At 35.4% G+C, this 57,671-nt stretch carries 48 protein-coding genes, 7 tRNA genes and 1 other RNA gene (2 of these 56 cut by a window edge); 18 read left to right on the top strand and 38 right to left on the bottom strand.

What is annotated here, in order from left to right; all coding sequences use genetic code 11:
- The 15 genes from OK18_RS04970 to rpsU all read right to left on the bottom strand — a co-directional run.
- On the bottom strand, positions 1-1,862 hold the 5' portion of the coding sequence (locus OK18_RS04970) for an efflux RND transporter permease subunit (protein ID WP_053327297.1). Its footprint begins 1,237 nt before the window's first position; only the first 1,862 of its 3,099 coding nucleotides appear in the window; its start codon is at positions 1,860-1,862; its stop codon lies beyond the left edge, outside the window.
- A 62-nt stretch (positions 1,863-1,924) separates the two neighbouring features.
- Entirely contained in the window at positions 1,925-3,010 is a 1,086-nt protein-coding gene (locus tag OK18_RS04975) for an efflux RND transporter periplasmic adaptor subunit (RefSeq protein ID WP_053327298.1), read from the bottom strand.
- A gap of 2 nt (positions 3,011-3,012) precedes the next feature.
- On the bottom strand, positions 3,013-4,254 hold the full coding sequence (locus OK18_RS04980; protein ID WP_082129140.1) for a TolC family protein: 1,242 nt from the start codon (positions 4,252-4,254) through the stop codon (positions 3,013-3,015).
- A 203-nt stretch (positions 4,255-4,457) separates the two neighbouring features.
- On the bottom strand, positions 4,458-5,822 hold the full coding sequence (locus OK18_RS04985) for an ATP-binding protein (RefSeq protein WP_053327299.1): 1,365 nt from the start codon (positions 5,820-5,822) through the stop codon (positions 4,458-4,460).
- The gene (locus OK18_RS04990; protein WP_050022261.1) at positions 5,823-6,503 is read right to left on the bottom strand and encodes a response regulator transcription factor; all 681 of its coding nucleotides are present in this window, start codon (positions 6,501-6,503) and stop codon (positions 5,823-5,825) included.
- Between the two features lie 319 nt (positions 6,504-6,822).
- A tRNA-Thr gene (locus tag OK18_RS04995) sits at positions 6,823-6,894 on the bottom strand.
- 40 nt (positions 6,895-6,934) lie between these two features.
- Positions 6,935-7,007: transfer RNA gene (locus OK18_RS05000), tRNA-Gly, on the bottom strand.
- Positions 7,008-7,095: 88 nt separating this feature from the next.
- A tRNA-Tyr gene (locus tag OK18_RS05005) sits at positions 7,096-7,176 on the bottom strand.
- Positions 7,177-7,194: 18 nt separating this feature from the next.
- Positions 7,195-7,268 (bottom strand) — tRNA-Thr (locus tag OK18_RS05010).
- Between the two features lie 89 nt (positions 7,269-7,357).
- Positions 7,358-7,430, bottom strand: a tRNA-Gly gene (locus OK18_RS05015).
- Between the two features lie 86 nt (positions 7,431-7,516).
- Positions 7,517-7,597 (bottom strand) — tRNA-Tyr (locus OK18_RS05020).
- Positions 7,598-7,615: 18 nt separating this feature from the next.
- A tRNA-Thr gene (locus OK18_RS05025) sits at positions 7,616-7,689 on the bottom strand.
- A gap of 108 nt (positions 7,690-7,797) precedes the next feature.
- Complete coding sequence (locus OK18_RS05030) at positions 7,798-8,088, bottom strand: HPF/RaiA family ribosome-associated protein (RefSeq protein ID WP_002976393.1); 291 nt, start codon at positions 8,086-8,088, stop codon at positions 7,798-7,800.
- A complete protein-coding gene (locus tag OK18_RS05035; RefSeq protein ID WP_053327300.1) occupies positions 8,085-8,972 on the bottom strand; it encodes a tyrosine-type recombinase/integrase in 888 nt (295 codons plus the stop codon). Before OK18_RS05035 ends, OK18_RS05030 begins: the two co-directional genes overlap by 4 nt.
- 82 nt (positions 8,973-9,054) lie before the next feature.
- A complete protein-coding gene (rpsU, locus tag OK18_RS05040; RefSeq protein WP_034687383.1) occupies positions 9,055-9,252 on the bottom strand; it encodes a 30S ribosomal protein S21 in 198 nt (65 codons plus the stop codon).
- 257 nt (positions 9,253-9,509) lie between these two features.
- On the opposite strand from rpsU, the gene ssrA reads away from it, so the two are divergent.
- Positions 9,510-9,912, top strand: a transfer-messenger RNA (tmRNA) gene (gene ssrA / locus OK18_RS20840).
- A 178-nt stretch (positions 9,913-10,090) separates the two neighbouring features.
- Here ssrA and OK18_RS05045 read toward each other — a convergent pair.
- The 6 genes from OK18_RS05045 to OK18_RS05070 form a co-directional block, all read right to left on the bottom strand.
- On the bottom strand, positions 10,091-10,615 hold the full coding sequence (locus OK18_RS05045) for an antirestriction protein ArdA (protein WP_053327301.1): 525 nt from the start codon (positions 10,613-10,615) through the stop codon (positions 10,091-10,093).
- An 899-nt stretch (positions 10,616-11,514) separates the two neighbouring features.
- Positions 11,515-12,546, bottom strand: coding sequence for an ACR3 family arsenite efflux transporter (gene arsB / locus OK18_RS05050; RefSeq protein WP_053327302.1), 1,032 nt, complete (start codon positions 12,544-12,546; stop codon positions 11,515-11,517).
- 8 nt (positions 12,547-12,554) lie between these two features.
- A complete protein-coding gene (locus OK18_RS05055) occupies positions 12,555-13,046 on the bottom strand; it encodes a GNAT family N-acetyltransferase (RefSeq protein WP_053327303.1) in 492 nt (163 codons plus the stop codon).
- Between the two features lies 1 nt (position 13,047).
- Entirely contained in the window at positions 13,048-13,659 is a 612-nt protein-coding gene (locus OK18_RS05060) for an arsenate-mycothiol transferase ArsC (protein WP_053329295.1), read from the bottom strand.
- 14 nt (positions 13,660-13,673) lie between these two features.
- A complete protein-coding gene (locus OK18_RS05065; RefSeq protein WP_053327304.1) occupies positions 13,674-14,147 on the bottom strand; it encodes a DUF6428 family protein in 474 nt (157 codons plus the stop codon).
- A gap of 57 nt (positions 14,148-14,204) precedes the next feature.
- On the bottom strand, positions 14,205-14,531 hold the full coding sequence (locus OK18_RS05070; protein ID WP_053327305.1) for an ArsR/SmtB family transcription factor: 327 nt from the start codon (positions 14,529-14,531) through the stop codon (positions 14,205-14,207).
- A 326-nt stretch (positions 14,532-14,857) separates the two neighbouring features.
- Between OK18_RS05070 and OK18_RS05075 the strand changes: the two genes are divergently transcribed.
- The 7 genes from OK18_RS05075 to OK18_RS05100 all read left to right on the top strand — a co-directional run bounded on the left by OK18_RS05075 (position 14,858) and on the right by OK18_RS05100 (position 20,161).
- Positions 14,858-15,232: a hypothetical protein gene (locus OK18_RS05075; protein WP_053327306.1), complete on the top strand. Its 375-nt coding sequence runs from the start codon at positions 14,858-14,860 to the stop codon at positions 15,230-15,232.
- A 4-nt stretch (positions 15,233-15,236) separates the two neighbouring features.
- Positions 15,237-16,289: a hypothetical protein gene (locus OK18_RS21655; protein WP_228377697.1), complete on the top strand. Its 1,053-nt coding sequence runs from the start codon at positions 15,237-15,239 to the stop codon at positions 16,287-16,289.
- Between the two features lie 11 nt (positions 16,290-16,300).
- Positions 16,301-16,744, top strand: coding sequence for a hypothetical protein (locus OK18_RS05085; protein ID WP_053327307.1), 444 nt, complete (start codon positions 16,301-16,303; stop codon positions 16,742-16,744).
- A 294-nt stretch (positions 16,745-17,038) separates the two neighbouring features.
- Positions 17,039-17,206: a hypothetical protein gene (locus OK18_RS21085; protein WP_156173226.1), complete on the top strand. Its 168-nt coding sequence runs from the start codon at positions 17,039-17,041 to the stop codon at positions 17,204-17,206.
- Positions 17,207-17,328: 122 nt separating this feature from the next.
- A complete protein-coding gene (locus tag OK18_RS05090) occupies positions 17,329-18,177 on the top strand; it encodes a sce7726 family protein (RefSeq protein WP_053327308.1) in 849 nt (282 codons plus the stop codon).
- A 2-nt stretch (positions 18,178-18,179) separates the two neighbouring features.
- Positions 18,180-19,142, top strand: a complete 963-nt coding sequence (locus OK18_RS05095) for a sce7725 family protein (RefSeq protein ID WP_053327309.1) — start codon at positions 18,180-18,182, stop codon at positions 19,140-19,142.
- Positions 19,142-20,161, top strand: a complete 1,020-nt coding sequence (locus OK18_RS05100; protein WP_053327310.1) for an RES family NAD+ phosphorylase — start codon at positions 19,142-19,144, stop codon at positions 20,159-20,161. The genes OK18_RS05095 and OK18_RS05100 overlap by 1 nt, the downstream gene beginning before the upstream one ends.
- A gap of 125 nt (positions 20,162-20,286) precedes the next feature.
- Here the strand turns inward: OK18_RS05100 and OK18_RS05105 are convergent, their stop codons facing one another.
- From OK18_RS05105 to OK18_RS05140, 9 genes are all read right to left on the bottom strand, one after another.
- A complete protein-coding gene (locus OK18_RS05105; protein ID WP_053327311.1) occupies positions 20,287-20,616 on the bottom strand; it encodes a hypothetical protein in 330 nt (109 codons plus the stop codon).
- A gap of 251 nt (positions 20,617-20,867) precedes the next feature.
- The gene (locus OK18_RS21090; RefSeq protein ID WP_156173227.1) at positions 20,868-21,005 is read right to left on the bottom strand and encodes a hypothetical protein; all 138 of its coding nucleotides are present in this window, start codon (positions 21,003-21,005) and stop codon (positions 20,868-20,870) included.
- Positions 21,006-21,009: 4 nt separating this feature from the next.
- Positions 21,010-21,561, bottom strand: a complete 552-nt coding sequence (locus tag OK18_RS05110; RefSeq protein WP_053327312.1) for a hypothetical protein — start codon at positions 21,559-21,561, stop codon at positions 21,010-21,012.
- Positions 21,562-21,679: 118 nt separating this feature from the next.
- Positions 21,680-23,017 (bottom strand): BT4734/BF3469 family protein, encoded by a 1,338-nt coding sequence (locus OK18_RS05115; RefSeq protein WP_053327313.1) that lies wholly within the window; start codon positions 23,015-23,017, stop codon positions 21,680-21,682.
- A gap of 197 nt (positions 23,018-23,214) precedes the next feature.
- Positions 23,215-24,072 carry a ParB/RepB/Spo0J family partition protein gene (locus OK18_RS05120; protein WP_053327314.1) on the bottom strand — a complete coding sequence of 286 codons (858 nt, stop codon included), beginning with the start codon at positions 24,070-24,072 and terminating at the stop codon, positions 23,215-23,217.
- Between the two features lie 128 nt (positions 24,073-24,200).
- Complete coding sequence (locus OK18_RS05125; RefSeq protein WP_053327315.1) at positions 24,201-24,476, bottom strand: helix-turn-helix domain-containing protein; 276 nt, start codon at positions 24,474-24,476, stop codon at positions 24,201-24,203.
- Between the two features lie 130 nt (positions 24,477-24,606).
- Positions 24,607-26,097 (bottom strand): hypothetical protein, encoded by a 1,491-nt coding sequence (locus OK18_RS05130; RefSeq protein WP_053327316.1) that lies wholly within the window; start codon positions 26,095-26,097, stop codon positions 24,607-24,609.
- Between the two features lie 8 nt (positions 26,098-26,105).
- Positions 26,106-27,398, bottom strand: coding sequence for a phage integrase SAM-like domain-containing protein (locus OK18_RS05135; protein WP_053327317.1), 1,293 nt, complete (start codon positions 27,396-27,398; stop codon positions 26,106-26,108).
- A gap of 214 nt (positions 27,399-27,612) precedes the next feature.
- A complete protein-coding gene (locus OK18_RS05140; protein WP_053327318.1) occupies positions 27,613-28,170 on the bottom strand; it encodes an NADPH-dependent FMN reductase in 558 nt (185 codons plus the stop codon).
- Positions 28,171-28,670: 500 nt separating this feature from the next.
- Between OK18_RS05140 and OK18_RS05145 the strand changes: the two genes are divergently transcribed.
- From OK18_RS05145 to pyk, 5 genes are read left to right on the top strand one after another with little or no spacing between them, the layout of a single operon-like run.
- Complete coding sequence (locus OK18_RS05145; RefSeq protein ID WP_002976354.1) at positions 28,671-28,910, top strand: acyl carrier protein; 240 nt, start codon at positions 28,671-28,673, stop codon at positions 28,908-28,910.
- Positions 28,911-28,944: 34 nt separating this feature from the next.
- Positions 28,945-30,189, top strand: a complete 1,245-nt coding sequence (fabF, locus tag OK18_RS05150; RefSeq protein ID WP_053327319.1) for a beta-ketoacyl-ACP synthase II — start codon at positions 28,945-28,947, stop codon at positions 30,187-30,189.
- A gap of 9 nt (positions 30,190-30,198) precedes the next feature.
- Positions 30,199-30,963 (top strand): ribonuclease III, encoded by a 765-nt coding sequence (rnc, locus tag OK18_RS05155; protein ID WP_053327320.1) that lies wholly within the window; start codon positions 30,199-30,201, stop codon positions 30,961-30,963.
- Complete coding sequence (locus tag OK18_RS05160; protein ID WP_053327321.1) at positions 30,941-31,414, top strand: IPExxxVDY family protein; 474 nt, start codon at positions 30,941-30,943, stop codon at positions 31,412-31,414. Before rnc ends, OK18_RS05160 begins: the two co-directional genes overlap by 23 nt.
- A complete protein-coding gene (pyk, locus tag OK18_RS05165; protein ID WP_050019718.1) occupies positions 31,407-32,852 on the top strand; it encodes a pyruvate kinase in 1,446 nt (481 codons plus the stop codon). The genes OK18_RS05160 and pyk overlap by 8 nt, the downstream gene beginning before the upstream one ends.
- A gap of 117 nt (positions 32,853-32,969) precedes the next feature.
- Here pyk and OK18_RS05170 read toward each other — a convergent pair whose 3' ends face one another.
- The 4 genes from OK18_RS05170 to hutI all read right to left on the bottom strand — a co-directional run bounded on the left by OK18_RS05170 (position 32,970) and on the right by hutI (position 38,910).
- Positions 32,970-34,262 (bottom strand): aldehyde dehydrogenase family protein, encoded by a 1,293-nt coding sequence (locus OK18_RS05170; RefSeq protein ID WP_053327322.1) that lies wholly within the window; start codon positions 34,260-34,262, stop codon positions 32,970-32,972.
- A gap of 135 nt (positions 34,263-34,397) precedes the next feature.
- Positions 34,398-35,321 carry a formimidoylglutamase gene (gene hutG, locus OK18_RS05175; RefSeq protein ID WP_053327323.1) on the bottom strand — a complete coding sequence of 308 codons (924 nt, stop codon included), beginning with the start codon at positions 35,319-35,321 and terminating at the stop codon, positions 34,398-34,400.
- 126 nt (positions 35,322-35,447) lie between these two features.
- Positions 35,448-37,460 (bottom strand): BCCT family transporter, encoded by a 2,013-nt coding sequence (locus OK18_RS05180; protein WP_053327324.1) that lies wholly within the window; start codon positions 37,458-37,460, stop codon positions 35,448-35,450.
- A gap of 223 nt (positions 37,461-37,683) precedes the next feature.
- Complete coding sequence (gene hutI / locus OK18_RS05185) at positions 37,684-38,910, bottom strand: imidazolonepropionase (RefSeq protein ID WP_053327325.1); 1,227 nt, start codon at positions 38,908-38,910, stop codon at positions 37,684-37,686.
- 210 nt (positions 38,911-39,120) lie between these two features.
- On the opposite strand from hutI, the gene ruvB reads away from it, so the two are divergent.
- The 4 genes from ruvB to coaE are packed head-to-tail and all read left to right on the top strand — an operon-like array spanning position 39,121 to position 42,309.
- Complete coding sequence (gene ruvB / locus OK18_RS05190; RefSeq protein WP_053327326.1) at positions 39,121-40,143, top strand: Holliday junction branch migration DNA helicase RuvB; 1,023 nt, start codon at positions 39,121-39,123, stop codon at positions 40,141-40,143.
- 35 nt (positions 40,144-40,178) lie between these two features.
- Positions 40,179-40,790, top strand: coding sequence for an FMN-binding negative transcriptional regulator (locus OK18_RS05195; protein ID WP_053327327.1), 612 nt, complete (start codon positions 40,179-40,181; stop codon positions 40,788-40,790).
- 13 nt (positions 40,791-40,803) lie between these two features.
- A complete protein-coding gene (locus OK18_RS05200) occupies positions 40,804-41,670 on the top strand; it encodes an MBL fold metallo-hydrolase (protein ID WP_053327328.1) in 867 nt (288 codons plus the stop codon).
- Between the two features lie 9 nt (positions 41,671-41,679).
- On the top strand, positions 41,680-42,309 hold the full coding sequence (coaE, locus tag OK18_RS05205) for a dephospho-CoA kinase (RefSeq protein WP_053327329.1): 630 nt from the start codon (positions 41,680-41,682) through the stop codon (positions 42,307-42,309).
- An 86-nt stretch (positions 42,310-42,395) separates the two neighbouring features.
- On the opposite strand, the gene OK18_RS05210 is transcribed toward coaE, so the two are convergent.
- From OK18_RS05210 to OK18_RS21575, 4 genes are all read right to left on the bottom strand, one after another.
- Entirely contained in the window at positions 42,396-47,375 is a 4,980-nt protein-coding gene (locus OK18_RS05210; protein ID WP_053327330.1) for a GEVED domain-containing protein, read from the bottom strand.
- 233 nt (positions 47,376-47,608) lie between these two features.
- On the bottom strand, positions 47,609-52,045 hold the full coding sequence (locus tag OK18_RS05215) for a GEVED domain-containing protein (protein WP_053327331.1): 4,437 nt from the start codon (positions 52,043-52,045) through the stop codon (positions 47,609-47,611).
- 173 nt (positions 52,046-52,218) lie between these two features.
- Positions 52,219-55,179, bottom strand: a complete 2,961-nt coding sequence (locus OK18_RS05220) for a reprolysin-like metallopeptidase (protein WP_053327332.1) — start codon at positions 55,177-55,179, stop codon at positions 52,219-52,221.
- Between the two features lie 359 nt (positions 55,180-55,538).
- Positions 55,539-57,566: a M43 family zinc metalloprotease gene (locus OK18_RS21575; RefSeq protein WP_053327333.1), complete on the bottom strand. Its 2,028-nt coding sequence runs from the start codon at positions 57,564-57,566 to the stop codon at positions 55,539-55,541.
- A 71-nt stretch (positions 57,567-57,637) separates the two neighbouring features.
- Here OK18_RS21575 and OK18_RS05230 point away from each other — a divergent pair, with 71 nt between their 5' ends.
- Positions 57,638-57,671, top strand: the start of a protein-coding gene (locus OK18_RS05230) for a hypothetical protein (protein ID WP_050019589.1). Its footprint extends 449 nt past the window's final position; the window shows 34 of its 483 coding nt (coding positions 1-34); its start codon is at positions 57,638-57,640; the stop codon falls past the right edge of the window.

Genomic DNA, 57,671 nt, shown 5'->3' on the forward strand with positions numbered 1-57,671 from the left:
TGTACGAACCCGAACCCGTTGGGATCTGTTCCATCATTACTTCTCCCCGTTTGTGCCAAAACATCTGTAACTTCAGAGAAACTCATGATATCTTTCTTTAGTAAGTTTGCTGTTTTCAGAGATTCTTTTAATGAAGAACTCATCGGCATTTCTGCAGTTATCCAAAGGGAACCTTCATTCAGCTGTGGCAAGAATTCCGTCCCTAAGAATTTACCCGAAAATAAAGTCACTGCCAGAAATGAAACTGCAACAATCATACTCATTTTCTTGTGTTTGAATGTGAGGTTGAATCCTTTTAAAACGATCCTGTCCCAAAAATTCACAAAAGGATTGTTTTTCTCTTTTACATTTTTATTTAAAAGAATATGGGAAAGAACGGGAACAAGTGTTAATGTAAAGATCAGCGCTCCCATTAAAGCAAATCCTAGTGTAAAAGCTAAAGGAGAAAACATTTTTCCCTCTACTTTCTGGAATGAGAAAATCGGAATTAAGGAAGTGATAATGATTAATTTTGAAAAGAAGATAGCCTTTCCCAATCCTGTACCGGTTTGTTTGATCCATCCTCCTTTTGCCAGCTTATTAAACTTTTCCATTCCATATTTATGAGCTTTATGGTCAAGCATTACAAAGAGTCCTTCCACCATGACGACGGCTCCGTCAATGATAATTCCGAAGTCTACGGCTCCTAATGAAAGCAGATTGGCACTCATTCCTGCCAGTTTTAAACATAAAAAAGCAAATAATAAGGATAAGGGAATGATAATGGAAACGATCAAAGTAGTCCTCCAATCTGCCATAAAGATCAGAACGATCACGGTTACCAGTACAATTCCTTCAATTAAATTGTGCATTACGGTGCGCGTGGTGAAATCCATCAGGTTATCACGATCGTAAAAAGTCACCATTTTTACATCTTTCGGAAGGATTTTTTCATTAAGCTCTTTAATTTTAGCTTTTACTCCTACCAGAACTTCTCTCGGATTTTCGCCTTTTCTCATCACCACAATCCCTTCGACCGTATCATCGTGATTGTTCAGGGCTGCCTGTCCTACCCTAGGCATAGAGCTTTCGTGTACTTCCGCTACATTTTTTACCAAAACAGGGTTTCCGCTATCATTCTGGATAGTAATATTTCCAATATCCGCCACCGATTTTACCAAACCGATCCCTCTTACCACATAAGCCTGCCCATTCTTCTCAATAACATCTCCCCCTACATTCAGGTTACTTTTGGTAACGGCATCATATACCTGAAGCGGAGTCAGGTTATATTTATCCAATGCTCTAGGGTCAATACTAAGCTCAAATACTTTATCCTGTCCTCCGAAAACGTTTATATCAGCTACTCCCGGCACGCCTCTCAATGCCCGGTCAATGACCCAATTCTGTAATGTAAGCAGCTTACGTGAATCTTTTGTTTTACTTTCAAGCGTATATCTGAAAATTTCCCCGGTTGGCCCGTAGGGTGGCTGTACTTCCGGATCTACCTCATCAGGAAGGCTTATGGTTCTTAACTGGTTATTGACCTGATTTCTGGCAAAAGTATCATCCACCCCATCATCAAACAGAATTTTAACAATGGAAAGCCCAAACATTGTAGTGCTTCTCACACTGGTTTTCTTCTGAACCGGGCTCATAGCCAGCTCTATGGGGGTGGTAACAAAGCGTTCCACTTCTTCTGCACTACGTCCATTCCATTGGGTAATAATAACAATCTGGGTATTGGTAACATCCGGAAAAGCTTCAATAGGCATGTTTTTGAAACTTATAAATCCGGAAATCGCCAGAATAGCAACCCAGATAAAGGTAAATGCTTTATTTTTCAGTGAAAAAGCGATTATATTTTTTATGAATTTGTTCATGATGAATACATTGATGACCTAAAAAAGCCGTTGAAAGAATTGATTGGATATCATTACAAGTGTTAGCTATTCAAAGAGCGGTATATCAGCAGTTGGTTATTTGTAATAATTTCCTCTCCTTCTTTTAAACCATCCGAAATATAGGTAACATCACCTACCTGTTTCAGAACTTTCACTTCTCTGACTTTTACATCCGTTCTGGATTTAAAAACAACAACAAAACTTTTGTTATCATCAAAAATCACAGCCTTAGAAGGTACAGTCAGCATCGTCTTACTTTCCAGACTGGACACCTTTATCGTAGCCTTACTGTCCGGAATCAACAGTCCGTTTGCATTATCAAGCACTACTCTTGCCTGCATGGCATTCGTTTGGGGATCAATAATTTTAAATATCTTGTCGATTTTACCGTCAAATACTTTATCCGGATAAGAAAGTGTAGAAACCTGAGCTTTCATTCCAAGACTGATTTTATCAATATCGGATTCATTAACGTTCATAATCGCCCATACATTCGTTGTATTGGCTACGTCAAAAATATTTTCACTCCTGTCACTTCTCAGCTGCATATCCTTATTGATATTTTTCTGAACAATATATCCGCTGATTGGTGCTACAACACTATAAATATTTCCTGTTTTTACATTGTAAACGGTACTTACCGCAGTAGCTCTCTGCAGCTGATCCTGTGCTTTCTGCAACTGACTTTTAGCTTCCAGTACATCTCTTTCCGTATTCAGTTTTCCTTCATATAATTCTTTTGCTACACGCAGGTTGTTTTTGGCAACTACCAAATCGGTTTTGGCATCGCTTACATCTTTCTGGATCTCGGCGAGTTCCGTACTCCTGATGGTAGCCAGTACCTGCCCCTTTTTCACGTAATCTCCAAGTTCCACATTTACACTCATCACGTTTCCTCCTACCAGAGGATATACATCTATATAGCTGTTTTTATCGGCAGAGATTTTTCCGTAAAAACTATATTCATCTTCTATATTCTTTCTTTCAACTTTTGCCAAAGAAATAGAATTCAGCATCGTATTGCTGAGTTCAAAGCCTTTTTGGGCCCTATCTGTTTTTTCTTCCTCTTTTTTTGAACAAGCCAATAATGATAAGGCTATTAATCCGTGGATTATATATTTTTTCATTGTTAATAGAAGATTTTGGTTTGTACTAATTGATTAAGCTGCTCTGAAGCCTGCATAATTTCATTTTTCATATCGTAAATCTGAAGTGCAGTTTCTCTGTAACTATCCATAAAGTCTGTAAATTCAATAAGATTCACATTGCCTTTTCTAAAGTTGGTTAACATTCCGTTATACACCAGGTCCATGTTCTGGAGATCGGCAGTTTTAATTTCCAATAGCTGATCATACTGTGCTTTCCAGGCCTTGTAAGCAGACTGAACTTTTGTTTCAAGGGTTAGTTTCTGAAAGTCTGCATTTTTTTGGTTTTGTTGAATGGCATAATTGGCTTTTTCTACATTCCCCTGATTTACTTTCCAAAGAGGTAAAGGAATCCCCAACGTCAGATTAATTTCATTATTGAAGGTTCCTCCCGCCTGATCCCAGCCGGCTCCTACATTCAGATCAGGAACATTCAGTGATTTCTGCCATTGAGCATACAGCTTACTATTATCAATCAGTTTTAAATTGTACCGGTAATCCGCATTATTTTCCAGCGCCTTTTTTTTCAGCTCTTCTTCATCCCCAAAAGGCTGAGCCGCCAATGCTTCTTTAGCTTCTGACTCGGACATCTGTGGTTCTATATCTTCAGAAATTCCCGTTAACACTTTCAGGTTTTGCTCAAACTCAAGAATATTCTTATTGATGGCGAGTTTATCATGATTCAGCTGAATCACAATACTCTGAAGTCTTACGGCATCTTTCAGCGATACGTTTCCTTTGGCTGATTGTATCCGATAGGCATTTAAAAGGTCATTCATATACCCTAACTGCTTATTTGTATTTTCAAGCTTTAATTTCTCATAGTAAAGATTAAAGTAAGCAGAACGAAGCTGGGTCCTCAGATCTACTAAAAGCTGGGTAAACTGAAGCTGGGCCAGTTCTTTATTGGATTTTGCGAAAGCAATTTCATTTTTCTTTTTGCCTCCCATATAAATCAGCTGGGTGATACCCGCTCCTTTTGAATGGCCTATATCGAATATTTTCTTCCCTTGGGGATTATATGCATTAACCTGCCCGCTCAACTGTGGAAGTTCCCAGATCCTGGCCTGTAAAATATCCGCCTCAGCCATACTGATATTGTACTGTTCGGCAAGCAGCTGAAGATTGTTCTTCTGAAAAGCTTCTTCACAGTCCAAAAGAGACATTTGTTGTTGTGCTGCCATGAATGAGGAAATAGCCAAAAACAGCACGGCAATTTTGTTCATTATTTTTCTTTTACTTACAAAATTGCCTTGATGTGATTAAAAGAAACTTAAAGGATCCTTAAAAAAAAATTAAAATCGTTTAAATAAAGGGATTCAAAAAAGAAGGCTTTAACATTTTTTTCTCACTCTTTGAATTTTACCTAAAATAATTTCAGGATTTCAAAGAATATATTTTAATTTATGAGCTGAATATATAAAGAGAATTATTTTTTAAAAGTTACACTGAATTTGTTCAGGTATTTTTCAGGAGAAGAATAAGAAATTCCCGCATCATGATATTCCAGTATCCGTTTCACAATCCGGAGCCCTAAACCGGATCCTGCTATATTTTGAGCATTGTTCCCCCTCATAAAAGCTTCAAATAATTTGGCACGCTCTCCTTCCGGAATTGTATCTCCACGAGAGATTACATCCACCATAAGATAATCGTTATTTTCTGTGATTAAAACCTTTACTTCAACGTTGTCAGAATATACAGCTGCATTCTTAAACAGGTTGATAAAAACAATAACTAATAACGATGATATTCCATTGATAGTAAGAAGTGCATTTTCAGAGGTTTCTTCAGTAATCAAAAAATCAAGTTTAAGATCCGGATAACTTTTTTCTACGGCTTCAAAAGCTTCAAAAATTACCTCATCAATCCTTACCTCTTCATAAATACTCTGAATATTTTCTTTATCAAATTTTGTAAGCAACAGTAACGAATTAGTCAGGTCAGACAACTGATAAACGTCCCGCTGTATCTGCTGTAATGCGGAAAGTGTTTCAGGGGAATGCTCTTCAAACTTAATTAAGTTTTCCAGTTGAAAAGCCATCCTTGTAATAGGAGTGCGGATCTCATGGGAAGCACTGGCGGTAAAATCTTTCTGAGATTGGAAAACGTCATTTAACCGGGCTATCATTGTATTAAAAGATTGTGCGAGAACCCCTACTTCATCATTGGAACTCTGTACCGGAATCTGTGTGGTTAATTTATGAGCAGTCACCTCAGAGATTTCCTGATTAAGATCTTCCAAAGGACGGAGGAATTTTTCTACAAAATAATAACTGAAAAATCCAATGAGAAGTGTACTCATTACATAGGACAGAATCAGAAGGTATTTAAGGTAAACCAATTTAGATTTTCCGTTGGTATCAAACGCACTCGTAAGAATATAGTAGTTCTCCCCATTGATATTTTTTAATGCCGCATAAATTTCAGGAACTGTTTTTTCAGTATAAATAATCTTTTTTTTATCCAGTTCATTAAGCATGGTGTTATCCCAGGTTACATTGCGGTCCTTGATTGTGCTATAGATCAGTTCTTTTTCTGCATTAAAAATCAAAATTTTCTCATTCAGCAGGATATTGTCCGAGTTTTCATTAAAAAAAATAGGTGCTTCTTCTTCAAAATCTTTAGATCTTGAAATGAAATGAGTGGTAAATTCAAGCCTTTGTCTGAATCTTTCTTTAAACTCTTCTCTTCTGAAATCATTAAAAGATAAATAAATAACGGCCATTACCATTCCAAAAAGCAATGAAAAGGCGATACTGATCGTTAAAGCAATCTTTCTTTTTAATGACATTTATAGCGGGCTTAAGTAATATCCGAATCCAGAACGGGTATGAATCAATTTAATTTTAAAATCTTTGTCGATCTTTTTTCTTAAAAAATTGATATAAACCTCTACAGTATTAGTATTGGTATTAAAATTATGTTCCCATACATGTTCTGTAATCTGCTGTTTGGAAACTGTCCTTCCCTGGGCTTCCGCAAGATATACCAATAATTGAAATTCTTTTAGAGTAAGGGTAATTTCATTTCCACCACGGTATACTTTCTGTTCTGTTTTATTGATAATCAGGTCATCAATTCTGATGATATCCTGGTCAGAAGTATCAGAAGGAGCCTTTCTTCTTAACAAAGAATTTACTCTTAAAAGCAACTCTTCAAACTGGAAAGGTTTTACCAGGTAATCATCTGCAAGTCTTGTAAACGCATCCTTTTTATCCGAAATATCTCCATAAGCGGAAATAATGATAATGGGTGTATGTTTATCAAAAGACCGGATTGTTTGGCAAACGTCCAGGCCATTTATTTTAGGTACATTGATATCCAGTAAGTAAAGATCATAGCTATTGCTTTTAATCTGGCGAAGAAAGGTCTCTCCGTCATAGATTTTATCACAGGTAAAATTATTAGATTCTAAAAATCGGCAAAGCTCAGCAGATAGAATGAGATCATCTTCTAATAAAAGAATATTCATCAACAATTATTTTACACGAATTTAAAGAAAATTTTTAGGATTGTGATTCTAAAGATGAAGTAAATAGAATATGAAAAAAACGGATTATATTCTCACTCTTCTAAATTATTTTATCTTATGGATAATATAGGTTTTGGCTAAAGCCAATGGAAAAGAGTCTATTTTTTTTTAAACGGACTAAAGTCCATTTCTATTTAGTATCTATTGAGATCAAGTTGTGAGGAACAAACTTTTATGTTTAGTTTCCAACTTTTACAATTCTACACTTACCTGAAGTTTAGAGCAAAAAAAATCCCGGAATCAATCCGGGAAAATCGAGAGCCAACTACGGGACTTGAACCCGTGACCTCTTCCTTACCAAGGAAGCACTCTACCGCTGAGCTAAGTCGGCATCAACTAAAAAAATCACACTAATGAGCGTGATTTTTTTGAGCGGAAGACGGGGGTCGAACCCGCGACATTCAGCTTGGAAGGCTGACGCTCTACCAACTGAGCTACTTCCGCAATTTTGTTTCCAAAATTATTGGTAAACGCTGTGCAAAACTAAGAAAACTAATTTAATTCTGCAAGTTTTTTTTTCTAATATAAAATGTGGGGAGAGCAGGATTCGAACCTACGAAGCCGAAGCAACTGAGTTACAGTCAGTCCCATTTAGCCACTCTGGAATCTCCCCAGATATTTTATATTAATGAGCCTCCAGAGGGATTCGAACCCACGACCCCGAGATTACAAATCACGTGCTCTGGCCAACTGAGCTATGGAGGCATTTAATAGTAGGACTGAAAGTGGTTGAGAAATTCTACTCTTTACATTTCAGTGTTAAAAAAAATCACCCCTAACGTGTGATTTTTCTGAGCGGAAGACGGGGGTCGAACCCGCGACATTCAGCTTGGAAGGCTGACGCTCTACCAACTGAGCTACTTCCGCAATTTTGTTTCCAAAATTATTGGTAAACGCTGTGCAAAACTAAGAAAACTAATTTAATTCTGCAAGTTTTTCTCTAATATAAAATGTGGGGAGAGCAGGATTCGAACCTACGAAGCCGAAGCAACTGAGTTACAGTCAGTCCCATTTAGCCACTCTGGAATCTCCCCAGATATTTTATATTAATGAGCCTCCAGAGGGATTCGAACCCACGACCCCGAGATTACAAATCACGTGCTCTGGCCAACTGAGCTATGGAGGCAAATTAAAAAAGAATTCAAAAGATCACTGCTCCTTTTTTGCGAGTGCAAATATAGAACGGATTTTTTGAATTCTCAAATTTTTTATGAACTTTTTTTAAACTTTTTTCCTAAGCCATTTCTTTTTTCTTGATTAGTAGCTTTTTAGCAGTATCAACGCAAAGGTCCAAACTTTCTTCAAAACTTGTAGTGGTTTTTTTTACTACGATATCATCTCCCGGAACCGCCAAAATAATCTCAGCTGTTTTATTCGCTTTATCCGAATTATTTTCTACTTTCAAAAAGACTTTACACTCCTGAATTTTATCATAGAACGTGTCTAATTTACTTACTTTTTTGTCGATGTGTGATTCTAGTGGTTCGTGAGGAGTTAAACCAATTGATTGTACTGAAATCTTCATAATTCTTCTTTTTTTGATGCTCTGGGATGAGCCTGATTAAACACTTTTTTCAATTGTTCAATATTAGCATTCGTATAGACCTGAGTACTGGCAAGACTTGAATGCCCTAATATTTTTTTTACTTTGGAGATCTCCGCCCCATTATCCAACACGTGCGTAGCAAAACTATGACGAAGGATATGAGGACTTCTTTTTTCTTTCGTTGTTATAAGACTAAGGTACTTATTAACTACCAAATAAACAAATTTTTCATTGAGTTTTTTCCCCTTCTTATTCACAAAAAAATAGGATTGATATTCTGCCTGTGGCTTTCTGATTTCCAGATAGTTTTTCAGCAATCCGGACAGGTCGCCTGAAATAGGAATCACCCTTTCCTTATTTCCTTTCCCGGTTACTTTTAATTCATTCCCATTTGTATCAACATGCTCAAATATCAGGCCACAAAGTTCTGCCTTACGTATTCCTGTCTGATAAAGCACTTCCACGATACATTGTTCCAGTATATCATGGCCCTGCTCAAAGATATGTTCATTAAGACCCTCCATTTCTTCTTTAGACATGGGAATTTGCTTCTCTGCATAAAACTTCAGGGAAGAGATGCCTTCAGTGGGAGACACTTTGATTTCGCCTATTTTTAAAAGGAAAAGGTAAAAACTTCGGAGTGAAGATAATTTCCGGTTGATACTTCTTTTGGAAATATGGTTTTCACTGAGTTCAACAATAAAGTTTCGGATTATTTTTTTGTCTGCCTTAGTGATGTCTTCAGAAGACTCTGTACGCAGATAGAAATGGAAAAAGTCGTCAAGATCTTTTTTGTAGCTTGTGATGGTATGAGGAGAGTACCTCTTTTCAAGTGCCAAGTATTCCAAAAATTTTTCAAGCATCATCCGTTAGTATAAAAACAAAAATTCACTTCTCAAATATAAGAATTTAAGAAGTGAATTAGTATTTGGTTAAGAAAAAATCTTAAGCCTGCTCTTCTTTGCTAAGTGCTCTTTGTTTGTAAGCCGCTTTTAGTCTGGCTTGTCTTAACGTTACAGAAGGCTTAATAAACTGTTGTCTAGCTCTTAATTGACGAACCGTACCAGTTTTATCAAATTTTCTTTTATATTTTTTTAATGCTCTGTCGATGGATTCCCCATCTTTTACTGGAATTATTAACATATTTTACATCTCATTTTGGATTGCAAAAGTAGACATTTTTTCTTAAAGTACAAAATTTCAACATCTTTTCTTAAAAAACTACGTATTTTCAGGTATTCAAAGAGAGAACTTGCTCGTTCCAGGAACCCTAATTACAGTTCAAACAAATAATGGGTTTAAACTACAAATAACAGATATAATGATTATTTAAAAAAGCTATAGATAGTATTCATGCTATTTGAATAAAATATTTTATCTTTGCATTCACTTATTTATAGGGGGTTGACTGGTTTCGACAGCAAGACCAATGGGTAAGTAAGCATGCAGAGAACCGTAGCGCGATCTCTATAATCCCTTGCTACAGAATTTTAACTGGCAACGAAGAGTTCGCTCTTGCAGCTTAATAATCGAAGTATAGTAGATTCAAGCGTTTTCCTGAAGATTTAGTAAGGAAGCAAGATATTCCACAAATGCCTCGTTCTGCGGCGTTTGATCCTGGGATATAGGAATGCAGAAATAAGGTGATAGAAGCTTCGGCTATCACACGAAAATTTTAGAAGATAAGCTGGAAGTTGAGCGTCTGCTCTCTGCTTCCCGTCGAAAACCAATAGCAGAATAAGCATGTAGAAAGCTTATGTATTGCTTGTTTGGACGAGGGTTCGAATCCCTCCAACTCCACTTTTTAAACTAAAGAGAATTTGTAAATTATTAAATTTTAGATAATTACATTTTCTCTTTTTTGTTTTTGTACCCAAAGTTGTACCCAAATTTTTGAAATGTACTTTTTTGAATCTGTTTGAATTTAATTAAACCTATTTGAATTTTGAGAATACAATAGATTTACAACAACACAAATATACTACGATTTAAAATAATGTCCGTTACTTTCAAAATAATCAAACATTACACTCCGTGCTGTTGCTTCCCAATCAATCACAACCCAGTTAGGAACATTAAATGTATCATCTTCGTACAGCCACTGTACAAAATCTTCATCACTTTCGTATTCGCCGTAATAAAAATTGTTTACATACTCGTAAATGCTCTGAAAATCCATTTTTCCTAAACAATCTAAACACGCTTCATACACCTCTACGTCATGCTCTGAATCATTGATTTGTTCTAGAACATCATAAATACATTTTGATATATGGCATTCGCTCAATAATCCTAGTTTTTCCAGAATCGGACATTCATAGTCCTGAAACATGAATTCAGGGTCGGCTTCATCAGAATGAAGTTCATGCATTGCCGTAAGTAATTCATCGTAGTCTGAATAATCAGAAAGGTTCAGCCATTTCCCAAATAATGAACCATTATTGTATTTTGCATACGTTCCTACATAGATACTAACAGTATCAAGACAATTTGTTAACTTTGCCATGTTGATAAGTTTTAAGTCAGATTTAAAATTTATTGATTCGCCTAGTAGTACGCCAATACTTCTAGGCATTTTTGTTTTTATATTGAACCTTGTACACAAAGAAACAAGGCTAAAAGTAGCTTGTAAAGATTTATAAATATACAACAAAAAGCCCATAAACACAAGGGTTTACAGTAGTTTTTAACCAAAATATTAACCTCTATTAAAAACTTTTTAACCAGTCGGAGCGCACGAAATCAAAAACAACAGTCAAAAAAACTAAATGCTTGGATAGGGGGCGGTTGGAAAAAAGGTATCGACCCGTACCCAATATTTCGGATAGTACCCCTTGTCCCGATACCTATGTAAAAATTTTGAAATTTGACATAGGGGGTTAGCAAAAAATCTGACGGAGTTGGTGTAAATAGTAGACCAAGTATTATACATTTTTCCTAGTAAGTCCACTTAAAGAAAAATCACTTAACAAAAGTACCACAACCGTTTACCTTAGTTTTCCGAAAGGTTTGGGGTTGTTAGAAGAGAGTTAGAGAATGATATAATTAGTAGAATAAAATTTGTATATATAGGTAATATGTAGCAAAAACTCTGAAACATCAGTATTAATCAATGTTTACAGGGATTTCTAATAAGGTTGCATGAATCGACAAAAAGTAATAGATTAGTCCCTAGAAAAATAATTTTTTTCATCATTTGTGTTTTTGAAGTTTCTCATTTCCATGAGAGACTTTTTTGTTTTGGGGCAAATAGGTAGATATATATTAACAAAAGTACACTTGTTAAGATTACAGTTTTTTTACGCCCCGAACAAACTCTAAAGATTACTTACCGCACCTTTTTGATAACGAAAAACCTTAACACAAATTGGTTAAGGTTCTTAATTTTTTATTTACACTTTTGAGCTAGTTGTAATATTTCTTCTTTAGCCACAAACTTATCCTTACAAGCAATATTAAAACTGGCACTTCTACCAATGGTCCGATTACACCGACAAACGCCTGTTGAGAATGGATTCCAAAAACAGCAATTGCTACGGCAATCGCCAATTCAAAATTATTTCCTGTTGCTGTAAATGCTATTGAAGCATTTTTGTCATAAGGAATATCAAAGGATTTATTTATAAAGAAACTTACAAAGAATATTAGCACAAAATATACTACTAGCGGTATACCTACTTTTAAGACGTCTAATGGTAATTCTAAAATCTTATCTCCTTTAAGGCTGAACATCAAAACAATAGTAAATAAAAGTGCATATAATGTTAACGGAGATATTTTAGGAATAAATTTCCTATTGTACCACTCCAAACCTTTCAATTTGGTTAGAAAATAACGACTTAAAAAACCTGCTAAAAAAGGAATCCCTAAGTATATCAAAACACTTTCGGTAACGTCTCCCATTGATACAGTTACATTAAAATTAGCTAAACCTAGTTTTTCAGGTAAAACATTGATGAAAAGCCAAACCATAAAACTATAACTTAATACCTGAAATATGCTGTTTAGAGCTACTAGCAATGCTCCGTACTCACGGTTACCTTTAGCTAAATCATTCCACACAAGTACCATTGCAATACATCTTGCTAAACCAATAAGAATTAAGCCAATCATGTAATTAGGTTCATTCCTCAGGAAAATAATTGCCAATAAGAACATTAAAACTGGACCAATAATCCAATTTAGCAACAAAGAAATTCCAATTGCCTTTTTGTCTTGAAAAACTTTAGGTAACAATGAATAATCAACCTTTGCTAACGGTGGGTACATCATAATGATTAAGCCAATTGCCAATGGAATATTTGTAGCTCCCATTGATAAGGAATTGGTAATATCAGAAATATTAGGAAAAAAATATCCTAACCCTATTCCTAAAAACATTGCCAAGAATATCCATAAAGTAAGGAACCTGTCAAGAAATTTTAATTTTGGTTGCATTTTATTTTTTAATCTATTCCAACAACTTTGCTTCTTCTTTCCATAATCACATTATCTTTCCATACTCCTCCGAGTTTACCTATCTTTTCTCGATAACCTATGATTCTGAATCCAACTATTTTATGTAACGCTATGGTTGCTTCATTTTCCGCAAACATTCCAGATTGCAAAGTCCAAATGCCATTAGCTTCACTTTCTCTAATAACATTTTCCATTAAAATTTTACCCACTCCCTTTCCTCTATGGTTTTCAGCAATATAAATACTTACTTCTGCTACACCTTCATATACACAACGGCTACTAACTTTTGATAAAGCAACCCATCCTAATACATCATTATTATCAACAGCTATAAATCTGCTGTGCAATAGTTTACTGTCATTCCAAGTTTCCCATGTTGGCACTGAGGTCTCAAATGTTGCAATACCTGTTTCAATGCCTTGTTTGTATATATTGGCAATATCTTGATAGTGATGTTTCTTGATTGAAATTATTTCCATTTTATTTTTTTATTTGTGAAAAGACATAGAACATTTCAGCACCAATCTGCAAACTTCTTTCATTGTAAACCTTTGTTTGTTCAGATGTATTATCAGACATTTTAGGGTCTTCAAAAGTTATTGGAATTCGTTTATCTGCGCCCGCAATAAAAGGACATCCGCCGTCCGCCTGAGAGCAGGTCATAATTGCAACAAACCCGTAAGTAGGATTAAATGAACTATCATATCTTTTAGAAAAACCAATAATAGGGTGTCTATCTTCATCATACTTAATTGCATATACAGGATTATCTGTACCAGAAATTTTACTGATAAAAAGTCCCTGTTCTTGCAAAGTCTCTGCAACTTTGGGAAACATTGCAGTTTCTTCTGTCCCTCCTGAATAACAAGTTACATTCGGAATATCATAATAAGCGCTCGCAACCTGCGCCCAAACTTGCGATAAATGGCTCCTTCTTGAATTATGAGTACAAATAAAGTTAATGGTTATTTCTTTTTGTTCTTCCAATCTTTTCTGGATAAAATCAACCAAGGGTGCTAAAGTAGCTTTTCTGTCTTCGTTGATTTCTTGGTTTTTCAGTAACTCTATTGTTTTTAATAGTTTTGAATACATAATTTTATTTGAATTTAGCAACACCCTGAATTTGGAGTGCAACAAGAAGTTTGATTATTAGAAAGTTCAGATAAGTTTACTTTTTGTTTTTCCGTTGGAATTCCGCAAGCATCCTGAGCTAAGCACGCTGTTGTTTTATTTTTAAGAACAAAGTTTTTCCCGTTAAATTCTAAATCAAATTTGCCTATGGTGGCATTTTGATATTCAACTTCAATTTCGTCATCCTCAATACCAAGTTTTTCTTCTGATAACTTAATAATGTTTAAAAGTTTTGCAGGCTTTAAACGATGTTCAAAATCATCAGCATTCCATAATTGAAAGTTTACTACTTTTTCATTTCTAATAGTTCCGCCACAATCGATAAAATGTTTTGTTATAGTTCCTACTTCTGTTACATGGAAGTGTTCAGGAACAAAAGTTCCATTTTCTAATTGAAATTCAACATTATCCAATGTTGGTAAGATTTCTTTAATTTCAGATAGTTTCATAAATTTTTTATTTATTGGTTAAATGCAATATTACGATAGATATACTTAAAAAATGCTTTAACAGCATTTCTGATTTGTAGTCGTCAGGATTATATTTGAAAAATAGTCTTTTAGCACTCCAAAAGTATTTTCATCAATACAGTAGCAAATCGCTGTTCCTTCAATGTTCCCTTTAATAAGCCCCGCATTCTTCAATTCTTTTAAATGTTGAGAAACTGTTGCTTGTGCTAACGGTAATTCATTAACAATATCACCACAGATACAAGTATTTACTTTCAACAGATACTCAATAATTGCAATTCTTGCGGGATGTCCCAATGCTTTCGCTATTATAGCAATTTTATTTTGTTCATCTGTAAAATTGTCAGTTTTGGTTGCTCCCATAATTTTAAAAAATTATTATATCGCAATATTACGATTAATTATTTAAATACAAAACTTTTTAATCAACAACTGCAAAATTTATATATTTGCAGTTCAAATTTTATCGAAAAAACAGAAGCATAGCTTTTATTTTGTTAAAGGAAATCTGACAGTTTCAAAAAACAACACAGAATAAATAGTTTATGACTCGTGCTATATGGGCACGGGTTATTCCTATTTGTGTTGTTTGGCTTTGTCAGAGCCTCCTTTAGCAAGTATGGTTTAATCCCGTGCTTTCTGCATTAATAACCATTCACTTTGCGGGATTAGTGAGCTGACAAATCACTATGAAAAAAGTCTTTATTTCTCTCCTACTGCTTGTTTGTACAACAGTATTCTCACAGGAAAAATTTGATTGCAACAATCTTTCTAAAACAGATTATTTGAACAAGTATCGGGAACTCCGAAGCTACGGACTTGACAAAATCACACTTAAAGATGGTAGAGAGGTATTGCCATTGATTATATCACAGGTTTATGACGAAAACAGCCTGAGACAAGTTTGTATCAATGCAGCTTATGCCGACCATAAATACGGTACAGAAAGCCATTATGAGATGTATCGTAAAAATATCTATAACATATCCCGAGAAACTTTTATGAAAAACTCGGATTACTTCGAGATATTTTTAGAAATGATTGCAAACCTAAAAAACCAATAGCCTGATGGAAAAGAAAACAATTCAGGTTGACAGCAACATTCCTAAATCCTTGCTGATAGGTTTTGTATTGGCGTTTTTGACCGTTTTTGCAGTCCAACATTTCAGTACATTTTCATATATCCCGAATCTTAGCAATCCCACAATGGATTACGGACATAAGGTTGTTTTGAGTGGTAGGTATGACACCCGCACAACACCCGTAGGTGCATTATACCAAACAACACCTTTCGGAACAAAGATAGATTTACCTACAAACGGCATGATGTGTAGTGAGCTACTGTATGATTCCGAGTTCAAGAGTTATTCTAATAAAGGCTTGTTATACGTAAAATCTGTATTTAATGATTACAAATATCTCCTGCTATTTTGGTTAGCATACACACTTATCGTCCTGTTTTTCAAAAGATACCGTCTAAAGGTTTTGATTTTGACACTACCAATCACTTTAATGAATTGTGAGAACAAGATTGTACAGGAAAAAGCTTCAACAACAGCAATACAAGCCGATACAACCGCACAAAATATTCAGCAAACAATAAGCCTACCTGACACCGAAACAATGCAAAAAAGGTACTCTTTTGTAGTTTTTGAAGGTAATGCTTTCTTATCTTATGAAGGGCAAAAGAAAGTGATTACAGGAATATTTGAAACCGATGCATTTATGGGCAAAGATGAAGAATACAAAATCATGGACGAAGCCCAGCAAAAAGCCTTGATTAATCTTGAGCTAAAGCACGTTGACAAAAGATACATCCTAACTTTTGATAGTTATGCAGAAGCCAGTGAAAGAAGAGAGCTTTTACTGGGTATCAATCAAAACAACCGTAATGAAGAACAACAGCCATTTGACAATAATCAAGAATATATTGTAATTCAGCCAAAGGCATATTTCCATCAAAAACCTAATCAAAACAGCAGAAAAGACACCTATTTACTATATGGTGCAAAAATACTTGCCTTAAATGAAACCCGATATTTTGTATATACCATTTTTACAAATACGGACGGTATAACAAGCAAAGGTTGGATTCTTAAAACAGATATTGAAACATATTAAACTTTTATACTATGAAAAAACAATTATTCCTAGCATTGTCGCTAACCGTATTATCATTAGTAACTATAAACTGTTCTAACAGCAGCGATGATGACACTACAACCAATCAGCCAACCAATCCACCTGCAACAACACAATATTTTCATCCACCTGCATGGATTCAAGGGATTTGGGGCGGAACCAATGGAACAACCACAAGTAAGCTGTTCAGATTTACAGCAGGTGATTTCATTATGATTACAGGAACTTCAGAACTTAGTATGACAGGGACAATCAAAGCTACACCAAATGGAGGTAGTGTTGACGAAACCATAAATCAAACTCAGTACAATTTTACTGTAAAATACAACATCACCCCGACAACACAAAGTTTTGAGTTCAAAAAAGTATCAGCAACTCAGATTCAGTGGAAAGATAATAGTAACAATACTTGGTTTGACTTGGTAAAAATGTAGTAAAAATCAGAGCCTTGTGTCTTTGTATACAAGGCTATTTATCTCTGTAAATACTCTAATCCCTCTCAAATTATTCAAACACTCTAATCAGGAAAATTTGAAGAAAAAAATGCATCAAGTTTTGTCGCCCGCAGATATATTTGAAGAAATTTCAAATAGATAATAAACAGGTTGCTATAAAATTATTAATAATATATTTGAATTTAGGATAGGAGGACAATTGGGATGATTTTCAGAATAAATTCACTTGATTAACTTTTTTAATACTGCTAAAGATGCAAATCCTACCTCCAGTTGGCAAAAGAAATTTCAAGAAGTACTGTGACAATTGGTAACAACAAACTTTTACAAACTGCAAATGCCGTTATAGAAAATGAAATTGCAAAAATTTATGAGTTTGATTATGGAGCACAATGGAGTGATGATACTGCAAAAAGTTTTTTAAATCGGCACAATGGATAAAAGATATTTGTAATGAATAGAATTATATAGCAAGGGTTAATTATACTACTTAAAAAGAAATGATGAAAATACCTTTATCATCAGTTAAAAAAATGTTCATACTTTTACACAAAAATATCTAAATGTTATATCATATAAATCAACTACGTGACTTTTCATCTCTTTTCACAAGGAAAGAAGTTAAAAGATGGCTTAAAGAAGATTTTAAATCAATAGATATAAAGCTAGAAAGATATAATTTATTAGAAAAAAACAAAGGTAATAGTTATTTAAAATTTCTTAAAGAAACTTATAAAATTTTGGAAGAAAACTATCCCAATGAATATATTTTAAAAAATGAATTTTTGAATAAATGGCTTAGAAGCGAACTTGGAAATAAAGATTCATTAATTATAAATGAATTTAGGACTGGCAAAGCCATTGCTGATTTAGCAATGTTTAATGGGGTATCTAAGGCTTTTGAAATTAAGACTATATTGGACAAAGAATATAGATTATCAAATCAACTTTCAGAGTATAAGAAAATTTTTAATGAATTGTATATTATAATACCAAAAATTCAAATTACTAAATATGTTAATTATGATGATTCTATTGGAATAATTTCTTACGATTCAGAAGTTAAAGAATTTGAATTAATAAGAAAGGCTGTTAAAAATGATGAAATAAATTCAAATACTTTGATTGAAATTTTACATACAAAAGAATATTTAGAAATTGTATATAATTACTATGGTTTTCTACCTGAAATGACTGTTTTTACCCAATATGATAAATGTAAAAACTTATTATCAAAAATACCTAATTCTGATTTAAATACTTTATTCTTAAAAGTTATCAAAAAAAGAAAAGTTAACAACCTGTTTTTTAACAAGATAAATAATGAATTTAATCAAATTTGCCTATCTTTAAATTTAAAAGATTCTGAAAGGAATGAATTGATAAAAAAACTAAAAACAAATATTAATTAACCATGTATTTCCCGTATTTAAGAGCTCGCCAATTTGAACTAATCTCACTTAGAGAATTAGTAAATGAAGATTTACTTCATAATAAAGTAACTCCTATTTTAGAACCTGTTAAAGAAAAAAGTTTTAATAATTTAAATTTGGCACATAAAGTCTTCCAAGAAAAACAATTTAAAGCATACCTTATAGTTAACCCATTTCAGGGAGAAGCATCTGGAGATACAGATATTTTTCTAAGTTATTTATCAGAATTACATAATTCTCACTTTATCCCTGCTTTCCATTACTCTGATAATGGGAATTATATATTAGAAAAGGTCGAAGAATATAGTATTAAAGAATGTATGATAATTTGCTTAGATAATTTTTCTGACGAGGAATCATTTAAAACTATATGTGAGCATCCTTCAGTCACACATATAACCTTACAAGACCCTAATAAATATCGAGCAATTGATAGACATATAAAAAAACTACAAAAATTTTATATTAGGTTAGATGATGTTTTTGAAAAACAACCTAGAAATTCTGAATTTTTAAATATACCTGCGCATAAATTTACTGAAGAACATTTATATTACAGCGAGGAAAATTACCAAGGTTTTTCTGATTTCACGGTATTACCTAGTGAATATATTGATGGAGGAAGTACTCCGAGAGCCGTGGTTATACATTTTACATATCTAAATCAAGCTGAAGGAAACCAAATTTGGATTAGACATTTTACCTCAGAAACAAATGATAGCATAGCAAATGTACAGGGTAAGTTTTACGAAGCTGCTAATAAAATGATTATTTATTGTGATGATAATCAGATAACCAATTCTGCAATTGAAGAATTAAGAGGATATTTAACTTTTGAAAATGAAAATGGGAGTATTGGTAGATACCCAGGGCTCGGAACAGTAAAAAAAATATCTATAAAAAATCATTTAATTGTTATTAGCAACTTTCTAAATTCATTGTAATGTTAGTTTGTAAAGATTGTTTTTCAGATAAAGAATTAAAGGGATTTATAATTTCATCTGGACATAATAATGAATGTGGGTATTGTAAGAAAAAAGATATTGAAACCATTCATCTGGAAGAATTATTTGATTTTTTCAAGGAATTGTTCGATAACTTCCAAATAAAAGCTGATGGAGAGCGATTAATTTCAAAAATACAAGGAAATTGGAATCTGTTTAGTGATATTGCCATTGGAAATAGAGTAATGAATTATATCATTGGGAATATTGATACTCATATACAAAATTCAGAAGAATTAGTCGATTTTAATGTAGATATTCTTGACAATGTTAATTATTGGCATACCCTAAAAGAGCAACTAAAATGGGAAAGAAGATATTTAACCGATATTGATTATCTAACCGAAGAACTGGGTTGGGATAGTTTTTTTGAAAGTAAAATAATAATTAATAAAGATGATTTTTTTTACAGGGCAAGGATTCATCATGTTTCTGACGAAGATGCTTATACTAATGATAAAATGTATTGCCCTCCTAAAGAAGTTTCAACAGCAGGACGAGCAAATCCCAGAGGTATCCCATATCTTTATCTAAGTGAAAGTGAAGATACTGTTTTATATGAAACAAGAGCTTCATATTTAGACGAAGTGTCTACAGCCACTTTTACTCTAAAACCATCAATTGCTGAAGATATTTATATTTCTGATTTTACAGAAGCTCCTACTATATTTCATCCTAATGAAGTTTCAAAAAAAATTAAATCAACACTATTAAAACAGCTAATTAGCAATGACCTATCAAAACCAATGAGAAGATATGATTCTGAGCTAGACTATATTCCCACTCAATTTATTTGTGAGTTTATAAAAGTTTTTACTGGAGTTCAAGGAATTAAATTTAGAAGTTCAGTTCATATCACAGGAAATAATTTGGTAATTTTCAATCAAGAATTAATGGAATGTATTTCAGTTAAAAAAGTAAAAATCTCTCATTTAAATATACGTTTTAGAGAAGTATAAAATAGTTGGAGCAATTGGTTTCAAAACTAATTCAGTTAGTAAAACCAATCATTTTCTTTTAAAGTATTTTATGCCAATAGCTATTACATTATGATTACTAATAATTGCAATACAAAACCTATTATTTACAATAATATCTGACGTTCAAGAATATTTTCAAAAATATCTCTAACCAATTTTTGTTTTTCGAGAATTATATACTGTTCTTTTACGTCCAGAACAGTTGATATTTGATTATCTTGATATATCTTTTCATATTCAGCATCAGTGTAATTGTAAAGTTCTTTAACTAATTCTGACGGATAAATTTTTGCAAGCGTATCAATTGTATCTCGGTCTAAATTAAGATAAACTATAGGGGAAAGCTCTTTTAATTCATATCTGAAAAGATTATTTTCATCACACCATATTATCCATTTAGCTTTATCGTTAACATAACCTAAAAAACTTAACATTGTCTTTGAGATTATATAACCTATCAAATGGACTTGAAATATTCAATTGATTAAATATAGATTTTGTTAAGTTTTTATTATTAATTTTAACAACGCTTATATTAACTGTTGTTGTTTTTGTAAAAAGTTCTTCAATAATCATTTAGAAATTAATTTTTACTATTGTCAAATAAATTTTGTCTTCAATATAGGGTTATAAAACAGCCTCACATTCATGTATGAGGCTATAGATATATTACTTAAACTATATATTAGTTTTTTTTAATTCCACCAATATTAATATTAGTTTCTCCTTTAGTCTCAGCTCCATTCTTCACATAGACTTTAACAGGTGTACTAACTTCACTTTTAGGTAACTGTGGTTTTGCTTTTTTTTCTTCTTCAGCCATGATTTTAAAAATTTATAAGTTTAATAAAATATATTAATATGATAATTATTGTTGATACAACTCCTAGAAAAATACCATTTTTTGATTGAGCATAGTAATCTGAACGTTTTTGATTAATTAAGAAATTAGTATTTGCACAATCCATAAAACTATCTTTCAAATAATTGTTCATCAATAATTCTGCATCTTCCAAAGTTTCTTGTTCTTCCCGTAAATTTAGTTCATAATCAAAAATCTCTTTTGGATTACCAATTTCTTTATATATGTAAGATTTAGGGAAATTGACAAAGGATTTCAATAAATAATAAATTGAATAAGCTATACTCCCTAGTGTAATTGAAACTAAAATTTTTAAAAAGCAATTTGCACAGTCTATTGTTGATGGCTCTTTTATAAACTTTTCCAGAACAAAAAGATTTACTGCAACGATAGTCGTATATATTAATATTGGTAGATTTACTAGATTATCAAATTCTTTTTTCCTTTCGTTTTCTTTAAAATATAACTCTTTGTAAAAATCGAGAGTATTAATCTCTTTTTTTTCGTTACTATCCATTCATTCATGCTTATTCTTCAAAGTTAATTTTTTTCTACTATTTTTCCAAACTCACGTTACACACAATTTCTAACTCTTAGCCATATTTGAAGCATAGCCAAAATGCAACGTATCTAGTTTAATCATATTTCATTAGCATATCCAAGTCTTTTAATAAAGGATTCATTTCAACAAACTTTTTAAATAAACTTTTTTTAGTTACTGCTACTTGAACTTTTTCCTCATCAATGTCTTGTAAAATCTCAGCCTTCAATTTGGCATAATAAGTCTGAACCGTCTTTGGGTTTTTGATAGCTACTTCAGCCAATTTCTTTATCGTCATTTTTCCATGTAAATCATAATCCCAGTTTTTCATTATTTCCAAAAGCTCTGATTTAGTTTTGGTTCTCCTGTCCTGATGAACTTTTTTAATGTTTAGTCTTCTTTTTTCAGTAGGTGTAAAGTTTTTAAACTTATCATAAATAAATCTTCTTTCTGCATTTGGTATAGGTTCAACATCATTTAAGTTTTGGTAAATTTTTGCTACTGTTGTTTCAATTTCACTGTTTTCAAGGGGCGGACTCATTTTGCCGTAATTAATTGCGTACAGATATTTTAGTATTAAATCTTTATCTGCTGTTTTATTCAAAGCAATTAATTGATAAGCAATGCTTTTTAGGATATTCTCTCTTTCTCCTTCAATAATTTTTCTGAATGGTACATATATCAGAGAATATCTAAGTTTATTCTCTTTACCAAAATCATACAAACCACTTTCATCAAAAACAATATCATAGTGTTGCAGTAACTCATCTAAATTGTTAAATCTTAATTTATACCCAATATAATCATACCCTATTGAATTACTTTTTATAATAGTATTATATTGGGTACTTTTTTCTGCCGAACTATCCTGCACAAGTTCCACAGACTGCGTAAGTATCATTTCCGCAACAGGAAAAACCTCTACATTATCATTATAGTAAGCATTCGGGTCGTATGACAATACTGTCAATCTGTCAATTGATACTGCTCGTTTATCAAAAGGTATATCCAACACTCTTGCTATCTCCTGAGTGGCAATCTTAAAGTTATCAGGTGTCAGTCCGTCAACTTTTACGACTAAAGTCAGTCCAGTATTGGATAAACTTCGCCAATAGGCACATACATAAGCTGTATTGATTTCTAAATCCTGCTCGGTCATGCCATCTACATCAATATAAAGGTATCCTGTAGGTGTAGATACATTATCTCCCTTGAGATATCCGTCAGAAAAACTAAAGTTAATGGATATTGAAGGGAGTTTGCTTATCTTGATTGTTTTGTACTCCCCAGAACCTCGTTCTAAAGTTCGGGCATACTGTACTAGTTCCTGATGTTCAGTTGGAGGGGATTTGATAAATTCAACGACTTCTCCGATATTTTGGAATGAGCCAGTAATAGCACGTTTAGTGCAATAATCTATTTTGTTAATCATAATAAATAATGTTGTTTAAAAAAAGGCATAGCAAGGGCTGTACATGACTTTTTGCAATGCATTTAGGATGTTGTTATACGAATTGTTTTAGTTAATTTTTCGGACGTTGATAAGACTTTACGTTTATGCACACAATATTATGCGGTGTAGTAGTAAAAAGATGCTGCTTTCCAAGCCTTGTACCCTTGTGTATAAGGTCAGTCCTCAATTATAAATACGGCATATTTCAAACTAGGGCTTTGAGACATTATATCTTTTGCTTTAGTTTCATCTTTAGCCATAATAAAACACTCAACTTCATTAGTGGTTAAAAGATGCCTACCTGCATGATAATCCAATACATATTGTGGTTCATGCATTTCAGGCTGAATATTTGATTGTTGTTTTCCCTGTAATGCTAACTTGTTTTCAATTGCAGAGGCAATATTTATCTCTTTTATCTTCAACCTGTCTTGGACTTGATTATATGCCGCACTAATACTTAGTTTTTCGTTCAGCATTTGACTGATAATGCCATAAAAGCCACTATTTATTACACTTCTATATCTAGCTGTGGTAGTTCTACCAACACCCGCTAGCTTGGCTATTTCTAAAATAGTATCAACTTTATCATCTATGTATTCGCCCCTGCCTGCCTTGGCAAGATTTTCTTTTGCTCTTTTTACAATAGCTTCTTCGTGCAAACAGGCAAATTTTAGCTTTTCCACAGGAGTAAGATTTCTTCTCTGGCATTGGTTTTTAACCATCCAGAACTGTATATCTGAAAGAGATTCAAAGTCTTCTTTGATTTCTTTTGTTGGGATATCTGAAATTTCCAACTCTATACACGCTTTTAACCGCATATGACCATCAATAACCAGGTTAATTCCGTTTGGCATGGCGTAATACAAAATAGGGTCATGAACACCATTTTTGGTAATATCTGCTTTTAATTGATTGTATCGATTTAAATCTGTTATTGATAGGTAAGATTGCAGCTCCCAAATAGTTGCTAAATCTTGATAATGATAATAAACATTGTAGTTTTTATTAAATAATTGGATTGTATTTGACATGATAATTATTGTTACTTTAAATTTGGCACAAGAGATACCCACACAATACTCGCTGTGCTGTGATTGAACATTAAAAAGTGTGGTAAATGATTAAGAAATAATTGGGATGTTAAGAATTTCCCGTAGTTTTAAGAAACTTGTTTTAATTTTGAAAACACTTCTTCTTTTGAGTAATACACTCTGTTGCCTATTTTGGTATTTTTCAGTGTACCGTCATTATTCCAATGAAATAACGTTGTCAAACTTACATTTAAAAGTTTTGCCGTTTCTTCACGAGTATAAAACTCTTTTTCTTCTGATTGTACAGGAATAATTTTTTCTAATTCTTCCCTTACTAACTTTTGAATAAACTGACCAAAAGATTCTATATCTATTTGCATCAATTGAATGGCTGAATTTGTCATAATTTTTTATTTGTTTAAGATTATGATGCAAAGGTTCAGATAGGGAAAACAGGGAAAAAACAGGGAAAATATTTTTCATATAATTTAATATAACTAAATGATTATCAGTTATAAAAATTTTAATTATTTTTCATCCTGGAATCGATTTTAATTTTTCCCTGTTAATTCCTAATGAATATTCAATTTCTGTAAGAAAAGCATCAGTAGTTTTAAAAGTGAAAGGATAGTGTTTACCTTCTGGATTGTCAATATCAATAAAATTTTTAAGATATTGTTGTTTTACCTCTCTTTTATTATCTGTATTGAATTTAGTAATTCTTTCAAAGGAAGCAATGGTATCAAATCTCTTTCCTTCAACATCATAGAAGTAATCGAAAATGTAAAAGAAATAACAAAACCTAAAGAAATAAATATCATTTTTAAATTCTATTCCTTTAACACCTTTACTACTATATTTATTTTCTGAAAGTGCATTTAAAATAATTTTTATAGTACCGTTATCAAAGGATTTTGATTGTAAATAATCAACAAAAGCCGATTTTTCTTTCATAAAAATATCTAATTCATTATCAAGAAACTTGTTTTCCTGTGAATACACTTTATCTCCATATCGCAGTAAATTTAGATATTTTAGCTTCATTCCGTAAAGAGAATGCTCTGCATTTAATTCGATATATTGATACAAATTGATTCCTGTAATGGTTGTGAATCGTAATAATTCTGATGCGTTTAATATGCTTAGGTAGTTTCTAAGAGATTCTTCTAAAGAGATTAAAGTTGATTGTAAAAGTATTATAGAAGATTCTGTATAAGTAAAAAAAGAACCATCTAGTTGCGGAGTTTGAAATGAATGCTCAAAAAGTAATTTTTCATTTTCATTTATTTGATAATCCAGATATTTTTCACGGCTAGAATATTTATTGATAAGTATCGATTCTGATACCCCATTAACTTCCCTTATAAAACGACTTAAAAAGTTTGATGCTCTTTTTTGTAAGGAAAATATAAGTGAAGCATAATAACTTATATAAATATTTGGAGATATAATTTTAAGAAGTAAATAGTTTTGAAAGTGTTCTGATATGACAGCGGAATTAATTTCGTTGTCATTAATTGGCAAATTTTCAGATTTATGTTTTTGAAGTTGCTGTACTATATTAGCTGTAATAATAATTATAGTTTTAATTGTACTTACTATTTTATTAATCTCTTCATCATTATAAATTTCATCAATAGACCCAATATTAGAAAAATCTACTGTTCCATCATTAACAATTACTGCATTTATATTTAAATAACGGTTTATATACTCAAAATAATCCGTTATTAATTCATCTGAGCTTTCTATTTTTTGAGGTGATAGTTCCTTCGGATAATAGGATACTAAATCTTGTATGATTTCCGCAATAATTATATTTTTAACCTCAATGATTAAATCTCCTTCTATATTGTCCAACCTGACCTTTATATCTCCTATATCAGGTATATACGTAGGTTTATCTATTTTAAAATTTTGTAAAAAGAACTCATGTATGCCATGATATGACACAGGGTCTTCCATAGCTATTACATAAACAATAAAGTCTAATGCAGTTCCTCTTTTAGTATCTACTTGAATCATCTATAATATTAATATCCTAAACTATTAAAAATCTTTGCAGTAGATTTAGCTTTTTCCACTTCCGTCTTGTTGATATATGCTAAAAGTTGCTTTTCTGTTGTATGACCTGTAAAATTAAGTAAATAAGTTGTAGGAATTTTCTCATAAAAATTAGAAGCAAAACTTTTCCTTCCTATATGGGATGTAACAAGTTTATGTTTAGGAAAATTGCCAAAAACTTTGCGAGTAATATTCTTCCCATCTTTTTTTATTGTCTCTGTTCTACCATTATATACAATTTCATCGATTTCAGCAATCTTGCATACATCTTTGATATAAAGATTTAGTTTTACATCTGATATTTTTCTTGGAAACTCTCCATTTCGTTTTGCTAAAATATCCTGAACCTTTTTTAATAAAGGAATTTGCATTTTAGCATTAGTCTTTTGTTGTGTAAATTCAATGTATTTCTGTCCCTCACTATCTTCCACAATCATTGAAGAATTAAACCTCATATAATCACTCACACGTTGTCCTGTATAACAAGAGATAAGTAACCAATCTCTTGCATTATCTAAATAATCATGTGGCATTTCTTTCTGCTCTATTCTATCCAGTTCATCAAACGTTAAATAAATTGATTTTGGGATATGCTTTGTTGCCTTCTCAACTTCAAATTTCCACAATTCCGCATGCTTGTGAACTTCAATATCAAAAGAACCTGCAACTTTACAAATCATTTTTAAAAATTTAAGATTGCGATAAGTTGTTGAAATCTTATAATTCTCCTTATTACAATAATCTTCAAAATCAATTCTAAAAGAATTATCTAAATCTTTGAATTTTAATCCTCTAAATGTTTTCTTTCTGGTTTTTCTATCTGCAACATATCTTATCATTAACTGCTTAACAACATTAGCTTTCTTAATAGTCGATTCCGTAACACTATCTTTCTTTAAAGAAATATAAGTATCAATAAAAGCAATCACATCATCCGAATAGTTATTATCTTCAGGTTTTAAAGTTGTAGGTTCTATAATGGATTTCAGCCATTCTTTTATATCCACTTCAGGAATATCGTTTATATAACTTGAAATAATGTTAGCTTCTAATTGTGAAAGACGAGTGTTTATAGTTTCAGTATCATCTTTATGCATTTTTTTAGACGGCATTTTGCATTTCCCATCTTTCCATTCCTTAGGCTTACAACTCAAATACGGAATAGGAACACGGATATCAATATCTCTATCTCTAAACTTCGCCCAAATTGTGCTTTCCTTATCTGCTACTTTTCCCCTAATAAAAAAACTTACTGATGCCATAATTGAAATGATTAAAATTTAAAGTTGTACCCAAAGTTGTACCCAAAAAATTCAAATATAGTTTAATTTCAATAAATTCAAATTAATTAAACAACCTTACAAAGCCTTTGTACAAAGCACTTATAAATTAATCAAGATTTTAACAGATTTAAAAACTTAGTCCCTCCAACTCCACTAAACCACTGATTACCAGTGGTTTTTTAATTATCATTCATTAACCTTTTATCTTTTTAAACCATTCAATATAAGCACCTACTGCTTTTTGGAGAAATTCTTTAGTATCCTGATCTTTTAAATTTCCATTTTCATCCCATACTTTATCAATATGAGATAAATAAACTTCCGGCTGTTGCATGACAGGAATATTAAGGAAAACAAGACATTGCCTTACATGATGGTTTGCACCAAAGGCAGCCATATTTCCCGGGGAATTACTGAATACTGCTCCGGGTTTTCCATCCCATTTGTTTTTCCCTGCAGGTCTTGAAGCGACATCCAGCGCATTTTTTAATGCTGCGGGTATAGAGCGATTGTGTTCAGGAGTTATAAAAATAATCCCATCGATGTTCTCTATTTCATTCCTGAACTTTATATAAGATTCAGGAACATTGTCTTTATCATCAAAGTCCTGATTATATACCGGCAGATCATCAATTGAAATGATCCTGAACGCAAAATCCTCAGGCACCATGGGAAGCAATGCATTTGCTATTTTCTTAGAGAAGGATTCCTTACGCAAACTTCCGGCTATAATTCCAATTATCTTGCTCATACTATTACTATTTAAATGGTTACATTTTATCAACAGCAAAAACAATGCGAAATAACAAACGGAGCAAATGTTTAATGGAAATTAAATAATGCCCACCGGCCAAAGGATTGACACAGCTTTCTGTAAGTGTTTCGTCCCTCTCCTGTCATTTCACGACGTAATTCTATATGTATCTCACTGAATTTCTTCTTTCTTGGTTATGCTAATGTTCTTTCATGTCACAAGTATAGAAAAAACTCGTTTTCTCACTCGCACACTATCCAAACAAACGAAAAATACATCTTCAGAAAACTCCGTTATGTACAAAACAGACTTGATCATTAAAAAAAACAAAATCAGCACCTCATCATGAATACAATTATAAACCGTTGAAAACTAAAACACTAAACTCTTACCATCCAAAATGAGAGCGGTCATTCCACAAAAAAGACTAAAAAAATGTTTTATCGTAAAGAATTTTATATATTTGCACCATCTAACAATTAAAAAAATAATTTACTATGTCAGACATTGCATCAAGAGTAAAAGCTATCATCGCTGATAAGCTTGACGTTGAAGAAACAGAAGTAACTCCTGAAGCTAGCTTCACTAACGATTTAGGAGCTGATTCACTAGATACAGTTGAGTTAATCATGGAATTTGAAAAAGAATTTAATATTCAAATCCCTGATGATCAGGCTGAAAAAATTACTACTGTAGGACACGCTATCGCTTACATCGAAGAAGTAGTAAATAAATAATATTCTTCAACAAAAAAGAAAATTTTAAAAGTTTATGGAATTAAAAAGAGTAGTTGTAACCGGTTTTGGAGCAATAACACCGATTGGAAATAATGCAAAAGAATACTGGGAAAATCTTGTGAAAGGTGAGAGCGGTGCCGCTCCGATTACTCTTTTTGATGCCACAAACTTTAAAACGAAGTTTGCCTGCGAGGTGAAAAATTTCGATCCGTTACAGCATTTTGATAAGAAAGAAGCTAAAAAAATGGACCGAAATACCCAATTGGGACTTGTTGCAGCTAAAGAAGCTGTGGCACATTCCAGAATTATAGAAGACAATGTTGATAAAAACAGAGTTGGTGTAGTCTGGGGTTCCGGAATCGGAGGTTTAGAAACTTTTGAAACAGAAGTATTAGGATGGGCCAATACAGAAATCCCTAGATTTAACCCGTTCTTTATCCCCAAAATGATTGCGGATATTACTCCGGGGCATATCTCTATTGAGTATGGATTCCATGGTCCTAATTATACAACTGTATCTGCATGTGCTTCTTCAGCAAATGCAATAATTGATTCCAAGATGCTGATCCAGCTGGGAAAAGCAGATGTGATTGTGTGTGGAGGCTCTGAAGCAGCCGTTACAGCAAGTGGTGTCGGTGGATTCAATGCAATGATGGCACTTTCTACAAGAAATGATGATCCCAAAACAGCTTCAAGACCTTTTGACAAAGACAGAGACGGATTTGTACTGGGTGAAGGTGCGGGATGTATTATTCTTGAAGAATATGAGCACGCGGTAAAACGTGGGGCTACAATTTATGCAGAATTATTAGGTGGAGGCTTAAGTGCTGATGCACATCACATGACTGCTCCACATCCTGAAGGCCTTGGCGCTTATCTGGTAATGAAAAACTGTCTGGAAGATGCAGGCTTAACTGCTGATGAAGTAGATCATATCAATATGCACGGTACCTCTACTCCATTAGGAGACATCGCAGAATCCAATGCAATTTCAAAATTATTGGGAGAACACGCTTTCGACATTCAGATTAATTCTACCAAATCTATGACAGGTCACCTTTTAGGGGCGGCAGGTGTTATTGAAGCTATCGCTGCATTGGGAACTATTATTCATGGTATTGTTCCTCCTACCATCAACCATTTTACTGATGATGAAAATATTGACAGCAGACTTAACTTTACGTTTAATGAGGCTGTAAAGAAAGATGTAAAAGTAGCCATGAGCAATACTTTTGGATTTGGCGGGCATAATGCTTGCGTTCTATTTAAGAAAATCTAAATTCAATGAATGGAGTTACAGAAATACTTTTCTAAATTCCTTCTCAAAAAAAGAAAAAGACAATTAACGGAGAGAGATTATTTTCTCAGTACCGAACTTTCAAAAGTGTTAGGTACGGAGGTTCAGAATATTGCTCTTTACCGTGAGGCTTTCTCTTTAAAAAATTCTTCTAAAAATCAAGACAGCAATTACGAAAGGCTTGAATTTTTGGGAGATTCTGTTTTGGGTACAATCATATCCTGTCATTTGTTCCAGACTTATCCCCAGGCTAATGAGGGATACCTGACACAAATGAAGTCTAAGATTGTTAATAGGAAAAACCTTAATAAATTAGGAGAAGACCTGAAGCTCACCAATCTTTTGCAGAAGCAGAGTAGTTCGGCAGCCTTAGGTGAAAACATTTCCGGAAACTTATTTGAGGCCCTGATTGGCGCCGTTTATTTAGACTTCCATTATGATGCTTGCAAAAAGATCATTTTGGAAAAACTTTTGACCCCTTCCGAGATTAACAAGCTTGAAAATAAAATTGTAAGCTACAAAGGCCTCCTGCTTGAATGGAGTCAAAAGAAGAAGGTGAATATAAAGTACGAAACCTGCGAGGAGCTACAAGCTAATAAAGCCATTGTATTCAGGTGCCATGTATGGCTGGGAGATGAAAAAATTGCGAACGCAACGGAGACTTCCAAGAAAAAAGCAGAAGAAAAGGCAGCACAAAGGGCATTTTATATTTTAAATAAAAAAGAAAATATACTTGGAAATTCAAAAACTTTATGATCTGGATGATATAGAATTTGAAGATATTACCATAGGTTTGGTAAGATTAGCAAAAAATATACCCGCTCATGAGTTTTTCTATAAGATCAATCAAAGTAATGACCTCAATTTTTCAAGAAAGAAAGACCTGATCTTTCATGGGGATTATTATGATTATTTTTTTCCCAGGTTCGAAGCTTACCATAAGTTCACCAAGACCTGTTTTACCTTCATTTCAAATAAATCTTCGGAAAGTAAACAAAAAAAAATTCAGACTGAGCTTTTTACAGAAGAAGAAAACATTAAATTTTTATTAAATAATCAGGTAGATGTAGAATATATTCTGCATACTTCGGAACAATTTCCTGATTTTTCCGTAATTTTGCTCCCTGAAAATCTTGTTTTTCCAATTCAAGATTATACATTAAGTTCTGACGAGGAACTTTATCAAATTATCCAGTATTATGAATAAGTATTTAAAGAAGACAAAAATTATCGCAACACTAGGACCAGCTTCATCATCGAAGGAGGTTATGTTAGATTTAATGAAAGCGGGTGTTGATATTTTTAGAATAAATTTCTCACATGCAGATTACGACTTGGTTCGAAAAAATATTGAAATCATCAGAGAGCTCAATAGCGAGTACGGGTATTCTGTGGGAATCCTGGGAGATCTTCAGGGACCTAAGCTGAGAGTGGGTGTTGTAAAGGAAGGCTCTTACTTAAATCCTGGTGATGTGCTTACTTTTACCAATGAAAAAATAGAAGGAGATTCCACTAAGGTATACATGACGTATCAGCAGTTTCCACAAGATGTAAAAGTAGGGGAAAGAATCCTTATTGACGATGGTAAACTGGTATTGGAAGTTATTGAGACAAATGAAAAAGATACCGTAAGGGCTAAAACAATTCAAGGGGGACCACTAAGCTCTAAAAAAGGAGTTAACCTACCTAACACCAACGTTTCTCTTCCTGCTTTAACAGAAAAAGATATTCAGGATGCTAATTTCATGCTTGATATGGAAGTAGACTGGATTGCGCTTTCTTTTGTACGTCATGCTCAGGATATTATCGATTTAAAGGAATTGATTGCATCTCATCCGAACGGTAAATTCAAAACCCCGATTATTGCGAAAATTGAAAAGCCTGAAGGGGTTAAAAATATTGATGAAATTTTATTGGAATGTGACGGCCTTATGGTTGCCCGTGGTGATCTGGGTGTAGAAGTTCCGATGGAAGAAGTTCCCGCGATCCAGAAAAACCTGGTAGAAAAAGCAAGGTTTTATTCCAAACCGGTAATTATTGCTACCCAGATGATGGAAACGATGATCAATAGCCTTACTCCTACAAGAGCGGAAGTAAATGACGTTGCCAACTCTGTATTGGACGGTGCAGATGCCGTAATGCTTTCCGGTGAAACATCCGTAGGAAGATATCCTGTACAGGTAGTGGAAAACATGGCTAAAATTGTGAAAAATATTGAAACCACACATTTCTACCAACACAAGAACGAACCGATTGAAAAAGACTACAACTGTATTGATGAGCGATTCATCACCAACCGGGTATGTCTTGCTGCGGTAAGAATAGCAAAAACTACCAATGTTTCTGCTATTGTAACTCTTACCCATTCCGGATATACGGCCTTCCAGCTTGCTGCTCACAGACCAAACTCTCACATCATCGTTTATAGCGGTAACAGGAGAGTAATCACTATGCTGAACCTGCTTTGGGGAGTGCATGCCTACTATTATGACATGAAAAAGTCTACTGATGAAACGATCATCCAGGTAAATATGCTAACACACAATTATGGTTATATTGAAACCGGAGACTTCGTCATCAATATCAATGCGACACCTTCGTATGAAGGCGGTAAAACGAATACCTTGAGATTGACGACAGTATAAGCAATAAGCAATAAGCAATAAGCAATAAGCAATAAGCAAAGCTACTTTTTGTCAAAGTATAAAAAAACTCCCGAAATTGATTTTCGGGAGTTTTTATTTATACTATAATTGCAGCTTTTAATTACCTACAATCGTCTTTGCTGTTACAAACTCTTTTAAGGCCAGTAAAGAAAGCTCCGTACCATATCCCGAAGCCTTGGAACCTCCGAAGGGAAAACGCGGATCAGAACTTGTCATTCTGTTGATGTTAACCGTTCCTGATTCAAGGTTTTCAATAAAAAATAACTGCCGGGCTTTATCGTGAGTCCATACAGAATTTGAAAGACCGAAAGGAATATCATTGGCAATCTGCAATGCTTCTTCATCATTTCTGGCAATCATCACCATCCCAAGAGGGCCGAAAAGTTCTTCTTTTAAAATTGGGTTTCCTTCCTGAACCCTGATTAAACCAGGTTTAAATTCATTTTCTGATACTCTTTCCAGAGGAATAATGATTTCCGCCCCGTTTTCCAATGCTCTGTTAAACTGAGCTTCGAGTTCATCCGCCAGATCCGGCCTTGCCATCCCTGCCAGTTTAGTTTCTTTATTTAAAGGGTCTCCAATTTCATATTTTTTATATTCTTCAATAAAAATCGGTAAAAACTGATCTTCCACTTTTTCATCAATGATAAACCTTTTAGCTGCAGTACAGGTTTGCCCGCAGTTTTGGAGTCTGGATTTCACTCCGGATCTTGCCGCTTCTTCCAGGTCTGCATCTTCAAAAATGATAAAGGCATCACTTCCGCCTAGTTCCAATAAAGATTTTTTAATATTCAAACCAGCAATTGAAGCGACTTCTCCTCCTGCTTTTCCGCTACCCGTAAGACTTACTCCTTTTACAACATCATGTTCAAGGATTTCTTTTACGGCTTTATGTCCTACTTCAAGATTCTGGAAAATGCCTTCGGGAAAGCCTGCTTCCAAAAGAACTTCTTCAATGGCATTTCCACTTCCGAAACAAATTGAAGCATGCTTTAAAACCACTGTATTTCCGGCCAGCATTGCAGGAATAGCAAATCTCAGCACCTGCCAGAAGGGAAAGTTCCAGGGCATTACTCCTAAAATAACCCCTTTCGGAACATAATGAACTTCAGAATACGCAAATTCGGATTCTACTTTTTCGGGTTTTAATATATTTTCTGCAGCGGCATAATAATTCATCATTAAAGCACACTTTTCCACCTCAGCAATCGATTCTGAAATCGGCTTATTCATTTCCGTGGTAATGATCCTTCCAAACTTCTCCGAATTATTCTTTATAATTTCTGCCGCTTTTGCTATTAACTTCTGTCGTTCCTCAAACGGCACCTTTCTCCACACTGAAAACGCTTTATCTGCTTTAATAAGCTTGCTTTCAATTAATTGTTCCATAATATAATTTCTGTTTTAAATTCAGCTAATGAATTTATGAGCGCTTTCATTAAAAAGCACGATAAAAGCAGCAAATTCCATTCCTTAAGGGGAAATTAAAAATGATTTTCTCTATCGGAAGAATACAGTTTTATCTTAAATCATCAGCCATTCATTCACCAGACAGGCAGCCAGTCTTGCCGTTCTATCCTGAATATCAAAAGACGGATTAACTTCAGCCACGTCTAATGCAATAAGTTTTTTATTTTTTAAAATATGCTTGTAAAAATGCATAAAAGTTGCGTCTGCAAAGATACCATTATATGCCGAAGCTGAAACCCCTGGCGCGATAGAAGCATTAAAAACATCCATACAAATGGTGAGATAGGCAAAGTCTACATGGTTTAATAAGTCATCAATACGCTGATAAATAGAGGGAAGGTTTTCAAAAAATAATTCGTCAGCAAGGATATATTTCATTCCGTACTGATGTGCTGTATCAAAAAGTTTCAGTGTATTGGAGTTTCTCTGGATTCCTATATGTAAAGAATTGATCGGGCCTTCCTGGGCAATCTGCCAGAACCCGGTCCCGGAACTTGCACCTACACCTTTTTCTGGTTGCCTGTTATCAAAATGGGCATCAATATTAATGATCCCTATTTTTTGTTCGGGAAAGGCCGTTTTTATTCCCAGATAATGAGCATACGTCACTTCATGACCTCCGCTTAATACAAGAGATTTTCCTCCTTTTAAAAGGACTTTTGAGACATTTTTCGCTAGGGTATTCTGGGTATTCTCCAGATTACCGTCATCACAGGTAATATTTCCAAAATCCAGCAATGAAAAATCGGGAAGAACTACAGGAAAATTAGCCATATTTTTACGGATCACATCCGGAGCATCTTTGGCTCCCTGACGACCTTTGTTTCTTCTCACTCCTTCGTCAACGGCAAAACCGTGCAGAACGAAATCATTCGTTGAAATACTATCGTAATTGTGTTCTTCTTTTACTCTCTGAAATAGTCTGTGGAAAAGAAGTTCTTCGCCATCCAATCTACCCTGCCAAATATTTTGAAACATAATTCCTTAAAATTCAATTTTAGTTACATCATTATTTCCAGTAAAGCTAACTAATATTGTTTAGATAAAAAAACACCTTTGATATATTATACAAATCATTCATTATAAGAAAAACAGATCATTTTTTTATTCCTTTTTCTGATTGGCATTACTGCTGATAAACATTTCATTCCGTTCTTCTGAAACAATTTCCAGAAAACGCTCGTAATGTTTCAATACGTCCGAGATCAGTTCATTCTTGGTGAAGTATTGTACATCATACCCTTCCCTCCCATCTCCGAAGTAGGATCTTGGATAATGGGTTTTATTATCCTCCAGATCAGGAAGGTTTTCTTCGTTAATGATGTATTCGGATACGGTTTTCACCTGGTTTTTAATCCCATAAATAAAGTTATTAACAACACCCTGATGGATTTCTATTTCTAACCTGACAGGGTTTTCATACTGATTTATTTTGGCTTCAATTCCGTTGGCTGCAAATTCATCTTTCAACTCTGTAAATGCTTCTTTTGCTTTTACCTGGATAAAATGGTCTACTGAAGAGTTGTCTTTAAAGGAAACGATATTTTTTAAACGTTCTTTCCAGAATTCACCGGACCACGGAACTGTAGAGGCTGAAAAGTTTCTGTCATAGTATTTCTGATCAATACTAAGACCTTTCATCAAACTGACAATAAATAAAATCACAATAACGGAAAAAGGTAATGCCGTAATCAGGGTCATACTCTGGAGGGCTTTTAAACCACCCACGTTCAGCAACAATAAGGATAAGACAGCCAATAATGCTCCCCAGAAGACAATCTGCCATTTAGGAGATTTGTTGGCATTTTTGGTAGCGATGCTATTCATTACAAATATCCCGGAGTCTGCTGAAGTTACAAAAAAGATAAGGATGATAAGAATGACAAAGAAACCGGTAAAAGACGAAAATGGCATGTATTCTAAAAACCTGAACATTAATGCATCCGGATCGGCAGCAAATTTACTTAACTGCCCATCAGCGATGTTCAGATCAAACCACATTGCACTGTTTCCAAATACAGACATCCAGATAAAATTGAACAACGTCGGTAATATCAAAACAGCCAGGATAAATTCCCTGATTGTCCTTCCTTTGGAAATCTTCGCTATAAATAATCCTACATACGGAGACCACGAAATCCACCATGCCCAGTACAGAATCGTCCAGTCATAGAACCATGGCAATGCATTTTTTTCATACACATGGGTATTGAAGGTCAGGTTAAAAAAGTTATTGATATAATTTCCCAGACCTTCAGTAAAACTTCCGATCAGATAAACTGTAGGCCCCAATATCAGTACAAACAATAAAAGTCCTATAACACTGATCACATTAATGTTACTTAATATTTTCACTCCTTTTCCTACTCCTGAGATTGCTGAAATCACAGCAATAGAAACCAGACACACCACAATGATAACCTGATACGTGAAGCTATTTTCAGGAGTGACATGAAGAATGTTCAATCCGGAACTGATCTGGACCACTCCAAATCCCAAAGTAGTGGTAATTCCAAAAAAAGTACAGCAAAGGGCAAAAACATCAATTGCATTTCCCCATTTCCCATTAATCTTATTTTTGAGTAAAGGATAAAAGCAGCTTCTTAATGAAAGAGGCAACCGGTAACGATAGGCAAAGTAAGATAATGAAAGTCCTACCACCCCATAGATAGCCCACGCATGGATTCCCCAGTGGAAGAACGTGTACAACTGTGCCTGCTTGGCCCTGCTTACATAATGGTTATCGGCAAAAACCTCCGAGGAATAATGCTGCATTGGCTCAGCCACGCTAAAGTATATCAGACCGATTCCCATTCCTGCTGCAAACAACATCGAAATCCATGAGAAGAATGAGTATTCCGGTTTACTGTCATTAGCACCCAGCTTTATATTCGCATATTTACTGAATAGCAGGTACACTAAAAAGATCACAAAAAGCGTTACAGACCAAACGTATACCCAGTTTAAGTTAACAAATATAAATTGTTTGATCTCGTTCAGAATGTTTTCCGTCGGTTTAGGATAAACAGCAGAAAGAAAACAGGTTCCTATAATAAAAATCAAACTCGGAATAGTGACCCCTTTGTTAAAAGTAGATCTGACATGTTGAAAATTCATCTTTTATATTTTCGTATTTAATAGTATTGATAAGCCTTCCTGGTATAAGATATAGCTGTAATAAAAGTACTAAGAAGGGGAAAATATCCAGGTTTCCGCCCTGTCTGTTGTGTACTTAAGAACTATTGAAAATCGCTGTTTTTAAAACAAGTCAACGGCAATCGTGGCACAATATAAGGATTCTTAAATAAATACAAAAAATGCAAAAAGCTTTATAATCCCATCATATTACTTTTTGGCCATCAATATAAACATGCTTTGCTTTCAAACTTCCCTGATTATAAAGCACATTCTGGAAATTATTAGTTGGGAAAGTCACAAAATCAGCTTTTTTACCAGTTTCCAGTTTTCCTCTGTCTTCAAGGTTAAGGGCAAAAGCTGCACGGAAAGTTATTCCTGCTAATACCTCAGCCGTTGATAATTTTTGAAAAGCCGCCAGGATCGAAGCCTGTGTAATTAAATTCCCCATAGGTGCTGACCCGGGATTCCAATCACTGGCAATGGCTACTATGGCTCCTGCATCCAATAGCTTTCTCGCCGGTGTAAATTTTTCTCCTAATCCCAAACTGGCTCCAGGAAGAGCGGTCGCCACAGTATCGGATTGTGCTAAATAATCAATATCTTCATCAATGGTAGCTTCCAGATGGTCTGCAGATTTTGCCCCTACTTCTACGGCAATTCTTGAACTTCCGGGAGTAAATTGATCTGCATGAACGGTAATTTCAAAACCTAAGTCTTTAGTTTTGAGTAAGAATTCTTTACTTTCTTCCGGTTGAAAAGCAGATTTCTCAATAAAGATATCTACACGGTTTGCCAGGCCTTCCTCTTTTACTTTTGGTAGGATTTCAGTGAGGATATATTGCAGGTATTCCTGGTTACTGCCTTCAAAATCCCTTGGTTTCAGATGGGCAGAAAGACAAGTGGGAACCAATGTTGCCCGGGTATACTCTTGTGCTTTTTTGATGATCCGGAGCATTTTCAATTCATTCTCCACATCAAGGCCATACCCGCTTTTAACTTCAATGGTTGTAATTCCCAGGTCAATAAGGAAATTGATACGTTCCAGCAAAGTTTTTAACAGTTCTTCTTCTGACGCATTTCTGGTATGTTGTACAGAGCTCCAGATTCCACCTCCACTTTCGGCGATTTCCAGATAGGTTTTTCCGGCATTACGCATGGCAAAATCATTGGCCCTGTTTCCTCCGAAGCAAATATGGGTATGAGCATCCACAAAAGCCGGCAAAGCTACTTGTTCACCTTCGATTATTTCAATTTCTATTGCAGGATTTTCATTTTTTAATGCTTCAAAATTTCCGGTTTTCTGAATCGTATTGTTATCTACTACAATTCCTCCATCAACAATTATTTCAAGCTGTTCGTCGGTAAGTTTCCCTCTCAATGGTAAGTTGGCAAGCGTCACCATCTGTTTGAATGGTCCTATTAATTTCATTTTTTTAGGCTAAAGGTTAGAAAATGAATTTTACCGGTTTAAGGTTAATTCAAATTTTATTTTCCTCTCAAAAATACTTAAAATATCCCAATTATTTAAGTCTTATCCGTTACATTTCAACCTCAACATACAGCTCAGCTTCAATCTGAACCTTTCAACTTTTCAACCTTAACCTAAATTTCCTATCTTTGAGGTAAATGAAATGAATTAATGCCAGATTTTTTACATCCAGATAAGGAAAACTACTCACGCGAGGAGCTGATGCAGGAAGAACAGATACGTCCCCAGAGTTTTAAGGATTTTGCGGGGCAGAGAAAAACGCTGGAAAACCTTGAAGTTTTCGTTACTGCTGCCAAGAGGCGTGGCGGTGCACTTGATCATGTCCTGTTACATGGTCCGCCGGGCTTAGGGAAAACTACGCTAGCTAATATTATTGCCAATGAGCTTGGTGTCAACTGTAAGATTACTTCAGGACCTGTTTTGGATAAACCCGGAAGTTTAGCGGGATTATTAACGAATCTGGAAGAAAATGATGTACTTTTCATTGATGAAATCCACCGCTTATCTCCGGTAGTGGAAGAATACCTGTATTCTGCCATGGAAGATTATAAAATCGATATCATGCTGGAGACAGGCCCCAATGCCAGAAGTGTCCAAATCGGACTGAATCCTTTTACATTGGTAGGAGCAACCACCAGAAGCGGAATGCTTACAAAGCCTATGCTTGCCAGATTCGGTATTCAAAGCAGGCTGGAATACTATTCTATCGAACTTTTGTCTATGATTATTCAGAGAAGTTCCAGAGTTCTGGGGGTGGTTATTTATGAAAATGCAGCCATAGAAATTGCAAGAAGGAGCCGGGGAACTCCCAGAATTGCCAATGCGCTGCTGAGAAGGGTACGTGATTTTGCGGAGATCAAAGGTAATGGGGAAATTGAAATCAATATTACAAAATATGCTCTTGATTCTTTGAATGTGGATGAGTTTGGCCTTGATGAAATGGATAACAAAATCATGCGTGTCATGATCGAGAATTTCAAAGGAAAGCCTGTAGGAATTTCCGCACTGGCAACTTCCATAGGGGAAAATCCTGAAACCCTGGAAGAGGTATACGAGCCGTTTCTGATCCAGGAGGGATTTATTATCAGGACACCAAGGGGAAGGGAAGTAACAGAAAAAGCATATCAGCATTTAAATATTACAAGACCAAAAAATCCCGGAGAACTTTTCTGATTTAAGGATTAAAGTTAAATTTAAGCTAAAAGTAAATGTTTGTACCTAAATTATACAAAAGTGATGATAAGCAGCTGATGAAGGAAATTATCAGAGAAAATGCTTTTGCATTGCTTATTTCATCTGTTGATAAGATTCGTGCGACTCATTCCATGATGATGCTGAACGAGGATGATCCTGAAAATGCTTATATTGAAACCCATATTTCCAGGGCTAATCCTCAGGCAAAAATTTTAAAAAACGGAGATGAAGTCCTTTGTGATTTTCTTGGCGCCCACACTTATATTTCCAGCAGCTGGTATGACCATATCAATGTTTCTACATGGAATTATGAAGCAGTACAGATTTACGGAAAAGTTGAATTGATGAGCAATAATGAACTGTATATTCATTTGGAAAAGCTAACCTCAAAATATGAAAAATTCCAGCAGTGTCCTATGATGGTGAAAGATATGGGAAAAGAATTTGTGGAAAAGGAAATGAAGGGAGCATTGGGCATTAAAATCATTCCGACAGAAATATTTATCAAGCAAAAGCTGTCTCAAAATAGAAAAGAAAATGATTTTCAGAATATCATTTCCCATCTGGAGCAGGCGGATGATAATGCCAGGAAAATTGCTGAGAAAATGAAACTAATGAAAAAATAATCAAAATATACATATGAAGCTATATCCAATACAATGTGGAAAATTTAAACTGGACGGCGGTGCAATGTTTGGAGTCGTCCCAAAGAGTCTGTGGGAAAAAACAAATCCGGCAGACGAAAAAAACCTGATCGAACTGGGAACCCGTTCCCTGCTCATAGAAGACGGCAAAAAACTAATCCTGGTAGACTGTGGCCTTGGCAACAAACAGGATGATAAATTCTTTGGACACTACTCTCTTTGGGGAGACGATAACCTGGATAAAAATTTAAAGAAATACGGTTTTGTAAAAGAGGATATTACAGATGTATTCCTTACCCACCTTCATTTTGATCACTGTGGTGGTGCTATAGAATGGAATGATGACAGAACCGGCTACAGACCGGCTTTTAAAAATGCACAATTCTGGACGAATGAAAATCACTGGCAATGGGCAACAGAACCTAATGCAAGAGAAAAGGCCAGCTTCCTGAAAGAAAATATTATTCCGATGCAGGAAAGCGGACAGTTGAACTTTTTACCTCTTCCTGCCACGGGAAATTACGGTTTTGCTCCCGATCTTAAAATGGACGTGATCTTTGTAGACGGACATACTGAAAAGCAAATGCTTCCTGTCATTCAATATCAGGAGAAAACAGTTGTTTTTGCAGCAGACCTTATTCCTACCGCAGGCCATATCAACCAGGTATATGTAATGGGATATGATACCAGACCTCTTTTAACATTGGAAGAAAAAGGAAAGTTCCTTAAACAATGTGTAGATAATGAATACCTCCTGTTCTTTGAGCACGATGCTCATAACGAGCTGGCAAGTCTTAAAATGACAGACAAAGGGGTAAGACTTGATGAGACGTTTAGTTTTAATGATGTTTTTGGATATTAATTTTTGATTATGGAAGAATTGCATTCAGAAACACAAAAAAAAGAACCTGAACCAGCGCCCAAAATTATTGGGTTAACAGGAGGTATCGGCTCAGGAAAAACAACAGTAGCCCGGTTTATTGAAGAATTCGGTTTTCCGGTGTATTATTCTGATGACAGAGCTAAAACCATTGTTAATGACAATGAGAATTTGAAAATAAAAATAAAGGAATTATTAGGAGATGAGGCTTATGATGAGAACGGTCTTTACGACAGGAAGTTTGTTGCAGGTAAAGTTTTCAACAATAAAGAATTGCTTCATCAGCTCAATGAAATCATCCATCCTGCCGTACGCCTTGATTTTGAAGATTGGGTAAGAAAGCAGACGAAATATCTGGTTTTTAAAGAAACCGCTTTGCTATTTGAATTAAAGCTCAACAGGCAGTGTTATAAGTCCCTTTTGGTAACTGCTGAAGATAATATTAGAATCAAAAGGGTAATGGACAGGGATGGTAAAACCTATCGTGAGGTAGAAGCCGTTATGGAAAAACAAATGCCTGAGAAAGATAAAATTAAAATGGCAGATTGCATCATTTATAACAATACCAATCTGGAAGAACTAAAAGAGCAGACCGAAAGGATTGTGTTTAATATTGAATAATAAAAACTCGTCAGAAAAGTTTCTGACGAGTTTTATTGATAAGCAAAAGCCCTCATATAAGAGGGCTTTTACCATATAAATAATGCTTATTCTTTGATGAATTTCTTTTGCGCTGTCCTGCCATTGTCATCGATATCAATGATATACACTCCATTAATCAATCTGCTTACATTGATCTGATTGTTCAGTAATATACCATTAGCTACCACCTGGCCCACTGCATCATAAATCTTATAATTCGCTTTCTTACTGATATTCTTGACGTACAATACTGAACTTACCGGATTAGGATAAATAAGAATATCGGTCTGATTGATAGGGTTAGGAATAACCTTTCTGGAAATCCTTACGGAGTAATCCTCTACTTCTCCATTCGCAAAATTGACACAATTCACCGGAATTCCATCTCTTTGCATAGCAACCCTCATAACGACATATTTATAGTCTGTCATACTTACAAAAGCATCTGTAGGTACACTGAATGTTCCTGTTACCGGGCTGGTGGTATTAGGAGGAGAAGTAAATACTCTTTCATTGATATCAAATTCACCGTTTCTGTTAAAATCAATCCAAACGGCTATTCCCTCATTATGATTTGTTCCCGTCCATTTCTTTTCTATAGTGATCTCATTATTCACAGATCCTTGGATAAGCTCTATAAAAGTTTTGGGCACCCCGGTATAATCGGTATACGTAGATGCACCGGAAGTATTTTCCATAACGGGTTTACCATTTGGTTTAACAGTAACCTTGGAAATATGCTCACTTGCGGAGCTTACGGATGACATTATGCAGTAAGTCACCGTAGGAGTAGTGAAATAATACGGAGGGGTAAAGCTTCCCGGTGTTCCGTTACAGATATTGGCAACCTGCATTTCGTATTTCGTCAATTCTGTTAATCCGGTCAGTTTATAAGTATTGGTTGGCACCTGAATGGTTGTCCAGCTTGGAATTCCTACTTTTCTATACCTTAAAATATATGTTGCCCCAGGGAAAGGATCCCATTTAATGTCTGCCGTTGTAGGCAATAATTGAGTAATTGTCAGCCCTGGCGGGGGAAGTTCACATATTCTTTCTGTTGTAAATACTTTTGGGTTTGAATATGGATTCGGAGAGCTTTCTCCGGCACACTGGCTGGCAATTTGTACTTCGTAGGTAGTATAAGGGTCCAGGCCACCCAATGTATAGGTATTAGCGGGAGATGCAGGCAGTGATATTACCGGATTCGGCCATCCTGTTGTTCCAACTTTTCTCCATCGCATAATATAGGATACGCCCGCTATGGCCGGATTCCAGGTTACTAAGGCTGAATTTGCAGTGATGTTACTAATAGTAACGTTCGGAGGAGCGGGATCGCATCTTGTAGTAAAAGTATTAATAGGGGTAAATGTACCCGGAGTAATTCCGCAGTTCGCTGCAACCTGTACTTCATAGGTGGTGGATGGAAGTAAGTTTGTTAATGTATAGGGAACATTCGAAACATATACACTTGTCCATGTTGTTGTACCTTGTACTCTGTATTGTAAAAGGTAGGTAAGATTATTTGTTGCTGCCGACCAGTTAGCAACTGCAGAATTATGAGTAATTGTAGTAAATGTCAACCCGGTTGGTGTTGCTGTACTACAAGGTTTCAGTTTCACAGCATAATCTTCTACTTCACCGTTTATAGCATTCTGACACATCACAGGGGCACTTGTACGTCGTAATACCACTCGCATTGTCGTCGTCAAAGGTCCCGAATAGGCATTTGCCGGGACAGGGAATGTTGCAGTAACAGGTGTTGTAGTATTCGCTGAAGAAATTAAAATTCTTTCCGAATTATCAAACTGTCCGTTTCTGTCAAAATCAATCCATGCTGTAACTGCGGCATTATTGGTGGTGCCTGTCCAGCCTTTTGAAACCGAAATTTTATTATTCACAGAACCAATTTCCAGGGTAATTAAAGTAGCCGGTGTAGTATAGCTTATATAGTTGGTTTGTACAGAATTGTTACTCATAACCGGCAATGCAGGGTTTACCGGCGTAACGGTCACATTTGAAATATGCTCATTAGTACCTGTACCCGTCATTGGACAATAAGACAACGGAGGGGTTGTAAATTGTTGAGAAGGAGAAAATGCACCTTGTGTTCCGTTGCATTTTGTAGATACCTGAACCTCATATTGGGTTTGTTCTGTCAGGTTCAAAATAGTATAATTATTACCTGGTGCCGGAACAGGATTTATAGTAGTCCATGCAGTTGTCCCTACTTTTCTATATCTTAACACATAAGTAGCCCCTGTGGTAGCTGCCCAGGAAACATTGGCTGATGTAGGAGTAAGATTTGTAATGCTGATGTTGGAAGGAGCTGCATTTGTACACGGCTGCATGTCAATCAGCTTCACGGCATAATCTTCTACTTCTCCATTCGTAAAAGTACCACAGGCATTTGGTGAACTCGAATCTCTCAATACTACCCGCATACGGGTTGTCAACGGACCGGCGTAAGCTGTTGCAGGTACCGTGAATGTTCCTGTCACCGGAGTCGTTGTATTATTGGCACCATTTAGAATTCTTTCACTGGTTTCAAAGGTTCCGTTTTTATTAAAATCTATCCATACACTTACTGCTTTACTGCTCAAACCGGCAGGCCATGATTTTGAAACAGTAATACTATTATTTACCGTTCCTCTTACCAGGGTAATTAGTTTTGTTGTATCACCGGAATAATCTGTATAATTATTTGCTCCTGAACTATTGCTCATTGTATAAGAATTCACAGGCACCACCGTTACGTTTGAAATGTAGCCCAGATCGGTATTGCTGGAAGTAGCCGGACAATATGGAGTCATAAAAACTGTAATGGCAGAAAAATTGCCCGTAACTCCTGAACATACATTTGCTATACGGACTTCGTAGTGGGTACCGGCTGTTAAACCTGTAAGCGTTACCGTATTGGTTGTAGGTGCCGGCGTATAGGTAGTCCAGTTTGCAGTTCCTGCTACCCGGTACTGAACCACATATGTAGCATTGAATGAAGGGTTCCAGGTAACTGTTGCCATAGTTTGCGTTATAGCAGACACCTGCACTCCTCCCGGAGGGTTGGTGGTACAGACCGGTAAAGTATCTATCGCGGCTGTTCCTATTGCATAAAATACATTATTGATTGCGCTTATCCTAATTTTTGCAGTTCCTCCAACTGTTAACGGGAAAGAACTGAAATCCAGGGATTCACTTCCATCATTGGGGGTGGAAGCCGCAACGACGTTCCAGGTTGCTCCGTTATCCGTAGTAAAATCTATTTTTACATTTGCAACATTATAAGGAGCCGCATTGGTATTCATTACGTCCCAGGTTACGCTGGTAGGACCATTATTATAGATGGTAGCAGGGTTTACTTTGAACGGGCCGTTGTTTCCTACGATAATAGTTTGTGTTGCACTCTGAGTCTGCTGTTGATTGGCGACTGGATTATTATCTCTTGCTGTTATTGTAAACTTGGTTGTTCTTGCAACAGTAGATACAGCTTCCCATAGGTTATTGGAATTGTTTAAAACGCCAGCCAGTACTGAGGACAGTCTTGGAAAATAACGGGTAGGACTATTAGATGGTGCTACGGATCTAAAAGATGGCCCCGTTGCAGTATTTCCTAAATTGGCATTATTTATTACTTCGTTAGCAATATCTACTTCTTCCCAATTAAAGGTCATAGGATCATTCTCAGCATCTGTAACAGATGCTGTCAAAACAAAAGCCGTCCCTTTTGGAATATTATATGTCGTAAGTGGAGCAATTACCGGAGGGGTATTTATAATATTTGTTTCTACATCACATGTTTTACTGACCAGATTTGCCTGAATCTGGGTAATATTGGTAACATTAAAATAAGGGTCAGAATTCGCCTGCACATCTGTAGTTGCTCCCGTAATACCGGCATACCCCATAATACTGGATCCTGATCCTGGTTCCACACTGGTAGAAGAGCCCAACTGAGGAGCTGAATAGGAAAAACTATGTACTCCTCCCAGCTGATGGCCAATTTCATGAGCTACATAATCTATATCAAATTTGTCCCCGACAGGAGGGCTATTGCCTGGAGAGGTCCAACCAGAACCTTTATCATGGGTTCCAGGTGACACATTATCCCGGCATATACAACCTACACATCCTGCATTTCCTCCTGCTCCCGGAGGAGCAAATAAATGCCCTATATCATAGTTTGCATTTCCAACTGCTGAAGTAATTACATTCTGCACCTGAGAATTCCAACCTACAATACCATTTGCAGTTCCGCCTTCCGTTGAAGAATAAGGATCAGTACTTGCATTGGTATAAATTAAGCCTGGATAATTTTGCAGGTTCAGATGTACTGCAAAATCTTTTTCATACACCCCGTTTATTCTTGTAAGTGTTGCGTTCATAGCGGCTAGTGCTCCTGCTACAGTTCCTCCATGGTATTGGGTATATTCACCACAAACACTTAAGGCTAGCCTTAGTGTCCTGTATTTTCTATCTGAAGATCTGGCAAAATCGCCCGGTTGATTTTTAAAAGATGATCCTGCCTGATAAAGTTTTTCTATTTCATGTTTACTGGCATCGGATTCTTCTGTTGAACATAGGAAACCTTTTTTACCTCCTTCTGTCTTTTGATGAACACTGTAAACTGTTTTACTGGTATTGGCCGGCTCAATGAATTCATATCCTCCTTCCTTAATAATCATAGATTGAAAATCATCAGGAGCTAAACTGAACCTTACATATTTGGAAGGATCATCAATCCCTACCCCTACATATGAGCTCAATTGATATTGTTCTGCTAATTCTTTCACTACTACCGGAAAACTATACACAGAAAACTTTTCCAATTTTCCATTTAACGTAGGTAAAGATATGACTACAGGTTTTGCATTTTTCCCTGTTTCCTGTGCTTTTGCTAATTGAGATTTTAACAATGAGATATCTAATGTATAATAGTTCCTGCCCGTTGAACTATTTTTAGTGCCTTTTTCCCCGGATGTAACTGTCCATTGTGACGGGACTATTGCGAACAAACAAAAGAAAAAGAAAGAAGTAAAAATTTTCTTCATAGTTTCGTTTAATATTTTGTATTAATCATACAAAACTAAATCTTTTTATATCAACAAGCAATGCTAAAGCCGTTTTTAATGAAAAATCAATAATAAAACACATTAAAAGTTTAAAATATTCACAATTTATTAATGTTTGAATGATATTTTAAACAATCACCCGTTAAAAACGGGTCCATAAAAAAAATAAGCCCCCGGAAATGGAGGCTTATTCTATTTGAAATTTACATTATTTATTCTTTAATAAATTTCTTTTGAGCTGTTCTGTCATTATCTTCAATATCTATTACATACACACCATTAATCAATCTGCTTACATTGATCTGGTTGTTAAGCAAGATACCTTGTGAAACTACCTGACCGGCAGCATTGTAAATTTTATATTTAGCTTTGCTGCTGATATTTTTCACATATAACACTGTAGTTACCGGGTTAGGATAAATAAGAATATCCGTTTGATTAACAGGGTTTGAAACTGCCTTTTTAGAAATTCTTACTGTATAATCCTCTACTTCTCCGTTAGCAAAATTTACACAGCTAACCGGGATACCGTCTCTTTGCATGGCAACTCTCATTACTACATATTTGTAGTCCGTCATGCTTACAAACGCATCTGCAGGCACATCAAATTTACCTGATACCGGACTTGTAGTATTTGGAGGTGAAGTAAACACTCTTTCATTGATATCAAATTCGCCATTTCTGTTGAAGTCAATCCATACAGCAATGCCTTCATTATAATTAGTTCCTGTCCATTTTTTCTCAATAATGATTTCATTATCGGTAGAACCTTGGATTAATTCAATAAATGTTTTAGGAACTCCGGTATAATCGGTATAGGTAGATGCCCCTGAAGCATTTTCCATTACCGGTTTTCCATTTGGCTTCACTGTCACTTTGGCAATATGTTCTGCAGCAGAATTAGTTGAACCCATGTTACAATATACTACTGTAGGGGTTGTAAAGTAATATGGAGGTGTATAAGCACCCGGTGTACCATTACAAATGTTAACTACCTGCATTTCATATTTCGTTAATTCCGTTAAGCCATTCAATACCAGAGTATTGGTAATACTTGAAACTTCTGTCCAGCTTGGAATTCCTACTTTTCTGTATCTCAGAACATAGGTTGCACCCGGGAAAGGATCCCATTTAACTTCTGCCATTGTCGGGAATAATTGAGTGATTGTCAATCCCGGCGGCGGAAGCTCACAAGTTCTTTCCGTAGTAAACACTTTAGGGTTTGAATACGGATTCGGAGTATTTTCTCCAATACATTGGTTAGCTACCTGTACTTCATAGGTTGTATAAGGTTCCAAAGGAACTACGCTACCAAGAACATAAGTGTTGGCTGGCGGAGCTGGTAAGTTAACAGTAGTCCATGATCCGGCACCTGTAGAACCTACTTTTCTCCATCTCATAATGTAGGTAGAGCTCGCTGCAAGTGGTGACCAGGTGATTAACGCTGTACTTGTCGTAATATTACTGATGGTAACATTAGGAGGAGTAGGATCACATTTTGTGGTAAAGGTTTTGATTGGAGTAAATGTACCCACAACATCTCCACAAACTGAAGCAACCTGTACTTCATATGTTGTAGCCGGTGTTAAACCATTTATTACAAGCGGGATATTGTTCAGCAGTGCAGAAGCATATATTTCTGTCCATGCTCCCGGAGGAGTGGTTTGAGCTCTGTATCTTACAAGATAAGTCAATGTACTTCCAGAAAAAGCTAATGTCACCGAATTATGTGTCGGGGTCATCGTTGGCTGATTCGGAGTGGTAAGGCTGCATGGTCTTATTCTTACTCTGTAGTCTTCAACTTCACCGTTTACTGCGTTCTGACACATTACAGGAGCACTTGTACGTTTCATTACCACTCTCATTGTAGTAGTCAATGGCCCTGTATATGCATTTGCAGGAACCGGGAATACAGCGGTAACAGGAGTAGTTGTACTGGCAGAAGAAATAAGGATTCTTTCAGCATCTGTAAACTGTCCGTTTCTGTCAAAGTCAATCCATGCTGTAACAGCACCGTTATAAGTTGAGTTTACCCAGGCTTTGGTAACAGAGATTTTATTATTCACAGAGCCGGCGTCTAATGTAATAAGAGTCTCCGGAGTTGTGTAGCTGGTATAATTTGTTTGGGCAGAGTTATTACTCATGACAGGTACTCCCGGATTAGAGGAAGTAACGGTAACATTTGAAATATGATCATTAGTTCCCGTACCCGTCATTTGACAATATGACAATGGTGGTGTTGTAAATGTCGTCGTTGGAGAATATGCGCCTGTAGTGGTTCCACATTTAGTAGAAATCTGAAGGTCATATGTCGTTTGCTCAGTAAGCCCAGGAATTGTGTAAATACTTTGACCAACCGGTAAAGTATACGTCTGCCAGGCTCCTGAAGGAGACACTCTCCATCTGATAGTATAAGTAGCTCCTACAGCCCCGATCCAAGAAACTGTTGCTGACGTTGCTGTAAGGTTTGTCACTGTAATATTGGTAGGAGGAGCAGTTGTACAGGCAGGCTGATCTATCAGCTTTACTGAATAATCCTCTACTTCACCCCATGTAAAGTTTCCACAGGCTGATACTGAGCTGCTTTCTGCTAAAGCAACACGCATTCTTGTGTTAAGGGTACCTGGGTAAACACCCGGAGCTCCTGGTACTGAGAATGTCGCTGTAATTGGAGTCGTGGTATTACTTGGAGAAGTCACAATTCTTTCACTTGCTTCAAAAACACCGTTTCTGTTGAAATCAATCCACACTCCGGTTGTAAAACTGTACTGAGTACCCGGCCAGGTTTTTGAAATACTGATAGAATTATTTGCACTTCCTCTTACCAGAGTAATTAAACGGGTAGCATCTGTGGAATAATCCGTATAGTTACTGAACCCGGAATTACTGATCATAACCGTTGAGTTTGTCGGAGTCACTGCAACCTGGCTGATGTAGCCGTCTATTGTAGAGCTTGTAGATGTTGCTGTACAATAAGTAATGGCAGGGGTTGTAAAGTTCACACTTGGAGAGAAAGCTCCTGTAGTACCATTACATACTGTAGCCACCTGAACTTCGTATGGTGTTTGCTCTGTTAAACCACTAATAATTTGATTACTAATCAATGGCGTAGTCACAGTCACTTGTTGCCATGCTCCTGAAGGCGAAACTCTCCATCTTACGATATAAGTTGCGCCTGTGGTTGAAGTCCAGGTAACATTCGCCGTAGTTGGTGTAATATTATTAACAGCAATATTGGCAGGAGGGTTTGTATTACAACCCTGCAGGTCAATCAGTTTTACTGCATAATCTTCAACTTCACCATAAGTAAAGTTTCCACATTCGCTGGCTGCACTGCTTTCTCTTAACACAACACGCATCTTTGTTGTTAAATTTCCGTTATAAACATTCGGAACCGATGGTACTGTAAATGTAGCCGATAACGGAGATGTCGTATTACTTGGAGAACTTAATACTCTTTCATTGGTTTCAAAAACACCATTTCTATTAAAGTCGATCCAAACTCCTGTTCCGAAGCTCCATTGATAATCCGGCCAGTTTTTAGAAACGGTAACCGTAGCTGTATTGCCTCTTACCAGAGTCACTAATCTTGTAGGATCTGTAGAGTAATCCGTATAGTTGCTAAAACCTGAATTGCTTACCATAGAAGGAGCTCCTAATCCGGTTACTGTAACCTGACCGATATAGCCATCTATTGTGGAGCTTGTAGAAGCAGCCGTACAATAGGTAATCGCTGGTGTTGTAAAATTCACACTTGGTGAAAACGCTCCTGTAGTACCACCACATATCGTTGCTACCTGAACTTCGTATTGGGTTTGCTCAGTAAGGTTTGTCAATAACTGACTTCCCGCAAGTGGAGTCGTGACATTAATTGTCTGCCAAGGGCCTCCTGATACGGGCCTGTACTGCACAACATAAGTAGCTCCTATACTTGTAGTCCAGGTAACATTCGCTGAAGTTGCCGTGACATTATTTACTGCAATATTAGCAGGAGGAGCAGTTGAACATGGCTGTAAGGTAGTACTTTCTATCTGTAACCTCGGAATATCAGCATACCTTCCTTTTGCAGTAGGAGGTGAAGCCGGATCCGGATTAGTAGTGTCTTCATAATAAAGGATACCCCTGTTTGCTCCGGCAGAATAACTTCCCCAGGCTGTTCCGGGGTAATCAGAATAGCTCGGTGATTTTTCATTAACGGCAATAACAAGGTTATCTGTTCCATTCCATACAAATGGTGTCGCCAGTTGAATAGTCACCCAGTTCCCACTTGTCATAGTAGGTAAAGTTCCTGAGAACACCTGTGTCAAAGAACTTACAGGAATCCAACTCGTATTGCTGGCAAAGTTGTTCTGGGTTGTATTTCCCATATAGACCACCCAGTTATTGTAATTAGTCTGAGTAGGTACAACTGTTGTGGAATAAAACTTTATGGCTGTGATATAGGTTGCCGTACCTATTGCAGCCGAAACTTCAGCAGCAGTATAAATCTGCTGGGAGTAGTTATACCCGTAGTAGGTATATATCGGGAGATTCGTTGATGTACCGGTTCCCGTACCAATCTGCCCCGGCGTCTGACTATAGACTTTTGAAACAAAGCCTATATTTATCAAACACAGAAACAGTATTAAAGAGGTAAAGAGTTTCTTCATAATGTTCTCATTATAATATTAATCACACAAATCTAATCATTTTTTATTATTAATTTATAAGTACAATTAGTTTTTTTCTACAAAATTTTAACAATAATTCCACTTCTGCTTTAAATAAAGTAATCCCCGGGATATCCCGGGGATTACGAATTATTCAAAATGAAATTTAATTTTTATTTTTTGATGAACTTGGATTTGAATTGCTCCATACCTTTATCATCAATTGTAATCATATATCCACCTTTTACTAAAGCTGAAACATTGATTCTACCACCATTGATAACACCACTGTTTACCAATTGTCCTGCAGCACTGTAAATTTTATAGGTAGCTTTCTCTGAAACTTTGGTTACATTTAAAATGTCAGTTGCCGGGTTTGGATATAACTGGATACCGTCATTTTTAATAGTAGATTCTGAAGTTGATAAAGTAGAGGTTATCATCACGTTATAATCTTCCGTTTCTCCATAACTAAGAGCTCCACAAGCTCCTATTAATGAACCTCCTACACTACCAGCTCCCCCGTATAGAAGTATAACTCTCATTCTTACAGGCTGATCTGTCACTGCTGATTGTGGCACAGTAAATGATCCTGTAATAGGTCCTGTTATCTGGTTTACAGGATAATTAAGAACTCTTTCTGAGTCTTCAAAAGTTCCATTCTTATTAAAGTCAATCCAGGCTGCCACTGTATCCAAATCAGGATTTCCTACTGATACAGATATTGGATAGGTATTTCCTTTAATCAAATTGATCTGAAGAGAAGGGTCTATAGTATAGTTCGAGTAAGTTGTTGCACCGGTACTGTTATTAATATTAGCAAGTGTTACATTCGAAATATATTCATAATCGATATTATTGGACTGTGAAGTACAGTAAACCAAAACCTGCATTGTAAAATTCGCTGATGGTGAATATGTACCTGTAGTTCCATTACATATTGTAGCTACCTGTAATTCATATGCCGCTCCTTCCAATAAGTTATTCAAGGTTACAAAAGGGCTATTCACATTCAGCTCGGTCCACGTTGTATCACTTACTTTTTTATAACGAACCTTATAAGTAGCTCCAGCAACAGGCTGCCAAGCAACATTTGCAGTGACTGCCGTCACATTAGATACCACTATATTTATTGGGGCTGCTCCGTCACAAGGTGCAAACGCCTTAACTATAATCGATTTAACTGCATAGAAAACGTTTCCTATAGCAGAGACTCTTACTTTAACTGTTTGTCCGTTCAATGCCGATGGGAAAGTAACATCTTCAGCCCCATCATTAGCTGTAGAGGAAGATAACACAGTCCATGTAGTTCCATTATCTGTTGTATAATCAATCTTTACATTGGAAACATTATATGGAGCTGCTGCTGTATTTGCCACCTCCCACTCTATAGCAGAAGGAGCATTGCTATTGGCATATAACGAGTTAATTTTAAATGGACCATCATTGCCTACAACAATAGTTTGTTCTGCATATTGAGTTTGTTGTTGATCCGGAGCTGGATTATTATCCCTTACCGTAACGGCAAACTTTGTAGTTCTAGGCACCATAGAAACGGATTCCCATTGGTTATTTGAATTATTTAAAACACCAGACAATACTGAGGACAATTTAGGAAAATATCTTGTAGGGCTTGTAGAAGGTGCAATCGATCTGAAAGTAGCTCCTGTAGTAGTTGTTCCTAAATTATTCTTATTAATAGTAACACTAGCATTATCTATTTCTTCCCAAGTATAAGTTAAAGGGTCATTTTCAGGATCCGTAGCAGAGGCCGTTAAAGCAAATGCTGTTCCTTTAGGAATATTATAAGTAGGTAAAGGAGCAATTACAGGAGGATTATTCGCAACAGGAGTTTCTATATCGCATGTTTTTGCTATCAGGTTTGCCTGTACCTGCTTAATACTCGCAATATGGAAATAAGGATCTGAATGCTGCTGAACATCAGTATTAGCGCCTGTAATTCCCGCATATCCCATAATCGTAGAACCTGAACCTGGTTCCTGGTTTACACCAGCTGTTTCTAAACTATGGGCAAAAGTGTGATTAGCTCCTAATTGATGTCCTAATTCATGGGCAACATAATCTATATCAAAATTATCTCCGGAAGGAGGAAACTGAGGAGATGGATCAACACTTCCTGTAGCAGGAGATGTAATTCCGGCTCCTTTTCCTAATGAATTATTATTGGCAGGAGCAATACAAACGCAACCAATACAACCTGCATTTCCTCCACCACCGGAAGCGCCAAATAAGTGTCCTATATCATAGTTTTCACTTCCTACAATTGAAGTAAGCTTTTGTTGTAGTGCTAAATTCCATGAAGAAGGTGGTTGCAATGCATTGGTAACCGTTGCATACGGGTCAGTTGCCGGATTATCATAAATAAGAGCTGGATAACTTAACACATTTAAATGCAGCGCAAAATCTTTCTCAAAGACAGCATTTACTCTTGTTATAGTAGCATTGATCTGAGCAACAGCATTGGCAGTACCTCCAAAGAATGTAGTATACTCCCCCGTTACAGACATTGCCAGTCTCATAGTTCTATACTTTTTATCAGATGTTCTTCCAAAATCAGTAGGTTGGTTATGGAATGAACTTCCTTCGCGCTGTAAAGCTCTGATCTGACTCTGTGCTACGGGATCCTCAGTTGTTGAACATAAAAACCCGTTTTCGTTTTTTCTTGTTTTCGGATGCACTCCATAGATTGTTTTATCAGCATTGACAGGGCTGATAAACTCATAGCCACCATCTTTGATGATTGTTGATTGAAAATCATTCGGAGCAACAGAAAATCTAAGATATTTACCCGGGTCTTCTAAGCTAACCCCAGCATAAGAACCTAACTGATACTGTTCAGCAAACTCTTTTGTCATAACAGGAAAACTATACACTGCAAATTTTTCAATTTTCCCTCCTAAAGTAGGAAGTAAAATTTCAACAGGCTTAGAATTAGGTCCCATCTCCTGAGCATTTTTAAGCTGAGCCCTGATTTTATCAAGATCCAACTTATAATAACTCCGGATATTACTGGAACCCAGCTTTTCCCCTCTTCCGTAGGATGTTGGCGTCCATTGCGCATAAGCAGAGATACCAAGTACACTACAAAATAAAGTAGTAAGTAGTCTTTTCATAAATATTTGATTATTTCTTTCGCCCAAATATACTTATTTTATACTATGATTTCGCAAAATTTATGGATTAATTTAATATACAACGAGAATATAAAATTAAATATATAAGAAAAATATAAAAATTTCACTTTTAATACATATACAAAAAAAGCAATACATTTACTATAAAAACACAAATTATTGAAAAATTATCATTAATATAAATAATCAATAAAGCTTCCTAAAACCGGACAAAAAATATAAATCAAAAGCTTCCATACGTAGAGACAAAACATTATTTTACAATAACAGATACTCTTAATAAATTAAAAAAAATCCCCGGAAAAACCCGGGGATTTATATATGATTATAATGATAATTTATTTTTTTATAAACTTAATGTTTTCAGAAATTTTCTCATCTTTTATTGCAATAATATAATCACCTTTTAATAACTCTGATACATTTATCTTGTTATTATCAATTGTACCTTTCTTCACAATTTGGCCGAGGGTATTATATATTTCAAAAGTGGCCTTATTTGATACTTTAGTTATATTTAAAACATCATTTACCGGATTCGGATAAATCCCTATTACAGCCTTGTCTTTTCTGATTTCTTTTGTTGACAGTGCACCCGTTACTTTGAATATTCTCTGTTGTGAAGTTGTAAAATTATTACCTGCCACTACGACTTTACCTGCAGAATTTAAAATCCTGTAGTAACCATCATATTGGTAAATACCATCGTTTTCGCTGTCATTTATTGTAAAAGTATAACAATCATCCTGAGGAAGCACCAGGCTTTGAGTCATTACCGGCGGAATAGGCATTGTGTTTGGATCAGCCACATCCTGATATGGCCCTCCATTATACAATACTGTACCTGCACTATTAGTAATACTCCACGTAGTTTCTGAGCCAAAATAATCTAATTGCAGCTCAAGTGTAAAGTTATTATTGGATACAGGAACCGTATTTCCAATCACTACTGACGCTGAATTATTAGTTGATCTTTGATCTGAAGTTCCGTTCACAGAGGTAATCTCAGCAGAAATAGTACCTGATGCAACTCCGGTTGGAATATTGATCAAAGCATATTTATCCTGAGCTAAGTTTCCACTCCAATTTGTTGTCTGCATAGCACCTCCATTCACAGAATAAGTAATTACAGCAGAGGTAAGCGGACTTGTACCTCTATTATATATTGAGAACTGTACAGTGGCAGGAGGCTGAGAATCAGTACAGGCATTTGCGCTACAACTTCTTTCCCCTTTCAATTCAGCATCATTGGCAAATAAAGGAATAGGAGCATCTGCTGTAGATGTTATAAGCTCCATCCTTCTAGGGGAGTTATTCATCACTGCAGTGATTCTGTCTTTTTGATTAATGGTAAAAATATTCATACATGAATCGTTTGTATAATCCATATAGTTTTCAAACATTTCATCAGTAGTATTACAATTATTTGGTTTTGGATGCGTAGGACATCCTCCGTTAGAACTTTGATGAGTAGGAGTATCTGCGCAAAAATCATCTCCACAGGCAGAGTCTCCCCAGATATGTCTCAATCCTAAAAAATGTCCTACTTCATGAGTCATTGTTCTTCCTCTGTTGTAAGGAGCGTTTAATAAGAAGGTACCATCATTATAGGCAATACTACCAAATGTGGAATAGTTTGCTACCACACCATCAGTATCAGCATAGCCACCATTTGCAGCTAATCCCGGTAGAGTAGAATTTGAGGGAAACTGTGCATAACCAAGCAATTGAGAATTTGAGAAATTAACACTCCACATATTCATATATTTGGTAGGATCCCAGATTGTAAGTGGCTTTACATAGCTATCAATAGCGGAAGTTGCCCATGAAGTCTGGCATAGGTTGACACGGTCTATACCATCTGTAGGATTACCATTCGGATCAACTTTAGCCAGCGCAAACTGGATCATGGTATCAGCTCCTACAGGATTGGTGTTATAACCAGGTGTCCCTGCTAACTTTCTATAGTCATTATTCATCACTGTAATTTGTGACTGAACCTGTGCATTAGTAATGTTAGGTGCCACTCCTAATGCCTGGCCACTGTGAATAACATGCACAACAACAGGAATTGTGATCACTCCTCCATTTTGAGATTTGCTGTTGTCTTTTTTTGCATTAGCAATCAAAGGAGCAATCCATGCTTCAAATTCTGCATCTGACATTCTTTTGGGATTATTCTTTTGTAATGTCGCTTCATACTCTGTTGAGGCACACCTAATAAACCCATTTGTTTTCCTTAGCTCATCAATTGTATACTTCTTTCCAAAAACAATTTTATCCTGATTATTTTTCTGTCCATAAATTGAATAAAAAAAAGCCAGAAGAAGTAAAATAGATACTTTCGAAGTAATTTTTCTTTTCATTTAATAATTTTTAATTAATTTCACAAATATATTATTTTTTATCATAAATATTTAACTAGTATAATATCAAAATGAAACAAAAATTATTAATTATATTGACAGTAA

The sequence above is a fragment of the Chryseobacterium gallinarum genome (genome assembly GCF_001021975.1).
Taxonomy (GTDB): domain Bacteria; phylum Bacteroidota; class Bacteroidia; order Flavobacteriales; family Weeksellaceae; genus Chryseobacterium; species Chryseobacterium gallinarum.

Bases quoted from the DNA above. Each gene is read 5' to 3' on its own strand.
- OK18_RS04975 (WP_053327298.1), bottom strand. From the start codon at position 3,010: ATGAAAAAATATATAATCCACGGATTAATAGCCTTATCATTATTGGCT.
- OK18_RS04980 (WP_082129140.1), bottom strand. From the start codon at position 4,254: ATGAACAAAATTGCCGTGCTGTTTTTGGCTATTTCCTCATTCATGGCA.
- OK18_RS04985 (WP_053327299.1), bottom strand. From the start codon at position 5,822: ATGTCATTAAAAAGAAAGATTGCTTTAACGATCAGTATCGCCTTTTCA.
- OK18_RS04990 (WP_050022261.1), bottom strand. From the start codon at position 6,503: ATGAATATTCTTTTATTAGAAGATGATCTCATTCTATCTGCTGAGCTT.
- OK18_RS05030 (WP_002976393.1), bottom strand. From the start codon at position 8,088: ATGAAGATTTCAGTACAATCAATTGGTTTAACTCCTCACGAACCACTA.
- OK18_RS05035 (WP_053327300.1), bottom strand. From the start codon at position 8,972: ATGCTTGAAAAATTTTTGGAATACTTGGCACTTGAAAAGAGGTACTCT.
- rpsU (WP_034687383.1), bottom strand. From the start codon at position 9,252: ATGTTAATAATTCCAGTAAAAGATGGGGAATCCATCGACAGAGCATTA.
- OK18_RS05045 (WP_053327301.1), bottom strand. From the start codon at position 10,615: ATGGCAAAGTTAACAAATTGTCTTGATACTGTTAGTATCTATGTAGGA.
- arsB (WP_053327302.1), bottom strand. From the start codon at position 12,546: ATGCAACCAAAATTAAAATTTCTTGACAGGTTCCTTACTTTATGGATA.
- OK18_RS05055 (WP_053327303.1), bottom strand. From the start codon at position 13,046: ATGGAAATAATTTCAATCAAGAAACATCACTATCAAGATATTGCCAAT.
- OK18_RS05060 (WP_053329295.1), bottom strand. From the start codon at position 13,659: ATGTATTCAAAACTATTAAAAACAATAGAGTTACTGAAAAACCAAGAA.
- OK18_RS05065 (WP_053327304.1), bottom strand. From the start codon at position 14,147: ATGAAACTATCTGAAATTAAAGAAATCTTACCAACATTGGATAATGTT.
- OK18_RS05070 (WP_053327305.1), bottom strand. From the start codon at position 14,531: ATGGGAGCAACCAAAACTGACAATTTTACAGATGAACAAAATAAAATT.
- OK18_RS05075 (WP_053327306.1), top strand. From the start codon at position 14,858: ATGAAAAAAGTCTTTATTTCTCTCCTACTGCTTGTTTGTACAACAGTA.
- OK18_RS21655 (WP_228377697.1), top strand. From the start codon at position 15,237: ATGGAAAAGAAAACAATTCAGGTTGACAGCAACATTCCTAAATCCTTG.
- OK18_RS05085 (WP_053327307.1), top strand. From the start codon at position 16,301: ATGAAAAAACAATTATTCCTAGCATTGTCGCTAACCGTATTATCATTA.
- OK18_RS05090 (WP_053327308.1), top strand. From the start codon at position 17,329: ATGTTATATCATATAAATCAACTACGTGACTTTTCATCTCTTTTCACA.
- OK18_RS05095 (WP_053327309.1), top strand. From the start codon at position 18,180: ATGTATTTCCCGTATTTAAGAGCTCGCCAATTTGAACTAATCTCACTT.
- OK18_RS05100 (WP_053327310.1), top strand. From the start codon at position 19,142: ATGTTAGTTTGTAAAGATTGTTTTTCAGATAAAGAATTAAAGGGATTT.
- OK18_RS05105 (WP_053327311.1), bottom strand. From the start codon at position 20,616: ATGTTAAGTTTTTTAGGTTATGTTAACGATAAAGCTAAATGGATAATA.
- OK18_RS21090 (WP_156173227.1), bottom strand. From the start codon at position 21,005: ATGGCTGAAGAAGAAAAAAAAGCAAAACCACAGTTACCTAAAAGTGAA.
- OK18_RS05110 (WP_053327312.1), bottom strand. From the start codon at position 21,561: ATGGATAGTAACGAAAAAAAAGAGATTAATACTCTCGATTTTTACAAA.
- OK18_RS05115 (WP_053327313.1), bottom strand. From the start codon at position 23,017: ATGATTAACAAAATAGATTATTGCACTAAACGTGCTATTACTGGCTCA.
- OK18_RS05120 (WP_053327314.1), bottom strand. From the start codon at position 24,072: ATGTCAAATACAATCCAATTATTTAATAAAAACTACAATGTTTATTAT.
- OK18_RS05125 (WP_053327315.1), bottom strand. From the start codon at position 24,476: ATGACAAATTCAGCCATTCAATTGATGCAAATAGATATAGAATCTTTT.
- OK18_RS05130 (WP_053327316.1), bottom strand. From the start codon at position 26,097: ATGATTCAAGTAGATACTAAAAGAGGAACTGCATTAGACTTTATTGTT.
- OK18_RS05135 (WP_053327317.1), bottom strand. From the start codon at position 27,398: ATGGCATCAGTAAGTTTTTTTATTAGGGGAAAAGTAGCAGATAAGGAA.
- OK18_RS05140 (WP_053327318.1), bottom strand. From the start codon at position 28,170: ATGAGCAAGATAATTGGAATTATAGCCGGAAGTTTGCGTAAGGAATCC.
- OK18_RS05145 (WP_002976354.1), top strand. From the start codon at position 28,671: ATGTCAGACATTGCATCAAGAGTAAAAGCTATCATCGCTGATAAGCTT.
- fabF (WP_053327319.1), top strand. From the start codon at position 28,945: ATGGAATTAAAAAGAGTAGTTGTAACCGGTTTTGGAGCAATAACACCG.
- rnc (WP_053327320.1), top strand. From the start codon at position 30,199: ATGGAGTTACAGAAATACTTTTCTAAATTCCTTCTCAAAAAAAGAAAA.
- pyk (WP_050019718.1), top strand. From the start codon at position 31,407: ATGAATAAGTATTTAAAGAAGACAAAAATTATCGCAACACTAGGACCA.
- OK18_RS05170 (WP_053327322.1), bottom strand. From the start codon at position 34,262: ATGGAACAATTAATTGAAAGCAAGCTTATTAAAGCAGATAAAGCGTTT.
- hutG (WP_053327323.1), bottom strand. From the start codon at position 35,321: ATGTTTCAAAATATTTGGCAGGGTAGATTGGATGGCGAAGAACTTCTT.
- OK18_RS05180 (WP_053327324.1), bottom strand. From the start codon at position 37,460: ATGAATTTTCAACATGTCAGATCTACTTTTAACAAAGGGGTCACTATT.
- hutI (WP_053327325.1), bottom strand. From the start codon at position 38,910: ATGAAATTAATAGGACCATTCAAACAGATGGTGACGCTTGCCAACTTA.
- ruvB (WP_053327326.1), top strand. From the start codon at position 39,121: ATGCCAGATTTTTTACATCCAGATAAGGAAAACTACTCACGCGAGGAG.
- OK18_RS05195 (WP_053327327.1), top strand. From the start codon at position 40,179: ATGTTTGTACCTAAATTATACAAAAGTGATGATAAGCAGCTGATGAAG.
- OK18_RS05200 (WP_053327328.1), top strand. From the start codon at position 40,804: ATGAAGCTATATCCAATACAATGTGGAAAATTTAAACTGGACGGCGGT.
- coaE (WP_053327329.1), top strand. From the start codon at position 41,680: ATGGAAGAATTGCATTCAGAAACACAAAAAAAAGAACCTGAACCAGCG.
- OK18_RS05210 (WP_053327330.1), bottom strand. From the start codon at position 47,375: ATGAAGAAAATTTTTACTTCTTTCTTTTTCTTTTGTTTGTTCGCAATA.
- OK18_RS05215 (WP_053327331.1), bottom strand. From the start codon at position 52,045: ATGAAGAAACTCTTTACCTCTTTAATACTGTTTCTGTGTTTGATAAAT.
- OK18_RS05220 (WP_053327332.1), bottom strand. From the start codon at position 55,179: ATGAAAAGACTACTTACTACTTTATTTTGTAGTGTACTTGGTATCTCT.
- OK18_RS21575 (WP_053327333.1), bottom strand. From the start codon at position 57,566: ATGAAAAGAAAAATTACTTCGAAAGTATCTATTTTACTTCTTCTGGCT.